Origin of the sequence: Paracoccus marinus (genome assembly GCF_007018965.1) — a bacterium.
GTDB classification, from domain to species: Bacteria; Pseudomonadota; Alphaproteobacteria; order Rhodobacterales; family Rhodobacteraceae; genus Paracoccus; species Paracoccus marinus.
Window position 1 is genome coordinate 168,415 of sequence record NZ_VJYZ01000007.1, and the last position, 55,107, is coordinate 223,521.

Genomic DNA, 55,107 nt, shown 5'->3' on the forward strand with positions numbered 1-55,107 from the left:
CAACGCCTGCGTCAACTGCGTGGACCGCCACCTGCCCGAACGCGCCGACCAGACCGCGATCATCTGGGAACCGGACGACCCCGCGCAGCCCGCGCGCCACATCACCTATGCGGAACTGTCCGACAAGGTGAACCGGATGGCCAACGTGTTCCTGAGCCAGGGGGTGATGCGCGGCGACCGGATCGTCATCTACATGCCGATGATCCCCGAGGCGGCCTTTGCGATGCTGGCCTGCGCCCGGATCGGGGCAATCCACTCGGTGGTGTTCGCGGGCTTCTCGCCCGACGCGCTTGCCAACCGCGTGAACGACTGCGGCGCCAAGCTGGTCATCACCGCCGACACCGCGCCGCGCGGCGGCAAGCGCACCGCGCTCAAGTCCAACACCGACGCGGCGATGCTGCATTGTTCGGACCGGGTGCGCGTCCTTGTCGTCAAGCACACCGGCGACCAGACGACCTGGATCCAGGGCCGCGACGTGGACGTGCTGGCGATGATGGAGCAGGTCGGCCCCGACTGCCCGCCGCGCCCGATGAACGCCGAGGATCCGCTGTTCATCCTGTACACCTCGGGCTCGACCGGAAAGCCCAAGGGGGTGATGCACACCACCGGCGGCTACCTGACCTATGCCGCCTTCACCCACGAATGCACCTTCGATTACCGCGACGGCGACATCTTCTGGTGCACCGCCGACGTGGGTTGGGTGACGGGGCACACCTATATCGTCTACGGTCCGCTTGCGAACGGCGCGACCACGGTGATGTTCGAGGGGATCCCGACCTGGCCCGATTTCGGCCGCTTCTGGGCCACCGTGGAAAGGCACCGGGTGACGCAGTTCTATGCCGCGCCCACCGCGCTGCGCACGCTGATGGGGCAGGGACCGGAATGGGTGGACAAGCACGACTTGTCCAGCCTGCGCCTGCTCGGCACGGTGGGCGAGCCGATCAACCCCGAGGCGTGGGTCTGGTACGACACCCATGTCGGCAAGCACCGCTGCCCCATCGTGGACACCTGGTGGCAGACCGAGACCGGCGGCCAGATGATCACCCCGCAGCCGGGCGCGACCCCGACCAAGCCCGGCTCGGCCACGGTTCCGTTCTTCGGGGTGAAGCCCGTGGTTCTGGACGCCGCGACCGGCACCCCGATCGAAGGGAACGGGGTCGAGGGCGTGCTTGCCATCGCCGACAGCTGGCCCGGGCAGATGCGGACGCTGTGGGGCGACCACGAACGGTTCGAATCGGCCTATTTCCAGCAGTATCCCGGCTACTACTTCACCGGCGACGGCTGCCGGCGCGACGAGGACGGGTATTACTGGATCACGGGGCGGGTCGATGACGTCATCAACGTCTCGGGCCACCGCATGGGCACGGCGGAGATCGAAAGCGCGCTCGTCGCCCACGCCAAGGTGGCCGAGGCGGCGGTCGTGGGCTTTCCGCACGACGTGAAGGGGCAGGGCATCTACGCCTATGTCACCGTGATGAACGACGCGACGCCGTCCGACGACCTGCGGCGCGAGCTGGAGGCGTGGGTGCGCGGCGAGATCGGACCCTTCGCCAAGCCCGACGTGATCCAGTGGGCGCCCGCGCTGCCCAAGACCCGGTCGGGCAAGATCATGCGCCGCATCCTTCGGAAGATCGCGGAAAACGACTTCGGCAGCCTGGGCGACACCTCGACGCTGGCCGATCCCGGGGTGGTGGACGAGCTGATCGAGAACCGGGTGGTCCGGGAATGACGCAGGCTTTCAAACCAACGCTGCGCGACGTCGCCGGCAACGCGGCAAGAGGGTCGGGAACGAAATGACGCGTGCCGGGACGGGGGCGGCCGAGCTGTCGCGACCGATGACGGGCGAGGAGAGGAAGGTTATCCTCGCCTCGTCGCTCGGCACGATCTTCGAATGGTACGACTTCTTCCTTTACGGCTCGCTGGCCGCGATCATCGGCGCGCAGTTCTTCAGCGGTTTCCCTGAAAGCACCCGCAACATCTTCGCGCTGCTGGCGTTTTCCGCCGGGTTCATCGTGCGGCCGCTGGGTGCGCTGGTGTTCGGCAGCGTCGGCGACAAGGTCGGGCGCAAATACACATTCCTCGTGACCATCGTCATCATGGGCCTGTCCACCTTCCTCGTGGGCCTGCTGCCGGGATACGAGGCGTGGGGCGTCGCCTCGCCCGTCATCCTGATCGCGCTGCGCATGTTGCAGGGGCTGGCGCTGGGGGGTGAGTTCGGGGGTGCCGCCACCTATGTCGCCGAACATGCGCCGCGCGGGCGGCGGGGCTATTACACCAGCTTCATCCAGACCACGACCTCGCTGGGGCTGCTGTTGTCGCTGATCGTGATCCTGGTTGCGCAAGGCTGGGTCAACGCGACCTTCGCGCCCGTGCCGCAAGTTGCGGGCGGGGTGCCGGTCCTTGGCCCCGACGGGCAGCAGGTGATGCTGGATCCGTTCCGGGTGTGGGGCTGGCGGATTCCGTTCCTGGGGTCCAGCGTGCTGCTGGCGATCTCGCTTTACATTCGGCTCAGGATGCAGGAATCGCCCGCCTTCCGGGCGATGAAGCGGCAGGGGGCCGGGTCGCGCGCGCCGCTGCGCGAGGCGTTCGGCCGCTGGAGGAACGCGCGCATCGCGCTGATCGCGCTGTTCGGGCTGGTCGCGGGGCAGGCGGTCGTGTCCTATTCAAGCCAGTTCTACGCCCTGTTCTTCATCGGCAACGTGGTCAAGCTGGACAGCTTCACGACCAACGTGCTGGTCGCCTGGTCGCTGATCCTGAGCACCGCGTTCTACGTGTTCTGGGGGGCGCTGTCGGACCGGGTGGGGCGCAAGCCGATCGTCATCGCCGGGCTGGTGCTGGCGGCGCTGTCGCTGTTTCCGGTGTTCGGCGCGATGACGCGGGTCGGCAACCCCGCGCTCGCCGCCGCGCAGGCCGGATCGGCGGTGACGGTGACGGCCGATCCCGCGACCTGCTCGTTCCAGTTCAACCCGACGGGAAGATCGTCGGCGTTCACCAGTTCCTGCGACATCGCCAAGGCGCTGCTGGCGAAGTCCTCGGTCAACTACGCGACCAGGGACGCGGCGGCCGGAACGCCCGCAAGCGTCACCGTGGGCGCGACCGTTATCCCCGCCTATGAAGGGACGCTGGCGGCGGGCGACCTTGCGGCCGCAAAGGCCGGGTTCGAGGGGGCGGTGCGCGACGCGCTGACCGCCGCAGGCTATCCGCAGGCGGGGTCGGGCAACGAGGACGTGGCCAAGGCCCGCCATTTCTTCGACATCTTCGGGCGCCAGAACCTGACGCTGGTCGCGCTGCTGACCTATCTCAACCTGCTCGTGACCATGGTCTGCGGCCCCACGGCGGCGGCGCTGGTCGAGCTGTTCCCGACCCGGATCCGCTATTCCGGCATGTCGCTGCCCTATCACATCGGCAACGGCTGGTTCGGGGGGCTGCTGCCCGCCACCGCCTTCGCGATCTCGGCGCAGGCGGGAAACATCTATGCAGGGCTCTGGTATGCGGTCATCGTGGCGTCAGCAACCGCGGTGATCGGCTTTCTTCTGGTGCCGTGGAACGGACACAGGCGCAGCCTGTTCGACGACGACATGCCCGGGCCCGTGCACGCGCCGCACCGCGCGGGCGACGCGCTGAACGCCGGATGACCCGGCGCTGAACGACGACCCGGCCGCCCGAGGAGGGGCGGTCCGGCGCGGCCGCGGCAGATTTCGCCGGGGGTCCGCGGAAAAGCAGGGCGGCCGGACCCAACCGGCCCCGTCAACTCATGGAGGGGAGGACAAGTTTCCATGGCAACCGCAGAACTACACCCCGTCGACCGCTCGCGGCCGATGACCGGCGAGGAAAAGAAGGTCATCCTGGCCTCGTCGCTCGGCACCGTCTTCGAATGGTACGACTTTTATCTTTACGGCTCGCTCGCCGCGATCATCGGCGCGCAGTTCTTCACCAGCTTCCCGGAAGCCACGCGCAACATCTTTGCGCTGCTGGCCTTTGCCGCAGGCTTCATCGTGCGGCCGTTCGGCGCGCTGGTGTTCGGGTCGCTCGGCGATCTGGTCGGGCGCAAGTACACCTTCCTCGTGACGATCGTCATCATGGGGCTGTCCACGTTCATCGTCGGCCTGCTGCCGGGATACGAGGCGTGGGGCGTGATCTCGCCCGTCATCCTGATCCTGCTGCGGATGCTGCAGGGCCTGGCGCTTGGCGGCGAATACGGCGGGGCCGCGACCTATGTCGCCGAACACGCGCCGCGCAATCGGCGCGGCTATTACACCAGCTGGATCCAGACCACGGCCACGATGGGCCTGCTGCTGTCGCTGATCGTGATCCTGATCGTGCAGAGCTACGTGAACGCCAACTACGCGCCGGTGCCGCAGTTCTCGGGCGGCGAGCCGCTGCTGGGCCCCGACGGGCAGCAGGTCCTGCTGGAACCGTTCAAGGCCTGGGGCTGGCGGATCCCGTTTCTGGGGTCGATCGTCCTTCTGGCAATCTCGCTCTACATCCGCCTGCAGATGGAGGAGAGCCCGGCGTTCCGCGCCATGAAGGCGGAAGGGGCGCAGTCCAAGGCGCCGCTGCGCGAGGCGTTCGGCCAGTGGCGGAACGCCAAGATCGCGCTGATCGCGCTGTTCGGCCTGACGGCGGGGCAGGCGGTGGTCTGGTATTCGGGCCAGTTCTACGCGCTGTTCTTCATCAACAACGTGGTCAAGGTGGACACCTTCACCTCGAACGTGCTGGTCGCGTGGTCGCTCATCATCGGGACGGCCGGGTTCGTGTTCTGGGGCTCGCTGTCGGACCGGGTGGGGCGCAAGCCGATCATCCTAGCGGGCTGCCTGCTGGCGGCGCTGACCTATTTCCCGGTGTTCAAGGCGATCACGCACACCGCGAACCCCGCGCTCGCGGCGGCGCAGGACAACACCACCGTCACCGTCAGCGCCGACCCCGACACCTGTTCGTTCCAGTTCAACCCGACCGGAACGGCCAAGTTCACCAGCTCGTGCGACATCGCCAAGGCGCTCCTGGCAAAGTCGTCGGTCAACTACACGACCGTGGACACCGCGCCCGGCACGCCCGCCAGCGTGACGGTGGGCGACACGGCGATCCCGGCCTATGAAGGGACGCTGGCGGGTGCGGACCTGACCGCGGCCAAGGCCGGGTTCGAGTCCGCCGTGAACGGCGCCCTGACTGCGGCGGGCTATCCGCTGGTCGCGGCCGAGAACACCACCATCGCCAAGGCCGACCACTTCTTCGACATCTTCAACGCCCAGAACTTCAAGCTGGTGCTGCTGCTGACCTATCTCATCATCCTGGTGACGATGGTCTACGGCCCGGTCGCAGCGGCGCTGGTCGAGCTGTTCCCGACCCGGATCCGGTATTCCGGCATGTCGCTGCCCTATCACATCGGCAACGGCTGGTTCGGGGGGCTGCTGCCTGCAACCGCCTTCGCCATCTCGGCGCAGGCGGGCAACATCTACGCGGGGCTATGGTACGCGATCATCGTGGCCGGGATGACGGTGATCGTGGGTCTGCTGCTGGTGCCGTGGAACGGGCACAAGCGCAGCCTGTTCGCCGACGGCACGGCGGCGCCGGGTGCGCCCGACGACCTGACCACGCCCGGATATCGCCGGACCTGATCGGTCGCCTGCACGCGAACCTGCACTTGAAAAGGGCCGGGGAAACCCGGCCCTTCTTCGTTCCGGCTACAGCGTGACGCGGGGCGCGGGGCCGGTCGGCACGGCGGGTGTGGCGGGGTCGGGGACGGCGGGCGCGGGGAACAGGGGCGCGGGCGCGGGCGCGGGGAACAGGGGCGCGGGCGCGACCGGCGCGGGCACCGCGGGGGACGGGACCGCCGGGGCGGGTACGGCCGGGGCGACCCCGGGCACCGCATCGCCGCCGGGCACCAGACGCTCCAGCCGGTCGGTGGGCGGCGGGGGCGGCGCGTCGGCGCGGCGGCGCAGGATGATGTCGCCGTTGGGCAGCCGCTCGGGGCGCTGATAGTTCTCGATGTCGTCCACCAGCCCGCCGAGTTCGCGCAGCGCGGGCGAGATTTCCTGCAACGTCCCCTCCATCGCGCCGGCGAGCCCTTCGAGATGCGGCTGCGCCTCGGTCAGCAGGTTGTCGAGGATCGACCCGATCGACCCGTCGTCGATCCCGGGCGCGGCCGCCGGTGGCGTCGTCCCCGGGGGGATGGCGGGCTGGTCGGCGCCGGGCATCTGGAAGCCCTGGGCCATCGCGCCGGTGGCAAGCGGCGCGACGGCGGCCAGCGACAGGGCGCAGGTGAGTGCGAGACGGTGAAGCATGTGACGGGTACCTTTGCGGGCGCGCGGTCTGTCGCGCTGAACGGTCGGGCGGAAAACGACCCGCGACGCGGCGGGGTTCCCGTGACGTCCTGCCCGCGCCCGTGGGGTACCGCGCCCCGCGCCCTTCCGGGTTAGGTTGCGGCGCGGGCGATCTCGGCCGCGCTGACGCCGTGCGCCTGCGCGATCCGGGCGCGGGCCGACAGCAGGCGGGGATCGTCGGGGCGCAGGCCCAGGGTGCGGATGAACTCGGCCCGCGACTTCGCCTTCAGCGCGTCCCGCGAGATCGCCGTGCCCAGCGCCCGGTCGATCACCTCGCCGCCCGGCGAGACGTGGAACCAGCGGGTGAAGTCGCGGAAATGGTGCTGGTTGTGCATCGTCGTGACGTGCTGTTCCAGCCGGCTGCGGCGCACGGGCAGATGCGCGGTCATGTGGAACCATTCATAGACGAGGAAGGTGCCGACGCCGCCCGTCAGCGTCACCGCCGCCGCGACCCGCCAGCCCATGCCGGGCAGCAGCAGCTCGCCCACCAACGCGGCGGCCAGCACATGCAGCGCCAGCATCGGCAGCGCGACGAAGGCCGGCACGAAGAACAGCGACGGGCAGGTCGGAAAGTCGTGGTGGCCGTAATGCGCGCGGTAGAGCAGGTCGAACTTCCACTGCTCGCGCGGCGGCGGCAGGTGGAAGAGGAAGCGGTGCATCGCGTATTCGTTCAGCATCTGCAGGCCGACGCCCACCGGCACCAGCGCCCACAGCCAGACCGGCCCTGTCAGGGTGGCGGCCAGTCCCAGCACGAATGCGGCGGCCAGAATGGCTACGGCGCGGTGCGACAGCATCAGGCGGATGCGTTCCATCGACCCCTCCCCAAAAGCGACGGTATCGTGACGAGCCTGCGGCCGACAGCGCGGCCGGTCAACCGGCGTCCGCGCGCGGGGGCGCGCCACGTCGCGTCAGATGGTGGCCGGGTCAGCCGCGATACTGGCTGCGATAGGTCTGCCACGCCTCGTTGATCGCCCGGGTCCGCGCCTCGGCCAGGCGGATCGCCTCGCGCGGAAGGCCGTGGGCCTGCGCGCGGTCGGGATGGTTCTCGCGCACGAGGTCGCGCCAGCGCGCGCGCGCCTCGTCCAAAGGCGTGCCGGGGGGGATGCCCAGCACGTCGCAGGGCGGGCAGCCCTGTTCGGGGTCGTGGCGGGCGCGCATGGCGGCGACGGTGCCGGGATCGACGCCGAAGATGCGCGCCACCTCGTCAAGGAACACGACCTCGCCCGGGGTCAGGCTGTGGTCGGCCATCGCGATCAGGTGCAGCCCTTCGAGCACGTCCACCAGCACCGGGTCGGCGGGCGGGAACATCGCGGCCATCCGCCCGGCCCACAGGTCGAAGCCCGCCACGTCGCGGCGGGCAAGGTCGAACACCTGCGCCGCGTGCCGTTCCTCGGTCCGGGGGATCTTGAAGATGCGGCGGAAGGCCGCGACCTCTTCCCGCGCGACGCGGCCGTCGGCCTTGGCGATCTTGGCGCCCAGCGCGATCACGGCGATGGTAAAGGCGACCGACCGTTCCGGCGGAACCGCGGCGCGGCCACCCACCAGCGCGGCCATGCGGTCGAGGATGCGCTGCCAGAAGCCACGCGGCTGCGGCAGGCGCGGCGCCGCGGCGCGCGTCGGGTGCGAAACATCGTCCATGCCGGTCAGGGTAGCGGTAACAGGGGGCGCAGGAAAGACGCGATCACGGAACGGGCGCGCCGTTTTCGCCCAGGTCCTTTCCCATCAGGACAAGATCGTGGAAGCGCCCGAACTTCCAGCCCGCCGCAGGAATCCGTCCCCATTCGGCAAAGCCCAGCTGCGCGTGAAACTGCACGCTCGCGCGGTTCCCGGCGGTGATCGCCCCGATCAGCACCCGCGCCCCGGCGGCGCTCGCATGCGCCTGAACCGCCGCCATCAAGGCGCGGCCGGTCCCCTTGCCGCGCTGCCCTTCCGCGACGTGGACCGTGTGTTCCAGCGTCCGCGCATAACCCGCGCCGCCCCGGAACTGCGAGGTCGAGGCAAAGCCCGTCACCCGGGCCCCGTCGATCGCGACCAGGAACGCGAAGCCGTCCCGCCGCCGCTCGGCGATCATGGCGGCGATGTCCGCCTGCGACCGCTCGGTCGGCCAGAAGGTGATGACGGTGTCGCGGATGATCGGGTTCCAGATGGCGGCGATGGCGTCCGCGTCGGCGGCGGTGGCGGGGCGGATCTGCATGGCGGACCTTTCGGCGGCGGTGGCGGGGCGGATCTGCATGGCGGACCTTTCGGCGGCGCGGAACGGCGGGCGGCGCGTGAGCCTACGCAACCGCGGACGCAAGCGAAAGCGCCCGGGCCGCCACGGACGCCCGCGCCGCCTAACGGCTGGACAGTCGGCCCGCCAAAACGCATGATCCGCAGCTATCCAGCGAGAAGATCCCAAGATCCGATGACGATCCGATGACCCAGGCCGATTTCCTGCAAGCCCCTTTCCCGCCCGCCCGCGTGCTGCCGGAAGGCCCACCCGAAGGCCCCGCCCGCTTCTTCAATCGCGAGCTGAGCTGGCTCAGCTTCAACTGGCGGGTGCTGGACGAGGCGCGGAACCTGCGGGTGCCCTTGCTGGAACGGCTGCGCTTCCTGTCGATCTCGGCCGCGAACCTCGACGAGTTCTTCACGGTCCGCGTCGCCGGCCTGCGCGAGCTGGTGCGCGAGGGGAATGCGACCGTGTCCGACGACGGGCTCAGCCCGGCCGAGCAGTTGGGGCTCATCAACGCCGACGCGCGGCGTCTGATGGCGGCGCAGCAGTCGGTCTGGAACACCCTGCGGCGCGAGATGGAAGCGGCCGGGATCGTCATCGTGACCCGCCAGACCGTCACCTCGGAAGAGGTCGAGTGGCTCGACCGCTACTTCCTCGACCAGGTGTTTCCGGTCGTGTCGCCGCTGGCGATCGACCCCGCGCATCCGTTCCCCTTCATCCCCAATCTCGGCTTTTCGCTGGCGGTGGAACTCGCCCGCGTCAGCGACGGCCGCCGGCTGGAGGCGCTGCTTCCGATTCCGGGGCAGCTTGCGCGCTTCGTGGCGCTGCCCGGCGGGGCGCGGTTCCTGCGGCTGGAGGACCTGCTGCTGATGAACCTCGACCGGCTGTTTCCGGGCTACAGCGACGCCGGCCACTGCGCCTTCCGCGTGCTGCGCGACAGCGATCTTGAGGTCGAGGACGAAGCCGAGGACCTGGTGCGCGAGTTCGAGCACGCGCTGAAGCGCCGCCGCCGGGGCGAGGTCGTGCGGCTGAAGCTGACCGCGGGCGCAACCGAACGCCTGCGCCGCCTCATCATGTCCGAACTCCACGTCACGCCCGAGGAGGTGGTCGAGGTCGATGGCCTGGTCGGCATGGCCGACCTGTCCGAACTGGTTCTGGACAGCCGCCGCGATCTTCTGTGGCCGTCCTTCGTCCCGCGCGTGCCCGAGCGGGTGCAGGACCACGACGGCGACATGTTCGCGGCGATCCGGCAAAAGGACATGCTGCTGCACCACCCGTATGAGACGTTCGACATGGTGATCCGCTTTCTCGCGCAGGCGGCGGTCGATCCGAACGTGCTGGCGATCAAGCAGACGCTCTACCGCACCAGCCGCGACAGCCCGATCGTGGACGCGCTGTGCGAGGCGGCGGAATCGGGCAAGTCCGTGACCGCGCTGGTGGAGCTGAAGGCGCGCTTCGACGAGGCCGCGAACATTCGCCAGTCGCGCCGGCTGGAACGGGCGGGCGCGCATGTCGTCTACGGCTTCATGAACTACAAGACCCACGCCAAGATCAGCAGCGTCGTGCGGCGCGAGGGCGACCGGCTGGTGACCTATACCCATTACGGCACCGGCAACTACCACCCCATCACCGCCCGCATCTACACCGACCTGTCGCTGTTCACCTGCGACCCGGCGCTGGGGCGGGACGCGACCAAGGTCTTCAACTACCTGTCGGGCTACGTGCAGCCGGACGGGCTGGAGAACCTCTCGATCTCGCCCTTTGCGCTGAAGGACAAGCTGGTCGAGCTGATCGGCCGCGAGGCGGAGCTTGCGCGGCAGGGCCGCCGCGCCGCGATCTGGGCCAAGATGAACAGCCTGACCGAGCGCGAGGTGATCGAGGCGCTTTATGCCGCGTCGCAGGCGGGGGTGAAGATCAACCTGGTCATCCGCGGCATCTGCGGCCTCAGGCCCGGAATCGACGGTCTGTCCGCGAACATCCGCGTCAAGTCGATCGTCGGCCGGTTCCTGGAACACAGCCGGATCGTCTGCTTCGGCAACGGCCACGGCCTGCCGTCGCGCAAGGCGCGGGTGTTCATCAGCTCGGCCGACTGGATGGACCGCAACCTGAACCGGCGGGTGGAAACACTGGTCGAATGCATGAACGACACCGTCAAGGCGCAGATCACCAGCCAGGTCATGGCCGCCAACATGGCGGACGAGGCGCAAAGCTGGATCCTGCAGCCCGACGGGCGCTATCTGCGCCACCTGCCGGCGGGGCGCGACGACCTGTTCAACTGCCACCGCTTCTTCATGGAAAACCCGTCGCTCTCCGGGCGGGGAACCGCCGGTGCGCGGGACGTTCCGGCATTGACCCACTCGCTGGATTGAACCACACAACCGCCGAGCCGTTGATCCGCGCAACCGCGACACCTGCCCGGGAGAGTTTCCGATGTCCGTCAAGACCGTCTCGGGGCGCAGCTTTGCGCCGTTCGGCAAGGACCGCGGCGTCCTGTCGGCGCGCGAGTTGCAGCGGGTGGGCGTCGTCGATGTCGGCTCGAACTCGATCCGCATGGTTGTCTTTGACGGCGCGGCCCGCAGCCCCGCCTATTTCTACAACGAAAAGGTCATGGCCGGACTGGGGCAGGGGCTCGCCACCACCGGCAAGCTGAACCCCGAGGGCGCGGTCCGCGGCATGGCCGCGCTGCGCCGCTTCAGCGAGCTGGCCGAGGGGATGGGCATCCACCCGCTGACCTGCGTGGCGACCGCCGCCGTGCGCGAGGCCGAGGACGGCCCCGCCTTCCAGCGCCAGGTCGAAGAGGAAACCGGCCTGAAGCTGTGGGTCATCGACGGCAAGGAAGAGGCGCGGCTGTCGGCGCAGGGCGTGCTGCTGGGCTGGCCCGACGCCCGCGGCCTTGTCTGCGACATCGGCGGCAACTCGATGGAGCTGGCCAAGGTCGCGGACGGCGAGGTGGGCGACCGCGTCACATCTGCCCTCGGGCCGTTCCGGTTGCAGCAGGTCGAGGGCAAGGGACTTCGCAAGCATATCGAAAAGATCATGTCCGGCCTTGCGGGCGAGATGGGGACCGATCACGAGCGGATCTATCTGGTCGGCGGATCGTGGCGGGCGATCGCCCGGCTCGACATGGAACGGCGCGGCTACCCGATGACGGTGCTGCACGAATACCGCATGACGCCCGACGACGTGATGGCCACGGTCAAATGGGCCGGCGACCAGTCGCTGGACGAGCTGCGCGCGCAGACCGGCATCTCGCAGGGGCGGATGGAGCTGGTGCCGCTGGCGATGCAGGTCCTGCGCGAGCTGGTGCAGTCGTTCGACCCGCCCGAGATCGCCGTCAGCGCCTATGGCATCCGCGAGGGGCTGCTCTACGAGCAGATGCCCGACACGATCCGCAGGCGCGACCCGCTGATCGAGGCGGCGCGGTTTACCGAACGGCAGATGGCGCGGATGCCGGGGTTCGGCAAGAAGCTTTACCAGTTCCTGTCGCCGCTGTTTCAGGACATCTCGTCCGACCACGATCGGCTGGTCCGCGCCGCCTGCCTGCTGCACGACACAAGCTGGCGCGCGCACCCCGACTATCGCGCCGAATCCTGTTTCGACAACGTGACGCGCGCGAACCTTGCCGCGCTGTCGCATCCGCAGCGGGTGTTCCTGGGGCTGGCGCTGCTGCACCGCTACAAGAACAGCCGAGCCGGATCGGTGATGGAGCCGCTGCTGACGCTGCTGACCGACGACCAGATCGACAAGGCCGAGATCCTGGGCAAGGCGATGCGTTTCGGGGCCATGTTCTCGGTCCGCGATCCGGCCGAGGCGGGGGAGCTGACGCTTGACCGAGGCGCGGACACGCTGACGCTGACGCTGACCCGGATGGGCCGCGCGCTGATGGGCGAGGTCGCGGAGGCGCGGTTCAAGTCGCTGTGCGCGGCGATGAAGGTGGAGCCGGTCGTCGTCTGACCGGGGCGCTTCACGCGGCGGGGTCGCGCGGGGTCAGGCCCGGTTGTCCACCTGCCGCAGCAGCGTCGCGAGCAGGTCGCGGCTTTCGTCCAGTTTCCGGCGCTGCCCGTCCACCTGCGCGATCTGCTTGCGCAGCAGCGCGGCAAGCTCGTCGCAGGGCTCGAACTCTGACCGCCCGGCCAGCGCGCAGGGCAGAAAGTGGCTGATCTCGGGCAGGGTCATCCCGGCCGCGCCAAGCGACCTGATCCGCCCGACCGTCGCCACGTCCTCGGCCCCGTAGTCACGATAGCCGTTGCCGTTCCGCGCGGGATCGAGAAGGCCCCGCGCCTCGTAATACCGCAGCATGCGGACGCTGACTCCGGTGCGGTCCGCAAGCTCGCCGATCTTCATGCACGTCCCCCTTGACCCTGACAGCGCTGTCATCGTCTAGACCACCCGCTCACCCATGCGAACCCCATGAGGAGCATCCATGTCCACGTCCGATCACGCCACCCTGCTCAACGGCCGCGCGGCCACCGCCGCCGACCTCGCGCCGCTGGCATTCGCCGGCTTCGCCCACTTCACCGCCATGCAACTGCGCGGCGGCCGGGTGCGGGGGCTCGACCTTCACCTTGACCGGCTTCGCCATGCGTCGCGGCGGATGTTCGGCGCGGCCCTTGCCGACGACGTCGTGCGCGATCGTCTCCGCGAGGCGGCTGAGGCGGCTGAGGCGGCGGCAGGCGCCGGCCCCGACCACTCGCTGACCGCCACGATGTTTTCCCGTGTGGGAGAGTTCACCCCCGCCGGCGCGGACGACGACCCGGCCATCCTAGTGCGGACCGCGCCGCCGTCGGACGGCCCTTCCGGTCCGCTGCGCCTTGACGCGGTGCGCCACACCCGCCCGCTCGCGGACATCAAGCAGGTCGGCGAATCCACCAAGACGATTTATCTGCGCCAGGCCGTCGCCCGGGGTTTCGACGACGCCGCCTATGTCGATGCGGACGGACGGCTGAGCGAGGCGACGATCTGGAACCTCGTGTTCTGGGACGGCCGGGCCGTCGTCTGGCCGCGGGCCGAGATGCTGGACGGGATCACGCAGCAGATCGTCCGGCGCCAGCTGCAACGGTCCGGCGTGCCGCAGCGGACGGCGGAGTTGAGGCCCGACGACGCGGCCCGGATGGCGGGGGCGGCGGTGATGAACTCGTGGACGCCCGGCGTTCCGGTCGGCGCGATCGGCGATGCGGCGATCCCCGTCGCGGGGGACTTCATGCAGCTTCTGCACGGGGCCTATCAGGAGGAGCCGGCGGTCGATGTCTGAAGCGCCGCTTCGGGCAGAACGGGCGGGACGGCGAGCCGCTGGCCGCCTCAGTCCCGCCACAGCGGAAAACGCAACCGGCAGTAGCTGGCGATCGCCATCGACACCGACACCGACCCGTCCTGCGGGCCGGACCCGAACTCGGACACGCCCGCGTTCTCGGCCCGTTTGTCGGGATCGACGGTAAAGACGATGCCCTGACCCTTGCGGCGAGGTTCGGGGGTGGCGCGCCACAGGCGGGTCTTGCCGGGCAGGCCCATGACCTGTTCGGCAAGGTCGCCCGCCGCGCACCAGTAGCTGGTGTCCGAACGCCCGGAATCGAACGGGACCGCGATCTCGGTCGGGCTGACCTGCTGGGCGACCATGCCGTTACGCGCGGTAAAGGCCGACGCGGGCAGCGGCGCCAGCGCGAGGGCGGCGGCGAGGATCGGGATCAGGCGCATGGCGGTCACTCCGAATGGGGCAGGCGGCAAGCAAGGGCGGGTCGCGCGGGACCGGAGACGAATGATGCGCCCGCCCGGCCCGCCGGCACAATCACGTTTGGCTGAACGGGTACGGCGAGCGGGCGAGATGCGGGCCGAACGCGCCGCCCCGTGCATGGAAAAGGGCGCCACGCGGGCGCCCTTTCCGTTGCTCGACCGAAGCGGTCGGGCGGGGACATTACATCATGTCCATCCCGCCCATGCCGCCCATGCCGCCGCCCATGCCAGCGCCCGCGGCGCCTTTGGGTTCGGGCTTTTCAGCGATCATGGCTTCGGTGGTGATCAGCAGGCCCGCGATCGAGGCCGCGTCTTCCAGCGCGGTGCGGACGACCTTGGCCGGGTCGATCACGCCGAACTTGAACATGTCGCCATATTCTTCGGTCTGGGCGTTGAAGCCGAACGACTTGTCGTCCGATTCGCGCACCTTGCCGGCCACGACGGCGCCGTCGACGCCCGCGTTCTCGGCGATCTGGCGCATCGGCGCTTCCAGCGCACGGCGGACGATGGCGATGCCGGCGTTCTGGTCGGCGTTGCCGCCTTCCATGCCTTCCAGCGCCTTGCCGCCCTGGACGAGCGCGACACCGCCGCCCACGACGACGCCTTCCTGCACCGCTGCGCGGGTCGCGTTCAGCGCGTCATCGACGCGGTCCTTGCGCTCCTTCACCTCGACTTCGGTCATGCCGCCGACGCGGATGACGGCGACGCCGCCAGCCAGCTTGGCCACGCGTTCCTGCAGCTTTTCCTTGTCGTAGTCCGAGGTGGTTTCCTCGATCTGCTGACGGATCTGGCTGACGCGGGCCTCGATCTCGGCCTTTTCACCCGAACCATCGACGATGGTGGTGTTGTCCTTGTTGATCGAGATCTTCTTGGCGCGGCCCAGCATGTCGATGCTGACGTTTTCCAGCTTCATGCCAAGATCGTCCGAGATCACCTGGCCGCCGGTCAGGATCGCGATGTCCTGCAGCATGGCCTTGCGGCGATCGCCGAAGCCCGGAGCCTTGACGGCCGCGACCTTCAGGCCGCCGCGCAGGCGGTTGACGACCAGCGTGGCCAGCGCCTCGCCCTCGACATCCTCGGCGACGATCAGCAGCGGCTTGCCGGTCTGGATCACGCTTTCCAGCAGCGGGACCATCGGCTGCAGCGACGACAGCTTCTTCTCGTGCAGCAGGATGTAGGCATCCTCGAGCTCGGCGATCATCTTCTCGGGGTTGGTCACGAAGTAGGACGACAGGTAGCCGCGGTCGAACTGCATGCCCTCGACGACTTCGACTTCCGTCTCCATCCCCTTGTTTTCTTCGACGGTGATGACACCCTCGTTGCCGACCTTCTGCATCGCCTCGGCGATCTGCTGGCCGATGAAGGCTTCGCCGTTGGCCGAGATGGTGCCGACCTGGGCGACTTCGGCGGTGTCGTTGACCGGGCGCGAGGCCGACTTGATCGACTCCACCACGCGGGCGGTCGCAAGGTCGATGCCGCGCTTGAGGTCCATCGGGTTCATGCCGGCGGCGACCGCCTTCATGCCTTCCTTGACGATGGCTTGCGCCAGCACCGTCGCGGTGGTGGTGCCGTCGCCGGCCTCGTCATTGGTGCGCGACGCGACTTCGCGGACCATCTGCGCGCCCATGTTCTCGAACTTGTCGGTCAGCTCGATTTCCTTGGCGACCGAGACGCCGTCCTTGGTGATGCGCGGGGCGCCGAACGACTTGTCGATGACCACGTTGCGGCCCTTCGGGCCCAGCGTCACCTTGACCGCGTCGGCCAGGATGTTGACGCCTTTCAGCATGCGGTCGCGGGCGTCAGTGCTGAACTTGACTTCCTTGCCAGCCATTTACCTAATCCTTCTGAAACAGTTTGAAGCGATGTCCGTCAGGGTTCGCCGGCTCAGCCGATGATCCCGAGAATGTCGCTTTCCTTCATGATGAGCAGCTCTTCGCCGTCCAGCGTCACTTCGGTGCCCGACCATTTGCCGAACAGGATCTTGTCGCCGGCCTTGACCGAGGGGGCGATCAGCTCGCCCGAGTCCTTGCGCGCGCCCTCGCCGACCGAGACGATCTCGCCCTCGGCGGGTTTTTCCTTGGCGGTGTCGGGGATGATCAGCCCGCCCTTGGTCTTTTCGTCCGACTGGACGCGGCGGACCAGAACGCGGTCGTGCAGCGGTTTGAATGCCATCGTGGTACACTCCGATGTTTCAGGTTGCAGGTGTTGGCACTCTGCTTTGATGAGTGCCAATCGGGGGCTGATCTAGGCGCGGGGCAGGGCCAAGTCAACAGCCCGGGTCAACTGCCCGTGACGCGGTCTTGGTTGCGCCGCGCGGGCGTGGCAGGGTCTGGCGGACGCGTCCCCGGTCCGGTCGCAGGAACATCCGGCAAACCCTTGCGCCGGCGACGGAAAGGAAACGGAAATGAAGCGGTTGATCCTTGCGGCGACGCTGTGGGCCATGACGGGGGTGTCCGCGAATGCGGGCGCGCAGGCGGCCTGCACGGGGCGCAACCTGTTCGACGACCTGACCCCCGCGATGCGGGCCGAGGTGGCGGCGGCGGCGTCGCGGGTCCCGCACTCGGAAGGAACGGTGTGGGAGGCGCGCAAGGGCGATGCGCGGATGCTGATTCTTGGCACCTACCACTTCACCGATCCGCGCCATGCCGACGCGGTCGCGGCCCTGAAGCCTCGGATCGAGAACGCCGCGACGCTGATGGTCGAGGTGTCGCCCGAAGACCAGGAAAAGCTCAAGGCGCGGCTTCTGTCCGAGCCCGACCTGCTGATGGACCCCGTCGGGCCCAGCCTGCCCGAACGGATGGGCAAGGAACAATGGGCGGCCCTGTCCGAAGCGGCGGCCGAACGCGGCGTGCCCGCGATCCTCGCCAGCCGGATGCGGCCCTGGTACGCGGCGATGACCCTGTCGATGTCGCCCTGCATGATGGCCGAGATGCGCGCCCCCGGCGGGGCGCCCGCCGGCATGGACATGATGCTGATGGACACGGCCGAAAAGGCGGGTGTCCCGGTGCGCTCGCTTGAACCCTACGACACCGTGCTGGGCATGTTCGACGACCTGTCGCCCGAGGACGAGATCGACATGGTCCTGTGGTCGCTGCCCGGCGCCGAACACGCCGACGACTTCACGACCACCACCGCCGCCGCCTTCTTCGCCGGAAAGGTGTGGGAGCTGTGGGAGTTCTCGCGCCTCGATTCCTACATCAATTCGGGCCTGAGCCGGGCCGAGGTGGACCGGCAGGTGGCGCTGGCGCAGGAGCGGCTGATGGACCGGCGGAACCGCGCGTGGATCGCGCCGTTGACCGCTGCTGCAGAGGCGGCGGTAAGGCCTGAGGCAGGGGACACGCCCGCCGGGCGCGAGGTCGTGGCGGCGGTGGGCGCGCTGCACCTGCCGGGCGAGCAGGGCGTGCTGCGGCTGCTGGAACGGGACGGATGGACGGTGGAGAGGGTGGCGCGATGAGCATGACCGAGGAACGCTGGGCGGACGAAGAGGCGTGGTGGACCATGGGCGCGGCCGAGGCGCGGCGGCGCACCCACCCCGCCGCAGTGATGGCGTTCGGTTTCGGACTCCTGCAGGGCGAGGAGATCTTCGCGGCGCTCGACAACGGCCCCGGCTGGGACAGCGTCGGCATGAGCGACCGCCGCATGGTGGAAAACGAAGATTGCGTGGTGCTGGGCTATGCCGCCACGGCCCGGCGGCCCGACGGGTCGGACTACGCCGCGTTCTGCACCTCGACCTGGGTCCGGCAGGGCGACGACTGGCAGATCGTGCAGCACCAGCAGACGGTGCGCGCGCCTTCGTGACATGCGGCGGGCAGCGCGCGGCGCGAGGCTGGCGGGGTCGATAGACAAGCGCTGGGGCCGATCCTATAAGCCGCGCGAAACCGCTTTCCCGAAAGGTCCCCCATGATCCAGGTGTTCGGCCACAAGGCCCCCGATACCGATTCCACCGGCTCGCCGCTCATCTGGGCGTGGTACCTGACCGAGGTCCGCAAGACCCCGGCCAAGGCCGTGCTGCAGGGGTCGCCCAACACCGAGGCCGTGTGGATGCTGGGCCGCTGGGGCGTGGACATGCCCGAGTTCATCACCGACGTGGCGCCGGGCGATCAGTGCGTGATCGTGGACACCAACAACCTGGCCGAGCTGCCCGCCTCGATCAACGAGGCCGAGGTGATGGAGGTGATCGACCATCACCTGCTGGCCGGCGGGCTGAAGACCCGGCTGCCGATCAACATCACGATCCGCCCGCTCGCCTGCACCGCGACGATCATGCACGACCTGATCGGCGCAGACGACATGGCCCGCGCGCCCGAATGGGTGAAGGGCATGATGCTGACCTGCATCCTGTCGGACACCCTGCAGTTCCGCAGCCCCACCACGACCCCGCACGACCGCTTCGTGGCCGAGAACCTGGCCCGCGACCTGGGCATCGACATCCCGGATTACGCGACCGAGATGTTCACCGCCAAATCCGACGTCTCGGCCTTTGATGACGCCTCGCTGCTGCGGATGGACAGCAAGGAATACGAACTCGACGGGCGGCTGCTGCGCGTGTCGGTGCTGGAAACCACCGCGCCGCAGGTCCTTCTGGACCGCAAGGCCGCGCTGATGGCCGCGATCCCGGCCGTCGCCGCCGAGGACGGCGCGCACGAGGTCCTGATGTTCATCGTGGACATCCTGAACGAGCAGGCGACGCTGCTGATCCCCAACGACTACGTCCGCCGGGTGGCCGAGCGGTCGTTCGGCGTGACGGTCACGGGCGACAGCGTGGTCCTGCCGGGCGTCGTCAGCCGCAAGAAGCAGATCATCCCCGTCCTGCAGGCCTGATCCGCCGCGCCGAAAGCCTGGGGGCGTTCCGCCCCCTTGGGCCTTCCGGCCCCTGCCTCGCTGAGAACGGTCCACCGGACCGTTTTCCGGGCGCTCGCCAGCCCCGAGGATATTTCTTCCCGCCCGAACGACGAAGGTTCTCCCGTGACGCACATCATCAACGCGCTGACCGAAGTCTCGGGCGACTACGACGTCCTGTTCTGCGACCTGTGGGGCTGCGTCCACAACGGGCGCGTGGCTTACCCGGCGGCGATCGCGGCCTTGCAGGACTTCCGTCGTCAGGGCGGGCGCGTGGCGCTGATGACCAACGCGCCGCGACCGCGGCGTTTCGTGGCCGAGCAGATCGCACGGCTCAACGTCCCGCGTGACGCTTGGGACGACATCGTGACCTCGGGCGACGCGGCGCAGGACGCGATGTGGGCGGGCGAGGTGGGGCGCCGCGTCTGGCATATCGGGACCGAGAAGGACCTTGGCTTCTTCGCCGGGCCCGACGATCCCCGCGCGAGCGGCATCGAGCGCGTCGCCTTCGAGGATGCCGAGGGGATCGTGGCGACTGGCCCCTTCGACGAGACAAACGAGACGCCCGAGGATTACCGCGAGGTGCTGGAACAGGCGGCCGCGCGCGGGCTGAAGATGCTGTGCGCCAATCCCGACATCGTGGTGGACGTGGGCGAGACGCGGATCTATTGCGCGGGCGCGCTGGCAGAGCTTTACGAGCAGATCGGCGGCACGGCGCTGTACTTCGGCAAGCCCCATGCGCCGATCTACGACCTTGCGCGGCGGCATCTGGGCATCGATGCCGGGGTCCGCATCCTGTGCATCGGCGACGGGATCTCGACCGACGTCGACGGCGGGCGGCGGCAGGGGCTGGATACGCTGTTCATCACCGGCGGGCTTGCCGCCGAGCATCTTGGACCCGATGTCGAAAACCCCGAAGACGCGCTGCTGACCGCGTGGCTGGCGGGGCAGGGGCAGGCACCGGCCTATGCAATGGGGCGGCTGCGCTGATCTCTGCGCGGCTGGCGCGGGGTTGCGGCGCGGTTTATGCTGCGCTGCGGCGACAACTGGCGGTGCATTGATGAGTCTTGCGATGACGACTGCTGAGGCTGTTTTGCCGGGCGTTGACGACCTTCAGGATGTGTCCGGTGCGTCTGGCGACGGCGCGCTGCGCGGCACGATCTTCGTCGAGGATCTGGCGGTCGGCATGACGCGGCACCTGCTCAAGCAGATCACCGACGACGACATCGCGCTGTTCGCCCGCGCTTCGTCCGACCGCAATCCGGTCCACCTGGACGACGAATATGCGCAGGGGACGATGTTCAAGGGCCGGATCGCGCACGGGATGCTGACCGCGGGCCTCGTGTCCGCCGTCATTGGCGAGCAGCTGCCCGGGCACGGGACCGTCTATCTCAGCCAGACGCTGCGGTTCCTGGGTCCGGTGCGGCCCGGCGACAGCGTCCGGGCCGAGGTCCGGGTCGAGGCGATCGACCTTGCGCGCCGCCGCGTGACACTTGCCACCAGCGCATCGGTCGGCAATACGGTCGTGCTGAAAGGCGAGGCGCTGGTGCTGGCGCCAAGCCGCGTGCCCGCCTGATTGCTTGGCTGACCGCCCGCCCGAACCGGCTGGCCGCGACTTCGACGAACCAACACGACCGGACCGACCGCCGATGCAGAACCCGCCGATGCACATCCACCGCGCCTGGACCGGCCTGCCCGCGTCGGCGCGGGGGGCGACGGTCGCGATGGGCAACTTCGACGGCATCCACCGCGGCCACCGGGCGGTCCTTGACGCGGCCCGCGCCGCCCGCCCCGACGCGCCCCTGGGCGTCGTCACGTTCGAGCCGCATCCGCGCCAGGTCTTTGCCCCCGACAGCCCGCCCTTCCGCCTGATGGACGCGACCGCGCGCGCCAACCGCCTTTCGCGGCTGGGCGTGTCGCAGCTGTTCGAACTGCCCTTCGGGCCCGTGCTGGCCGGGCTCACGCCCGAGGCGTTCGCGCGCGACGTGCTGGCCCACGGCCTGGGCGTCGTTCACGTCTCGATCGGGGCCGACTTCCGCTTCGGCCACAAGCGCGCGGGCGACGCGGCCGTGCTGGCCGACCTTGGCCGCCAACTCGGCTTCGGCGTCACCGCCGTGCCGCTGAGCGGCCTTGCCGGGGACGAGCCCGCCAGCTCGACCGCGATCCGCGAGGCGCTGGCCGAGGGTCGGCCCCGCGACGCCGAGCGGATGCTGGGCCACTGGCACCGGATCGAGGGGCCGGTCCTGCACGGCGAAAAGCGCGGCCGTGAACTCGGCTATCCGACCGCCAACATGTCGGTGGCGGACCGGCTGCTGCCGAAACTCGGCGTCTATGCGGTGCTGGTCGAGGTGCTGGGCGGCCCCCATCGGGGCAGCTATCGCGGTGTCGCGAGCCTGGGGGTGCGGCCGATGTTCGGGGACAACGCGCCCAACCTGGAAACCTATATCTTCGACTTCTCGGGCGATCTTTACGGGGCCGAGCTTTCAGTCGCGCTGGTCGAATACCTGCGCCCCGAACAGAAGTTCGACAGCCTCGATGCGCTGATCGCGCAGATGCGCGAGGACGAGGCGCGGGCGCGCAAGGTTCTTGGCTGATGCGGCCTCAGTTCTGGGACCTGCCGCTGGCCGAGCTGTCGGCGGCCGAGTGGGAGGCGCTGTGCGACGGCTGCGGCAAGTGCTGCCTGAACAAGATCGAGTACGAGGATGACGGCAGCGTCGATTTCACCTGCGTCGCCTGCCGCCTGCTCGACGGACAGAGCTGCCAGTGTTCCAGCTATCCCAACCGCCACGACTTCGTGCCCGACTGCATCGTGCTGACGCCCGGCAAGCTGGACGAGATTTCCTGGTGGCTGCCCGCGACCTGCGCCTATCGCCTGCGGGCCGAGGGGAAGCCGCTTTATCCCTGGCACCACCTGATCTCGGGCGATCGCGATGCGATCCACCGGGCGGGCATGTCGGTGCAGGGCCGCACGGTCAGCGAGCTGGACGTGGACGAGGACGACTGGGACCGCTACGCGATCGAGGATCTGTCGTGAACTTCGGATCGGATAACGCCTCGGGCGTCCACCCCCGGATCATGGCCGCGATGGCCGACGCGAACGTCGGACATGCGGCGTCGTATGGCCGCGACGACCTGACCGCCCGGGCGCAAGACCGGGTGCGCGAGGTGTTCGACGCGCCCGACGCGCAGGTGTTCCTGCTGGGCACCGGCACCGGGGCCAATGCGCTGGCGCTGGCGCAGCTGTGCCCGCCCTGGGGCCGCATCTTTTGCCACCGCACCGCCCATATCGAGACAAGCGAGTCCGGCGCGCCCGCCTTCATGGCGGGCGGCGCGCAGATGGCGCTGATCGACGGGGCGGACGGCCGCATCGCGCCCCATGCGCTGAGCGCGCGGCTGTTCGACTATCCGCAGGTGGATGAACATGACGGGATGAACGCCGTCCTGTCGGTGACGAACGCGACCGAGTGGGGCACCGTCTATTCCGCCGCGCAGGTCGCGGATCTGGCGCGGATCGTGCGCGGCGCGGGCATGGCGCTGCACGTGGACGGGGCGCGGTTCGCGAACGCGGTCGCGGCCACCGGATCGGCCCCAGCCGCCCTGACCCACCGCGCGGGCGCGGACGCCATGTCGCTGGGCGGGACCAAGAACGGCTGCATGGCGCTTGAGGCGGTGGTGTTCTTCGACCCAGGCCGCACGGGCGTGCGCGCCGCCGACTTCGCGTTCCGGCGGATGCGGGCAGGGCATCTGTGGTCCAAGCACCGCTTCCTCGCCGCGCAGATGATCGCGTGGCTCGACGGCGGGCTGTGGCTGGATCTCGCGGCCCGCGCGAACGCCGCCGCCGCCGACCTCGGCCGGATCGCGGACGCGGCGGGGCTGGAGCGATTGCAGCCGGTCGAAGTGAACGAGCTGTTCGTGCGCGCGCCGCGCGGGCTGATCGCGCATCTGCGCGCGCGGGGCCTGCGCGCCGCCGACTGGCCCGATGCGGGCGACGATGCCGATCGCGGCACGATCCGACTGGTCACCAGCTGGGCCACCACCGACGACGAGCTGCGCGGGTTCGAGGACGCGGTTCAGTCCTTCGCGGGCTGAAGCGCCGCCAGCAGCAGCGCCAGCGCGTGCGCGGTCGCGGCGGCGCGGACCTGCGCGCGGCCGATGGCGCCGAACTCGACCGTTTCAGTGCGGACCCCGCCCGCATCGGCGATGCCGAAGCAGACCCGCCCCTCGGGCTTGGTCGCGGACCCGCCCGGCCCGGCGATGCCGGTGACCGATACCGCCACCCCCGCGCGCGACCGGACCAGCGCGCCCGCCGCCATCTCGGCCGCCGTGTCCTCGCTGACCGCGCCGTGGGTAGCAAGCGTGTCCGGGCGCACGCCCAGCATCTCGACCTTGGCGGCGTTCGAGTAGGTGACGAAGCCGCGGTCCACCACGTCCGACGATCCCGCGATTTCGGTCAGCGCGGCGGCGATCATACCGCCGGTGCAGCTTTCGGCGGTGGCGATCATGACACCCGCCTTCCGCGCGGCGGCCAGCACCGCCGCTGCGCCAGTCATATCAACACCGCTCACATCAGCACCGCGTGGTAGAACCCGGCCGCCGCGATCGAGGCCACGGCCGCGAACACCCCCGCCCACACATCGTCCAGCATGACGCCCGCCGCGTCGGTGCGGCGGTCGGCGCGGCCCACCAGCCACGGCTTCCAGATGTCGAACAGGCGGAAGAACAGGAATGGCGCGACGAGGCCCGGCCACGGAAACGCCTCGCGCGGCAAGCCGGCCGACCAGAACCCGGCCGAGGTCGCGCACAGCGCGATCAGCTGCCCGGCCATCTCGTCCACGACGATCTCGGGCCGGTCGCGGTCGGTCATGGCGGCGGTGTAGCGGACGACGGCCCGCCAGCCGACCGCCAGCACCAGCAGCGTGCCGGCGGCCACCAGCGGGAAATGCCCGATCCGGTGCAGGCCCCAGCCGACCGCCAGCGTCACGAGCGAGGCCCAGGTGCCGGGGCCCGGACGCAGGTGGCCGATCCCGAACAGCGTGGCGATCTGCCTGTCCATGCCGTCAGCCCCCGATCAGCGTCGCGGTGGCAAGCGCGGCGATGCCTTCGCGGCGCCCGGTGAAGCCCAGCCGTTCCGAGGTGGTGGCCTTGACGCTCACCCGGTCCGCATCGACGCCCATGATCGCGGCCAGGCGGTCCTGCATGGCGGCCGCGTGCGGGCCGACCTTGGGCATCTCGCAGACCAGCGTCACGTCGGCGTTGCCGATGCGAAAGCCCTTTTCGCGGGCAAGATCGGCCGCGTGGCGCAGGAAGATCTCGCTCGCCGCGCCCTTCCACTGCGGGTCGCTGGGCGGAAAGTGGCGGCCGATGTCGCCCTGCGCCAGCGCGCCGTAGATCGCGTCGGTCAGCGCGTGCATGCCCACGTCGGCGTCGGAATGGCCGACCAGCCCCGCGTCGTGCGCGACCTTGATCCCGCACAGCCAGACATGATCGCCCGGCCCGAAGGCGTGGACGTCGTAGCCGTTCCCCAGCCGCACATCCGTCATCGTCCCCTCCGTTCCGCCCCGCGCGCGCAGGATCGCGTCGGCCCGCGCGAAGTCGCCGGGCCATGTCAGCTTGATGTTGTCGTCCGCGCCCGCGGTGATGGCGACGGGGATGCCGGCGCGGTGGGCAATCTCCACGTCGTCGGCGGCGCTTTCGGGTGCTGCGCGATGCGCGGCAAGGATCGGGGCCAGCCGGAATCCCTGCGGCGTCTGGGCGCGGAACAGCCCGTCACGCGGGCGCATTCCGGTCACGCGGCCGTCGGCCCCGGTCCACAGCGCGTCGGTGACGGGCAGGGCAGGGGCAGCGGCATCCGCGCCCGCCCGCAGCGCGTCAAGGACGCCCGCGATCACGGCGGGCGACACCAGCGGCCGCGCGCCGTCATGGATCAGGACGTGGGTCACGCCCGATCCTTCCAGCAGGTCGAGCCCAGCGCGGACGCTTTCCGACCGCGTCTCGCCGCCCTCGACAAGCGTCACCCGGCCGCCGAGTGCGGCGATCGCGCGGGTCATGTCGTCGGGGTGGACCACCACGACCACGCGGCCCACGGGCGCCAGCGCATCGACGGCGCGGGCCAGCACCGACCGTCCGCCGACGAGGCGCCACTGCTTGGGCTCGCCCCCGCCCGCGCGGGTGCCGCGCCCGGCGGCGGTGACGAGGGCGACGGGCACGAAAGGGGACGGTGCTTCGGTCATCGGGCGATGGTTATGCCATGGGAACCTGCTCCGCAATCGGGGCGCTTGCCGGGGAGCTGCCGGGGCGCACGGCGCGAAGAGCGGGAGCTGACCACAGGCCCTGCGGCCCGGCGGCCCGTCCCCCACCACCCGGCGACGGGGCGGCAAAGCGGGCGCTTCCTCTCGAACCCGGCGGCAACTTAGCCTATATGTCGCGCGAACGATCCCGCAGCCGGAGCCGCGCCATGCCCGACAACCCCGCATCAGACCTCAGCCCCTCGGACATGGCCAAGGACGCGGCCGCGCGGGCGGCGGTGGCGCTGGTCGAGGACGGGATGCGCCTTGGCCTCGGCACCGGATCGACGGCGGTGTTCATGGTCCAGCGCCTCGCGCAGCGGGTGCGGGCCGAAGGGCTGCGCCTGCGCTGCGCCGCCACCTCGCGCGCAACCTGCGAACTGGCCGAGCATCTGGGGATGAAGATCGAGGAACTGGACGAGATCGGCTGGCTCGACCTGACGCTGGACGGCGCGGACGAGATCGACCCCGACCTCAATCTCATCAAGGGGGGCGGGGGCGCGCATCTGCGCGAAAAGATCGTCGCCGCCGCGTCCGACCGGATGGTCGTGATCGCCGATCCGCAGAAGGTCGTCGAGACGCTGGGCGCCTTTCACCTGCCGGTCGAGGTGGTCCCGTTCGGGCTGGAAACGACCCGCGTCCACATCCAGCGCCTGCTGGACGGCCAGGACCTGAGCCAGCGCCCGATGCTGCTGCGCCAGCGCGACGGCGCGGTGATGCGCACCGACGAGGGCAACGTCATCCTGGACCTGTCGCTGGACCTGATCCACGACCCCGCAACCTTGGCCGCGGGGCTTGCCGCGATCCCGGGCGTCGTCGAACACGGGCTGTTTCTCGGCCTGTGCGACACGGCCCTGATCGGCAGCCCCGACGGCTCAGTCATCGAACTTGCCCGAGAGGACGCCGCATGACCTTCGACTACGACCTTTTCGTCATCGGCGGCGGCTCTGGCGGTGTGCGCGCCGCGCGGATCGCGGCCAGCCAGCACGGCGCCCGCGTGGGACTGGCCGAGGAAAGCCGCCTTGGCGGGACCTGCGTCATCCGCGGCTGCGTGCCCAAGAAGCTGATGATCTATGCTTGCGAAGCGCCGCACGCGGCCGAGGAGGCGCGCGCCTTTGGCTGGGACGCGCAGGCGGGCCGCTTCGACTGGCCGACCTTCCGCGCCAAGCTGCATGACGAGCTGTCGCGGCTGGAAGGGATCTACCAGGGCGGGCTGGAAACGGCGGGCGTCGATATCCACCACCAGCGCGCGCGCATCCGCGACCCGCATTCGGTCGAGCTGGCGGACGGCACGGTCAAGACCGCCGCCCACATCCTTGTGGCCGCCGGCGGCCGCCCGACCCTGCCGGGCATCCCGGGCGACGATCTGGCGATGATCTCGGACGACCTGTTCGTGATGGACCGGCTGCCCGGCAAGGTGCTGGTCGTGGGCGGCGGCTTCATCGCCTGCGAATTCGCAACCATCCTCAACGGTCTCGGCTGCGACACCACGCTGACCCACCGCGGCGATCTGGTGCTGCGCGGGTTCGACCACCAGGGCCGCGAGATGGTGACGCACCAGCTGGAACATGCCGGGATCACCCTCAGGATGGAGGTGCAGCTGCAGCGGCTGGACCGCGATGGCGACGGCGAAGGCGGCGAAGGCGGCGGCGTGCGCGCGACCTTCGGCGACGGCACGACCGACCGCTACGACGCGGTGATGCTGGCCACCGGCCGCCATCCCTACACCGCCGCGCTGGGGCTGGAGGACGCGGGCGTCACGCTGGGCAAGCGCGGCGAGATCGTCGTGGACAAGTGGTCGCAGACGAACGTGCCGTCGATCTTTGCCGTGGGCGACGTCACCGACCGCGTGAACCTGACCCCCGTCGCGATCCGCGAGGGGCACGCCTTCGCCGACACGATCTTCGGCAACCATCCCCGTCACGTCGATCACACCCTGGTCGCAAGCGCGGTCTATACCCGCCCGCACGAGCTGGCGAGCGTCGGCCTGACCGAAGAGGAAGCGGCCGAGCGCGGCGACATCGAGGTCTATGCCGCGACGTTCCGCCCCATGCGGTCGCTGTTCGCCGGGTCGCAGCTTCAGGCGCTGACCAAGCTGATCGTCTGCGAAAGCACCCGCAAAGTGCTGGGCTGCCACATTTTCGCCCCCGAAGCGGGCGAGATGATCCAGCTGGCCGCCGTCGCCATCGGCATGGGCGCCACGAAGGAGGATTTCGACCTGACCGTCGCGGTCCACCCGACCCTTGCCGAGGAACTGGTGACGATGCGCCTGCCGGTGCGCCGGGCGGGGCCTAGCCACAAGGCCCGCGACGCAAGCGCGGCCTGAGGTCGCAGGCGGTCCGCGAAACGCTTGAAATCAGGCCGCGCGGCACCAGTTACGAACCGGATCGAACGATAATCTTCAAAGGCAGGACAAGGCGGTAGGGATGGCAAGTCAGGGACCCTGGGGCGGCGGCAGCGGAGGCGACAAGGACAGGGATCCAGAAGGGCCCGGCAACGGCGACGGGAACGGAAACGCCAACGACGGCGCGAACAAGGGTGCGAACGGCGGCGGCAGCGGCAACAATGCCGGGCAGGGCGGCGGCGACCGTGACCGGCCCCGGACCGCGCCCCCGCGCACGCCGCCTTCGCAGCAACCGCCCCAGACCCCGCCCCGTCCCTGGGGCCAGTCGGGCCAGCAGCCCCCGCAGGGCGGCAACCGGCCCCCGGCGGGGGGCGGAAACTCGGACATCGACAACCTCGTCCGCAAGGGACAGGAACGCCTGCGCGTCCTGATGGGCGGCAAGGACGGCGGCGGCAACCAGAATGGCGGGCAGAACGGCGGTCCCCGTCGGCCGATGCTGCCCAACCGCGCGCTCAACCGCTCGACCTGGGGGATCTTCGCCCTTGGCGCGGCGGTGCTGTGGGTGCTTGGCAGCTTCTACACCGTCGCGCCCGAGGAACGGTCGGTCGAGCTTCTGTTCGGCAGCCCCTACCAGGTTGGCGAGCCGGGCCTGAACTTCGCGCCCTGGCCCTTCGTCACCCATCAGGTCGTGCCGGTGACGCGCGAACGCTCGACCGAGATCGGCACCCGCGAGGACGAGACCGACACCGGCCTGATGCTGACCCGCGACCAGAACATCATCTACATGCAGTACCAGGTCGTCTGGAACGTGGCCGACCCCGAAAAATACCTGTTCAACCTGGCCGACCCCGAGGGCACGGTCCGCGCGGTCGCGGAATCGGCGATGCGCGACATCGTCGCCCGCAACGAGCTTTCGCCGCTGCTGAGCCGCAACCGCGGCGCGACCGCGACCGACGCGGCGCTGCAGATCCAGCAGACGCTCGACATCTACCAGTCGGGCATCGACGTGCTGCGGGTGAACCTTGGCCAGGTCGACCCACCCGAGGACGTGATCGACAGCTTCCGCGACGTGCAGGCCGCGCAGCAGGAACGCGACCGCCTGACCAAGGAAGCGGACGCCTATGCCAACCGCGTCCTCGCCGAGGCGCGGGGCCAGTCCGCGGCGCTGGCCGAACAGGCCGAAGCCTATCGCGCCGAGGCGGTCAACAACGCGCAGGGCGAGGCGGCGCGTTTCAACTCGATCTACGAGGAATACGTCAAGGCGCCGGACGTGACGCGCAAGCGCATGTACCTGGAAACCATGGAACGCGTGCTTGGCCGCGTGGACAAGGTGATCCTTGACGAAAACGGCGACGGCAGCGGGCAGGGCGTCGTGCCCTACCTGCCGCTGGACCAGCTGCGCCGGTCGGGCTCCGCGCCCGCAGCGCAGCCCGCGCCGAACCTGACGGGCCGCCCGACGGCCACCACGCCTGCGACCGGGGGTAACTGATGAGCCGCATCCTTTCCATGATCGCGCTTCCGCTGGTCATCGTCGTGGCGGTGCTTGCCATGACCTCGGTCTATATCGTCGATGTCCGCGAAAAGGCGCTGGTCACCCGCTTTGGCGAGGTCATCCACGTCCGCGAGGAACCGGGCCTCGGCCTCAAGCTGCCGCTGGTCGATACCGTCGTGACCTACGACGCCCGCATCCTTGGGCTGCAGACCGACCCGATGGAGGTGACGCCGCTGGACGACCGCCGCCTGGTGGTCGACGCGTTCGCCCGCTGGCAGATCGTCGAGGTGGCGCAGTTCCGCCGCGCCGTCGGCTCGGGCGGGATCGAGCAGGCGCAAAGCCGGATCGAGGGGATCCTGACGAACGCGATCCGCGCCGTCCTGGGCTCGGTCCCCTCGACCACGGTCCTGTCCGAGGACCGGACGCCGCTGATGAACCAGATCCGCGACCTGGCCCGGCAAGAGGCGCAGTCGCTGGGCGTCAGCATCATCGACGTGCGCCTGACCCGCACCGACCTGCCCGAGCAGAACCTGACCGCGACATATGCGCGGATGCGGGCCGAGCGCGAGCGGGAAGCGGCGGACGAGCGCGCGCGGGGCGGCGAGGCCGCGCAGCGGATCCGCGCGGCCGCCGACCGGACGGTGGTCGAACTGACCTCGCAGGCGCGCGCCCAGGCCGAGGTCGTGCGCGGCGAGGCCGACGCGCAGCGCAACGCCATCTATGCCGACGCATTCGGGCGCGATTCCGAGTTCTTCTCGTTCACGCGGTCGATGCAGGCCTATGACCGGGCGCTGCAATCGACGAACAGCTCGATCGTGCTGCGCCCGGACGGGGAGTTCTTCAGCTACCTGAACGACGCCGCACCCGAGGGCGCATCTGCAGGTGCGGCCGCTGGTGCATCCGTTGGCGGGGCAGCGACCGGAACCGGCGCGGCAACCACAGCGACGACGCCGGAACCTGCCGGGGCCGCCTCCGCAACGGGTGCCGCAGTGCAGACGCCCGCGACCACGACGGCGCCGGGTTCGACGACGCCGATCCCTGCGCCGGTGGCGGGGGCCGCTTCGACCCCGGCCGCGCCCGCGAACTGAACCTTCACCGGCCCCACCGCACGGGGCCGGTCGCCCGCCGGGATGCGACAAGGGGGCCGTTCGGTCCCTTTTTCGTTACCCAAGAGCCTTTGACCCGGCGATCCATTCACAAGGTTGCGCGTCCGCTGGTCAAGCGGCCGTGGCGGGCTATCTTCACGCAAGACGGGCGTCATGCCGCATCGACGCGGCACCTGTCATGGAGAACCGAATGAAAAGCCCACTCGATAGCTTCCGGCTGACGGCTTCGGCGCTTGCAATCACCCTCGCGCTCAGCCCCATGGCCATGGCCCAGCAGCCCGCGCCCGGCCCCGCGAACCCCGCCCCGCCGCGCGCCGAAACCGGCCAGCCCGTCACGCCGCCCGAGACCACGGTCGTCCCCGACGCCCCCCAGACGGGCGAGATCCCCGAGGCCGCGAACGACAACCAGCCGCTGAACGCGCCGGCCGCCAACGTGCCCGCAGGCGTGATGCCGCAAAGCTTCGCCGACCTCGTGGCGCAGGTCAGCCCGGCGGTCGTCAACATCACCACCAGCGCCGTCGTGTCGCGCCCGACCCAGCAGGGCCCGGCCTTTCCCGAAGGCAGCCCGTTCGGCGACATGTTCCGCGACTTCGGCTTTCCGGGCGCACCGCCCGGCCAGCAGCCCTTCGGCGCGCCGACGGAACAGCGCTCGACCGCGCTCGGTTCGGGCTTCGTGGTGTCGGCGGACGGGCTGATCGTCACCAACAACCACGTGATCGAAGGCGCCGACGAGATCGAGGTCGAGTTCTATTCCGGCGGCCGCCTGGCCGCGAAGGTGATCGGCACCGACGAGAACACCGACATCGCCGTTCTCAAGGTCGAGGCGCCGAACCCGCTGCCGTTCGTGGCGTTCGGCAACAGCGACGATGCCCGCGTCGGCGACTGGGTGCTGGCGCTCGGCAACCCGCTAGGGCAGGGCTTTTCGGCCACCACGGGGATCGTCTCGGCGAAGAGCCGGGCGCTGACCGGGGCCTATGACGACTTCATCCAGACCGACGCGGCGATCAACCGGGGCAACTCGGGCGGGCCGCTGTTCAACCTGAAGGGCGAAGTCATCGGGGTGAACACCGCGATCCTGTCGCCGACCGGCGGGTCGATCGGGATCGGCTTCTCGATGGCGTCGAACGTCGTGAGCGACGTCGTGGACCAGCTTGAGGAGTTCGGCGAGACGCGGCGCGGCTGGCTGGGCGTGATGATCCAGGACCTCAGCCCGGAAATCGCCGATTCGCTCGGGCGCGACAACGAGACCGGCGCGCTTGTGACCGACGTGCCCGATGGTCCGGCCCAGGATGGCGGGATCGAACCGGGCGACGTGATCGTGCGCTTCGAGGGGCAGGAGGTCGCGGATTCGCGCGACCTGACCCGCCGCGTGGCGAACGCGCCGGTGGGCGAGGCCGTGACGCTGACCGTCATCCGCGACGGCCGGGAACGCGATCTCGACGTGACGCTTGGCCGCCGCGAGGACGCCGAGGCCGATGCCGCCGGGACCGACCGCCCGGGCGGGGGCGCCGAGACGTCGCCCGAGAACGTGCTGGGGCTCAGCGTGACGCCGCTCACGCCCGAGCTTGCCCAGAGCCTCGACGCGCCCGAAGGCATGAAGGGCCTGGTGATCGAGGCCGTCGATCCCGCCAGCGTCGCGTCCGAGCGCGGCCTGAACGCGGGCGACATCATCACCGAGGCGGGCCAGCAGCCGGTCGAGACGCTGCGCGACCTGAGCGCGCGGATCGACGAGGCGAAGGAGGCGGGGCGCAACTCGGTCCTGCTGCTGATCCGCCGCGGCGGCGATCCCCGGTTCGTGGCGCTGCCGATCGACGAGGCCGCCGACTGAGCGCGGCGTTCGTCCCGAAACCGGAAAGGGGGGCGCGCGGCCCCCTTTACTAATTCCCGATCGGTGGCGCGGCGCGGGCACGGGCGCATGAAAAAAGGGGCCAGAGCGGCCCCTTTCTCGTTCGCGTGAAAACCGCTCAGTTCGTCGGTGCCGCCGGTGCAGCGGGTGCCGCCGCGCCGGGCGTCGCTGCGGGGGCCGCGGCCTGTGCCGCCGTCACCGCGTCGAACCCGGCGGTGAAGCCTTTCAGCGACATGTTGACCCGCACCGCGTCCTTCTCGGCCTCGGACCCGAACGGGACGAGGTTCACGGTCGCCTGCGAGCCGCGCTTCAACCCGTCAAGCTCGGCCTGGCTGATCCCGATCCGCGAGATGCAGCCGATCGGCGCGCAGACCATGAACGGGTATTTCGCGGCCTTGGCGCTGTCCACCTGCAGGCCCAGCCCGGCGCCGAGGTCGGTTTCCAGCGGCGCCACGAAGTTCAGGATCGCGGCCGCCTCGCCCTTGTAGGGGATGACCGAGATTTCGGCGACGGCGGACCCCTGCTCGTCCTTCATCAGCTGGTAGAGCTCGCACGGATCGTTGCCGTCCTGCGTCTTCATGCAGCGCAGCGTCCAGTCGGTGTGCGTGGACTTGGTGTAGAACGTGCCCGCCGGCGGCTCGCCGGGAGGGGCGGTGGTGGTCGCCGCGGTGTCGGGAATGCCCGCCGGGGCAGGGGCGGCGGGATCGGTGGCCGCAGGGGCGGCCGTGGCGTCGGTTGCGGGCGCGTCCGTTGCAGGTGCGTCCGTTGCAGGTGCCGGCGTCGCAGGGGCGGCGGGTTCGGCCGGGGTCGTCGCGGCGGGGGCGGCGTCAGGGGTCGCAGAGGTCGGGGCAGGCGTGGCCGCAGACGCGGTCGCCGGATCGGGCGTGGTCTGCGCCAGCGCGGAACCGGCCGGAACCCCGGCAAGAAGTGCCGCGGCAAGCGCGACGGACATCCGATAAGCCATGTCGTATCCTTCTGACTAGATATGTCTCGGCAGGGTTGCTAGCACGCGCTTGCCGGCTTGTCAGTCTCGGCCCGGCGGCGGCGCTTCACCTTTGCGTTCGCGGTCAGCGGCGGGCTGTCCGGTGCCGTGCGGCGCAAACGGAGAAGGACCGCGAACGCCGCGATCCTTTCCGTTTTCCATCCCTGCCGGACTGGCCGGTCATCATTGTGTCGCACTTTAGGCGCGGCGTCCCGTTGCGTCAATTGAGACGTTTGCAGGCGCGGCCGTCGGAAATCCGCGCTGCCCGCCGCGGCGCGATCGGGCTGGAACCGTATCCGCTTGCCTGTAAGCTGGCCCGCGACGCGAACCCGCCCGAAATCGTGCCCGCAATCCCGAGGACCGCCATGCCTGCCGATCTGCCGCCCGACCAGCCGCCCGCCGTTCCGCCGCCTTTGCCCACCCGCGCCTCGCCCGAGGCACCTGCGGCCGCGCCGCCTGCGGCAACCCCGGCCACCGTTTCGCGGATCGTGGACCTGGAAGGCGGCACCATCCATGTCGGCGGCTGCGGCGAAGGGCATGCTAACCCTGAGCGGATGCTGCTGAAATACGCCAACCGCCACGGTCTGATCGCGGGCGCGACCGGCACCGGCAAGACGGTCACGCTGCAAACGCTCGCCGAATCGCTGTCGCTGGCCGGGGTGCCGGTGTTCCTGTCCGACGTGAAGGGCGACCTTGCCGGCATGGCGCTGAAGGGCGGGGCCGATCCCAAGTTGGTCCAGCCCTTCGCCGACCGGGCGGCGACGATCGGCGTGACGCTCGACTACCAGTCGTTCCCCGTCACCTTCTGGGACGTATTCGGCGAAAAAGGGCACCCGGTCCGCAGCACGCCCGCCGAAATGGGGCCGCTGCTGCTGTCGCGGCTGCTGGACCTCACCCCCGCGCAGGAGGGGGTGATGAACATCGCCTTCCACGTCGCCGACGAACAGGGGCTGGCGGTTCTGGACCTGGCCGACCTTCAGGCGATGCTGGTCTGGGTGGGCGAGAACGCGTCCGACCTGCGGCTGCGCTACGGCAATGTCTCGGCGGCGTCGATCGGGGCGATCCAGCGCGCGCTTCTGGTGCTGGAAACGCAGGGCGGGGCGCGGCTGTTCGGTGAACCCGCGCTGGAACTTTCGGACCTGATGCGGGTCGATGCGTCGGGCAAGGGCGTGGTCAACATCCTGGCCGCGGACCGGCTGATGCAGTCGCCGCGCCTGTATTCCACGTTCCTTCTGTGGCTGCTGTCGGAACTGTTCGAGCAGCTGCCCGAGGTGGGCGACCCCGAAAAGCCGCGGATCGCGTTCTTCTTCGACGAGGCGCATCTGCTGTTCGACGGCGCGCCCGACGCGCTGGTGGACAAGGTCGAGCAGGTCGCGCGGCTGATCCGGTCCAAGGGGGTGAGCGTCTGGTTCATCTCGCAGAACCCGGCCGACATCCCCGAGACGGTGCTGGGCCAGGTCGGCAACCGGGTCCAGCACGCGCTGCGGGCATTCACGGCCAAGGACCAGAAGGCGCTGCGGATGGCCGCCGAGAACTATCGCCCCAACCCCGACTTCGACACCGCCGAGGCGATCCAGAACGTCGGCACGGGCGAGGCCGTGACCTCGTTCCTGCAACCGAAGGGGGTGCCCGGGATCGTGCAGCGCACGCTGGTGCGTCCGCCGCTGTCGCAATTGGGGGCGATTGCGGATGCCGAGCGCGCGCGGATCGTCGGCGCCTCGGCGCTGGGACTGAAATACGACAAGGCGCTGGACCGCGAGTCGGCGCGCGAGATGCTGGTCGCGCGGGCGACCGAGGCGGCGGACGCTGGCGCGGCCGGGCACGCGCGGGGGAGCGACGCGCGGCGGGGTGGCGACGGGCGCGCAACCGATGGTCGCGGCGAGGACGACCTGTTCCGGATGGACGAGGGCAGGGGGCGCAGGGATCGCGGCGGCTTCGACGACGACGATCGCGCCGACGATGGTCCCGACCGGGGCGAGCCGGAACGGCACACGCGCGGCCGCCGCTACCGGGCGGACGAGGAGGACGGCTATGCCACCCCCCGCACCCGGCGCGGCGCGGCGCCCGCGCGCCGGTCGCAAAGCGATTCGATCGCGACCGCGTTCGGCAAGAGCCTTGCCCGCCAGATCGGCACCAAGGCGGGGCAGGCGCTCGTGCGCGGCGTCCTTGGTTCCTGGTCGCGCGGCCGGTAGGGCGACAGGCCGCGCGGGCTTAGGACGGTCACACCGCCAGTCCGAGGCGCGGCTTGGCGACGGGTGCCGCGGCAAGTCGTGCCTCGGCCAGTATCGCGATCAGCAGGCCCAAGTGGCGCTGAAGGTCATAGTCGGCGGCCCCCTGGACCCGGGCGTCGTTCAGCGCCTGTTCAAGGCCGCGCAACAGGTCGAGCGACTTGCCCGGGCCGGGAACCATTTCGCTTTTCAAAAGCTTGGGCAGATCGCGGCCACGCCGCCAATGCGGCAGGCCCAGCCGCGCGGCCCGGATCAGAAGCGCCGGGCGGCGCAGGGGGCCAAGCGGCACGGCGGGGTCCCGGTCGGCGGGGGTCACGGGAAAGGCGATGATGTTGTCGCAGGTCATGGCGGCAAGCTCCGGTATGCGGGCGGGGTGTCGATGACGGCAGATTGCTGCACCGAGGCGCCCGTTGCGTTACCACCCGATGCGCCGCACGGCGGGGCAACGAAACTTTAGGATTTGTTAGCAAATAACCACGCATCTGGACTGCGGCCTGTCCTTATCGACAGGTCGAGGGTCACTACCCGACTGCCGCCTGCAACCTGGGGTGCAGCGGCATCAAGCGATGCGAGGGAAGACAACCATGACGATCCTGTCGGCCGACTTCAGCGTCTGCGCGCCGATCCCCACCTTGCCCGATTTCACCGGGACCGGGATCGACGCCACCGGGGCGGCCAGCCAATCCAGAAAGCCTGTCCAGCTGCCGGTGACCGGGGGCGCTGCCACGCCCCAGGGCCTGAACGCCGTCAACCCCGCGGACCCGGCCGCCTGCCCGCCGGGGCACATGGCCGCCGGGCACGGGGCGATCTTCTCGGGGAGCCTTGGCGGCGCCATGACGGCGACGCTCGGGACCGCCGTCATGGCGCGGCCCGCCGCGAACTCGACCATGCTGCCCGTCGGCCTGCCAGCCGACGCGCGGCTTTACCTGCGCCATGTCGAGGGCGGCGAATCCATCCGGGCGATCGCGCGCGAGACGGGCTGCCACGCCTCGACCATCCTGCGCCGCATCCGCCGGTTCGAGCAGCGGCGCGACGATCCCCTGCTGGACGGGGCGATGGACCGCAGCCGCGGACCCGACCCCTGCGCGGGCGCTGGCGGTGACCGCGCCGGCAACGCGCGGCCGCAGCCGGGCGACTGGACGCGCAACGAACTGGACCAGGCCCGCCGGATCCTGCGCCGTCTGGCCGAGCCGCGCGCCGTCATGGCGGTCGCGGCGGGGATGGAAAAGGCGATCGTGATGCGGGACGACATCCGCCTTGCGGTGCTGGACCGGGGCCTGGCCGAGCGGCTGGCGCTGATGGGCTGGGTCGCGCTGTCGCAGGGGGGCCGCATCACCCGCCACGCCATCACGCCGGCGGGCCGCGCGGCGCTCAAGACCCTCATCGCGGGTCGCGGGCGCACGCTGCCGGGGCATCACGACTTTGCGGATGCCCAGCCCGTGCAGCCCGTGCAGGCCGATCCGGCCGACCGGGCCGCAGGTGCCGGGTTTGCCGAAGGGGCGGCGCGGTTCGGGCATGCGCGCCCTGCTGACGCAGTCGGGCAGGCACCGGACGACTCAAACCCCCACGCCGACCAACACCGCGTCTGGGCCGAGCGCGAGATCGAGGATCCCGAGACCGGCGAGCGGCGGCGCACGCGGGTGAACCTTGCGGAAAGCCCGCTGCTGGTGCTGGCGCGGCGGCGCGGGGCCGACGGCAAGCCGTTCCTCGACGCGGGCCTCGTCGGCGCGGGCGAGCGGCTGCGCGAGGATTTTGAGCTGGCGCAGATGGGCGCGCGCGTGACCCAGAACTGGGACCGCTTCATGACCGCCGGGATCGACAGCTCGCCCCACGCGGGCGGCCGTCACGGCGGCGGGTCCGAAGGTGCGCGGGACCGCGTCGCCGTGGCGCTGCGCGACCTTGGGCCCGGCATGGGCGATCTGGTGCTGCGGGTCTGCTGCTTTCTCGAAGGGATCGAGATGACCGAGCGTCGGCTGGGCTGGTCCGCGCGGTCGGGCAAGATCGTGCTGCGGCTCGCCCTGATGCGGCTGGAACGGCACTACGTCGAACGCTACGGCAGCGGCTCGCCCCTGATCGGCTGACGCGGTTCGCAACTCGACCATGGGCAAACGCCTGCAATAAAAAAGGGCGCCCGTCCGGGGCGCCCCTTCGCAACCTCGTGCCAGCGGCCGTCAGGCCGCCTGGCTGCGTTCGCGCAGGTAGTTCAGCACGTTTTCGGGCGAGCTTTCGCCATACGGGTCCTCGGGGTGGTCGTCGCAGCGGCCCGGCTCCTCGAACACCGCCTCGACCACGCCGTCGTCGATGATCGCGGCATAGCGCCACGAGCGCGGCCCGAACCCCAGGTTGTCCTTGCGGACCATCATGCCGACCGCGTCGGTGAATGCGCCCGACCCGTCGGGGATCACCTTGACCGCTTCCAGCTTCTGCGACTTGGCCCACTGGTTCATCACGAAGCTGTCGTTGACCGACAGGCAGTAGATGTCGTCCACGCCGAGATCGGCCATTTCCGACGCCGACTTCTCGAACCCCGGCAGCTGGAAGGTCGAGCAGGTGGGCGTGAACGCGCCCGGCAGCGAGAACAGCACTACGCGCTTGCCCTTGAAGAAGTCGCTCGTGGTCAGCTTTTCCCAGCGGTAGGGGTTCGGGCCGCCGACGGCCTCGTCCCGGACGCGGGTCTGGAAGTTCACCTCGGGAAGCTTGTCACCGATCTTCATGTCTGGTCCTTTCCGGTTGGCGCCGCGGCCGGATTGCCGCAGCCGGATTGCTGCAGCGGAATTGCCGCAATGCAGCATCGCGCCTGTCATGCCCCGCCTACCCGCCGTTGATCAAGCCCCGCAAAACCATTACGTCAGGGCTCAGATGCCGGAACGTCCGGGAAGGACCGTTGTCGATGACCGACCAGCCTGTGATCCAAGACGCCGCCGACGCGAGCCCCGTGCCGGTCCTGCGCCGCCATCCCGAAAAGGCGCACCGCCCCGACCAGAGCCAGCCGAAGAAGCCCGAATGGATCCGCGTGAAGGCGCCGGTGAGCCAGGGTTACAAGGACACCCGCGACATCCTGCGCAAGAACCGCCTGTCCACGGTGTGCGAGGAAGCCGGCTGCCCCAACGTCGGCGAATGCTGGAGCCAGGGCCACGCGACCATGATGATCATGGGCGAGATCTGCACCCGCGGCTGTTCGTTCTGCAACGTGGCCACCGGCCGCCCCGACGCGCTGGACGTGTTCGAGCCGGGCAGGGTGGCCCACGCCGTCCAGACGCTGGGGCTGAAGCACGTCGTCATCACCAGCGTCGATCGCGACGACCTGGACGACGGCGGCGCCGATCATTTCGCCCAGACCATCCGCGCGATCCGCCACCGCGCGCCGGATGCCACGATCGAGGTGCTGACGCCCGACTTCCTGAAGTCCGTGCCGGGCAGCCTGGAAAAGGTCGTGGCCGCGCGGCCCGACGTGTTCAACCACAACCTGGAAACCGTGCCCGGCCTTTACCCCACAGTGCGGCCGGGGGCGCGCTATTTCCACTCGCTGCGGCTGCTGCAGCGGGTGAAGGAGCTTGATCCCACCATGTTCACCAAGTCGGGCATCATGGTGGGCCTGGGCGAGGATCGGCAGGGCGTCCTGCAGGTCATGGACGACATGCGCGCGGCCGACATCGACTTCATCACCATCGGCCAGTACCTGCAGCCGTCGCCCAAGCATCACCGCGTGGACCGCTTCGTGACCCCGCAGGAGTTCGCGGGCTACGAGAAATCGGCCTTTGGCAAGGGCTTCCTGATGGTGTCGGCGACCCCGCTCACGCGGTCGTCGTATCATGCGGGGGACGACTTCGCCCGGCTTCGCGCCGCCCGGCTGGCGCGGCTTGCAGGCGCGTAACGCTCCCGCGCTCAGCCGGTCCTGAGGACGGCCGCCTCGGGGCGCCAGCCTTCAGCTTCCCACTTCTGCGCGATCTGCCCGAGTATGTTCATCGCGCCGTGCAGTTCCTGCCCGCGCGGGGTCAGCGAATAGGTGACCTGCGGCGGGATCGTGGCCGCTTGATGGCGGTCCACCAGCCCCGCGCGTTCAAGCATCCGCAGCCGTTCCGTCAGCACCTTGGTCGAGATCCGGGGCAGGTGGCGCTGGAACGCGCCGAATCGCTGCGGCCCGTCAGTCGCCAGAATCCAGATCAGATAGGTGGTCCACTGTCCGCCCACGACCGAAAACATGCGGTCCACGGGGCATGCGCCCGGCGTCCCGTCGCAACCATCGTCCATATCTTTTCACCCGGTAAGTCACTTCCTTTATAGTGCCTACTTTCTTTCCGAAAGCAAGTAGCCATTCTTATGCCGTGAGGCGCGCCGGAACGGTCCGGCGTCAAAGCGGAGCATTCCATGACCAGCATCGCCATCCTCTACTTCAGCGGCTACGGCCACACCGTGAAACAGGCCGAGGCCCTTGCCACGGGCGTCCGGCTTGCGGGCGCGGTCCCACACGTGATCCGTATCCCCGAGACCGGCGACCTGACCGACGCCGACTGGACCGCCCTCGATGACGCGCAGGCGATCGTCTATGGCAGCCCCACCTACATGGGCGCGCCCGCCTGGCAGTTCAAAAAGGTCGCGGACGCAAGCTCTGCGCGCTGGATGGGGCAGGCGTGGCGCGACAAGGTGGCGGGGGGCTTTACCACCTCGGCCTCGACCGTGGGCGACAAGGGCGAGACGATCGCCGCGTTCATGACGCTGTCCCAGCAGCACGGGCAGGTCTGGGTGGGGCCGGCCGTGATGCCGTCGAACGCGCTTCAGAACGGGCCCGCCGACCTGAACTGGTCGGGCGGCAGCGCAGGCGCGCTGGCGATCGCACGCGCCGACGCCTCGCCCGATCAAGGCTATGAGGGCGACATGGAAACCGCGCGGCTTTACGGCCAGCGGCTCGCCACGATCGCGGCGACGCTGGCCCCGACCCGCGCCGCGGCCTGACGCTTGCGCGGCCCGGCGGCAGACGCTATCGCTGGGCCGCGCCCCGTCACGCACGACGGCGCCCGAGTGGCGGAATGGTAGACGCAGCGGATTCAAAATCCGCCGCCGCAAGGCATGTCGGTTCGAGTCCGACCTCGGGTACCAGCGCGCGATCTGTGCCTCGCGCAGGGCACCTGTGCCGGCCACCGCCGCCAACCTGCATGAAAACGCGGCAATCTTCCTGCGCTCCGGGAACAATCGGCACAAAGCGGTGTTGGTCTGCACAATTTGCAACATCCCGACCGAAAGGAACATCGCGATGGCCAACAACTACACCGCCACGGATGCCAAGAACGACCTCAAGGACACGGCGAAGGACGCCAAGAAGGACATCAGCGAAGGCGCTGAAAAGCTGGCCGGCGACGCCAAGGACGCCTGGAACAAGGCGACGGATTCGACGACCGCCGACAACCTGAAGAAGACCGCGACTGACGCCGTCGACCAGGCCAAGGCCAAGGGTCAGGAATACCTGGACACCGCGCGCGAGCGTGGCGCCGAGTACGCCGACCGCGCCCGCAGCGAGGCTGACCGCCTGTACCGCGCCGGCGAGAAGAAAGCCGGTGAAGTCGCGCACTACGCCGAAGACTATTACGACGAAGTTTCGGACATGATCCGTCGCAAGCCCGCGCAGGCGCTGGGTATCGCGGCGGGCGTCGGCTTCCTCGTCGGCCTGATCCTGGCGCGTCGCTGATCCGATGTTCGATTACGCGAGGAACATGCAGCTTGCCCTGACGGACGTTGCCCGCCGCACCGCCATGAAAGTGGCGGGCGGGGTGGTCATCCTCCTGGGGGCGGGCTTCCTGCTCGCCGCGCTGTGGACGTTCCTGGCGGATACCCTTGGTTGGGGTCCGCTTTGGGCGTCGCTGGCGATCGGGGTGCTGTTCGTCGTCATCGGGCTGGTCGTCATGAGCCGGGGCGGGCAGGTCAAGCACCCTGTCCCCACAACCGACGACCTGAAGGCCGAGGTCGAGACCCGCGTCAGCCTTGCCGCCGACGCGGCGCTGGAGAAGGCGCGGGTCAAGGCGACCGAGGTGGTCGATACCGTCGAGGACCGGGTGAACACCCTCGTCGGCGGCGTGACCGCCAAGGCGCAGGAGTTCGCGGACCAGGCAGAGGCCAAGGTTCACGGCTTCACCCGCACCGCCGCCAGCAACGCGGCCTCGCGCGTCGGCCTGACCCCGCGCTTCTTCACCGAGGCGCAGGAAACGCTCGACTCGGTCAAGTCGAGCAACGCGGCGACGATCACGCCGCTGCTGGCCGTCTTTGCGGCCGGTGTGGCGATCGCTTCCCGCGTGCAGTCGTGGCGTCATCAGGACGACTACGACTACGACGACTACGAGGACGATGATTTCGACCGCCGGGACCTGTCCAACGACGGGTACGACGACGATTACGACAGCGACGATTACTACTGACGGATCATATCCGAACGACAGCAAAAGGGCCGCGTAACGCGGCCCTTTCTCGTGTCAGCGTGATGGCACGGGGTCAGCCGTTGGCCTGACGGATCCGTTCGGCCGCTTCCTTGTCGTAGGTCACGCCCGACTTGTCGAAAAGCTGGTCGAGTTCGCCCGACAGCGTCATCTCGGTCACGATGTCGGCGCCGCCGACGAACTCGCCCTTGACGTAAAGCTGCGGGATCGTCGGCCAGTCCGAGAAATCCTTGATCCCCTGGCGGATCTGTTCGTCAGACAGCACGTTCACATCCTGGAAGGCGACGCCCATGTAGTTGAGGACGCTGGCGACGCGGCTTGAAAAGCCGCATTGCGGAACGTCCTTCGTGCCTTTCATGAACAGCACGACCTCGTTGCAGTCGATGATTTCCTGGATCTGCGTGCGCGACTCGTCGCTCATGATACGTCCTTTCGGGGAAGGGGGGTCAGTCGGGCGCCTTGGTGGTCAGCGCCAGCGCGTGAAGCGCACCGGCGGGCCCGTCCATCTGGCCCCTGAGCGCGGCATAGACCGCGCGCTGCTGCTGGACGCGGTTCTGGCCGCGGAAACTTTCGTCGATGACTTCGGCGGCGTAGTGATTACCGTCTCCGGCAAGGTCGGTGATGGTGATCGTGGCCGCGGGGAACGCGGCGCGGATCATCCCCTCGATATCCTGTGCTTCCATCGGCATGGCGGTCGGTCCTTCGTCATCGGCCTGAGGTGATGTAAGCAGGCGCGCGAGGGGTCACAAGGGGATGCGGCGTGCGCGGCGCGGCATCCGGGTCGCGAGGCGGATCGTGGATCGGTAATGTTGATAATCAGTATTATGTAATGCTCGGATGCGATCCGCGGCGTGCCTTTACCCGCGAGATGTGGCAAGCGTGGGCAAGCACTCGAACGACGGAGCCATGATGCCTGCACCGCAAAATCGCCTTCCCGTCATCTTCGATCTGGACGGCACGCTCGTCGATAGCGCACCCGACATTCATGCCTCCGTCAACGCCACGCTGCGCGAGGCTCGCTTGCGGACGCTGCCGCTGGACCGCGTCCGCAGCTTCATCGGCGGGGGCGTCGAGATGCTGTGGGCGCAGATCGCGGCCGAACTGGGGATCGATCCGGCCGAACGGTCGCGGCTGCTGGCGGCGTTCATGTCGCGCTATCATCACGCGACGCAGCTGACGCGGTTGTTCGACGGCGTCGCCGACGCGCTGTCGGTGCTGGCCGGACGCGGCCATCCGCTGGGCATCTGCACGAACAAGCCGGCGATCGCGACGCGCGCGGTTCTGGATCATTTCGACCTGACGCGGCTGTTCGGCGCGGTGATCAGCGGTGACAGCCTGGCGGTGAAGAAACCCGATCCCGCACCGCTGCTGGCCGCGATCGAGGCGCTTGGCGGCGACCCGCGCGACCCCCGCGCGGTCTTTGTCGGGGACAGCGCGTTCGACGCGAACTGCGCCCGGAACGCGGGCGTGCCGCTGCTGCTGTTCACCGGCGGCTACCGCCACGGCCCGACGAACTTGCTGCCGCACCACGCCGGGTTCGACGACTTCTCGACGCTTCCCGCGCTGATCGCAGAGACAGCGGCGCTTGATCCCATCGCCTTCGCGGGCGATCCTGTGGCCGACCGATAGGAGATTTCATGGACCTGCGCCAACTCACGCCCGCACTTTCCGTCTCGCCGCAGATCCACCCGTCCGATGTCCAGGAACTGGCCCGCGCGGGGTTCCGCGTCCTCATCAACAACCGCCCCGACGACGAGGTCGGCGCGGACGAGGATTCCGAAGCCATGCGGCAGGCGGCGACGGACGCGGGCATGGCCTATCACCACATTCCGTTCCATCCGGGCCGGGTGACGGCGGACATGGTCCGCGACTTCAAGGCGGCGGCGGCCGAAGGGCCGGCAATGGCCTATTGCCGCAGCGGCAATCGCTCGACGGTGCTTTGGGCCCTGTCGCAGTCCGGCGAGCGGCCGGCCCAAGAAATCATCGGGACTGCCGCGGCCGCCGGTTACGACGTGTCGGGCATTGCGTCGATGCTTGCCAGATAATGTTCAAGATCAAGCTGATGCCGCGCCAATCTGATACTGGTTATCCGCTTTGGCAAAGGCCCGTTCAGTTGCCCTGCACCCGCGCCGCCAGGTAATGCCGCACCGCGCCGATCACGTGGCGGAAGCGGTCGCCGCCCAGGTGCTTGCCGCCATACCAGCGCGTGACGACGATCAGATGGCCGTCCAGCCCCTCGCTTTCCAGCATTCGCAGGATGATCGCGCCCGCGCCCGCCTCACCGTCGTCGTTTTTCATGCTCTCGCTAGCGATCCGCGCGGCCCAGCTGTTGTGGGTCGCGCGGGCGAAGCGTTTGACCCGCCGCAATTCGGCAAGCGCCGCGTCGATGTCGGCGGCCGATCCGACCGGCCCGCCAGAGACCGCGTAAGTTGACCCCCGGTCCGCGATGATCCTGTCGAACGTCGTCAGCGCCACGCCGGCCCCTTTTTGCCTGCCTATCCGCGTCTTGTGCTTCCACGCGATCAGGGGCAATACCCGCCGCTGTCCGCAGCCGAAAGATCACCCGCGATGCTGGCCTTCCTCGACGCCCGACTGGTCCTATTGTCGGTCCCCAAGACCGGCACGACCGCGCTGGAAACGGCGCTGCGGCCGCACGCGCAGGCAGTGCTGACCGGGCATCCCGGCCTCAAGCATATCGAGCTGCGCGCGTTCCAGCGGTTCCTGGCCCCGGTGCTGGACCGCGCGGGCGCGCCCCGCTTCGAGACGGTGGCGGTGCTGCGCGAGCCTGTTGACAGGCTGCGCAGCTGGTACCGCTACAACGCCCGCGACGAGGTGATCGGCCGCGCCGACAGCACCGCGCGCGTGACCTTCGGGCAGTTCATCGAAGGCTATCTTGCGCCGGACCAGCCCGCCTACGCCCGGATCGGGCGGCAGTCCTGGTTCGTGGATCCCCTGCCCGGCCGCGAGCCGGTCGATCACCTGTTCCGCTACGAAGGGATGGACGCCTGCCTTGCCTTCCTGTCCGGACGGCTGGGGCGCAGGATCGCGCCACCGCGGATGAACGTCTCGCCCGAGGCAGACACCTCGCTTGATCCCGCGCTGGAACGTCGCCTGCGCGAGGCGCTGGCGGACGAGACGGCCTTGTGGGAGGGCGCGCGGCACTGACGGGGGCTTGCTAGCGGCCCCCCTGCCCGTAAAGCTTCGCCGCCCGGTCCTCGAACGCGCGCACGACGCGGTGCATCGCCTCGGTAAAGACGACCCCGATCACCCGGCCGAGGATCGGGTTGCGGAACTCGAAATCCACGAAGAACGCAACGCTGCAGCCGCCCTCGGCCCGGTCGGCAAAGGTCCAGCCGCTGTGCAGATGCCGGAACGGGCCGTCGAGATAGTCGGTGTCGATCCGCTTTTGGGCCGGATACAGGGTCACGCGGCTGCCGAAGCGTTCCCGAAAGACCTTGAAGCTGATGACAAGGTCGGCCTCGATCACCTCGGCGCCCTCGGCGCCCTGGGCACCCTCCGCACCGCCCGGCAGCGGCTGGCGCGACCGGATCCGGGCGGCGCTGTTCCACGGCAGGAACTCGGGATAGCGTTCGACATCGGCCACCAGATCGTACATCTGCTGGGCGGTGTAGGGCAGGTTCCGGGTTTCGGCGTGATGGGGCAAAGGGCTGTTTCCTGGGGCGTTCGGCGGCACGGGCTGCCGCGGAATCTATCAGCGGGATGAAGGGCTTCACAACATGAACTGGTTGGTGCGCGCGGCGCGCTGGGTCCGCAACCCGCCGTCCGAGGGCCGGGTGAAGCTGGTGGTCGCGGTGATCGTGCTGGCGATCGCGATCGCGACGGCCGAGCATTTCGGCTGGTGGCCCGACTGGGCCACGCAGGAACGCGTCCGCCCGCAGCGCCCGATGCGCTGACCCGCGACGGCACCGCGCGCGCCCGGCCAAGACTGTCGACGACTGGCCGGACGCGCGGGCTGATCCCGCCTTACAGGCTCAAAGCCCCGTGCCCGCGAAGGTGTCGCATTGGGACAGCTGGCCGCTTTCCATCCCGCGCGTCAGCCATTCGCTGCGTTCGGCGGCCGAGCCGTGGGTGAAGCTGTCGGGCATCGGCGTCCGGCCCGCGCCCTTCTGCAGCATGTCGTCGCCGACCGCGCGGGCGGCGTTCACCGCCTCGTCGATGTCGCCCGGCTCGATGCTGCCGAAACGGTCCTGCGCCTGCCGCGCCCAGATCCCGGCGAAGCAGTCGGCCTGCAGCTCGGTCATGACCGAGATCCGGTTCGAGTCGACCTCGCTCGCCCGCGAGCGGAGCTGGTTGACCTTGGGCAGGATGCCCAGCTGGTTCTGGACGTGGTGGCCCACCTCGTGCGCGATGACGTAGGCGGCGGCGAAGTCACCGCCCGCGCCCATCTGCTGATCCATCATGTCGAAGAAGGTCGTGTCCACGTACAGGCGCTGGTCGTTGGGGCAGTAGAACGGCCCCATCGCGGCCGACGCGCTGCCGCAGGCGGACTGGACCGCGCCCGAGAACATCACCAGCGTCGGGTTCTGGTACTGGGTATTGCCCTGCGCGGGCAGCACCTCGGCCCACACTTCCTCGGTGTCGGCCAGCACCACCGACACGAACTGGCCGATTTCCTGTTCGGCGTGGCTCAGCTCGCGCTCCTCGCCGGGCTGCATGCTTTGCGTCTGCTGGACCACCGGGGTGATATCCACGCCGAAGAAATAGCCGACTGCCAGGACGACGATGGTGCCGACGACGCCCAGGCCCCCTGCCCCGCCGACGCCCATGCCGCGCCTGTCCTCGATGTTGCTGCTACCGCGACGTCCGCGCCATTCCATGCTGCCGTTCCTTCGATCTGCCGTGCGATGGTCCCGGCGCGCCCGTGCAAGCGGGGCGCGCGCGGGTCAACCCTGTCGCCGCAAAGGCTACGTGGGGTTGACGCGCCCCGCAAGGCGGTCGATCCACGCAGGCGGGGACCGCGCCGCGCCGTGGTCCGGCTGACGCGAGGGGATGGCGCATGTTCGACTGGGTCCTGTCGGTGATCGAGGGCTGGGGCTATCCCGGCATCTTCGCGCTGATGCTGCTGGAAAACGTGTTACCGCCGATCCCGTCCGAGGTGATCATGCCGCTTGCGGGCTATCTGTGCGGGACAGGCGCGCTGTCCTTCGTGCCGGCGCTGATCGCGGGCACGCTGGGGTCGATGGCGGGCACCACGCTGTGGTTCTGGCTGGGGCGATCGCTGGGGTCCGAGCGGCTGAAGCGGTGGGCCGGGCGGCACGGGCGCTGGCTCACGGTCTCGCCGTCCGACATCGACACCGCGCAGGGCTGGTTCGCGCGCCACGGCGGCGCGGCCGTGTTCTTCGGCCGGATGGTGCCGGCGGTGCGGACCCTGATCTCGGTTCCCGCGGGCATCGCGCGCATGCCGCTGGGGCGCTTTCTCGCCTTTTCGGCGGCGGGCAGCTTTCTGTGGACGCTGCTTCTGGCCGGGGCGGGGCTGCTTTTGGAAAGCCAGTACAGCCGTGTCGCCGATGTGATCGACCCGGTGTCGAAGGTCGTGGTGGTCGCGATCGTCGCGTATTACCTGTACCGCGTCGTGACGTGGAAGCCGGAATAGGAACGGGTCGATGCTGGAACGCCTGACCGCGCGGAGGCTGGCGCTTGTCGCGAGCCTTGGATCGGCGCTGCTGCTGGCGGGTGCGTTTGCGTTCCAAGCGGCGGGCTATGCGCCGTGCGAGCTGTGCATCCTGCAGCGCTGGCCGCATCTGGCGGCCGCCGTCGTGGGTGTCGCGGTGCTGGCGTTCGGCTGGCGAAAGGCGCTGTCCGCAGTGGGCCTGCTGGCGGCGCTGGCGGCAACTGCGTTCGCAATCTTCCACGTCGGCGTCGAGTGGCAGTGGTGGGAAGGCCCCATGGCCTGCACCGGCGGCATGGGCGACATCGCCACCATGTCCACCGCCGAGCTGATGACGCGGCTGAGCGAGGCGCAGGTCGTGCGCTGCGACCAGCCGTCCTTCGTGTTCCTGGGTCTGTCGATGGCGGGCTGGAACGCCGTCTGCTCGGCCGCGCTGTCGGTCCTGTGGGCCCTGTCTCTTCGGCGGCCGCGACTGGCGGCAAGCCGCTGAATTCGTTGCGCGGGCGATCGCCCGGAAGGCCGTTCCTGTTGAACCCATCTCCGGTGGGTGATAGACCATGCGCCAACAAGATATAGAGGCGCAGCCCCTTGGCCGATCCCACCGACACCCCTGACGACATGCCCGAAGACGATACCCCCGACAGCCCCGCCGCTGCCGGGTCGGGCGAGCCTGCGAGCCGCAGCGTGATGCCCCATGACGGGCCGGTGATCGACATCGCGGCCGAGATGAAGACCGCCTATCTCGACTACGCGATGTCGGTGATCGTCAGCCGCGCAATCCCGGACCTGCGCGACGGGCTGAAGCCGGTTCACCGCCGGATCCTGTTCGCGATGAACGAAACCGGGAACACCTTCGACAAGTCCTATCGCAAGTCCGCGCGCCCGGTCGGCGACGTGATGGGGAAATACCACCCGCACGGCGACGCCTCGATCTACGACGCGCTGGTGCGGATGGCGCAGGACTTTTCCATGTCGCTGCCGCTCCTTGACGGGCAGGGCAACTTCGGCTCGATGGACGGCGATCCGCCCGCGGCCATGCGCTATACTGAAGCGCGGATGGCCAAGGCCGCGAACTGGATGCTGGCCGACATCGACAAGGACACGGTCGAGTTCCAGGACAACTACGACGGCAAGGACCGCGAGCCGACCGTGCTGCCGGCGCGGTTCCCCAACATGCTCGTCAACGGCGCGGGCGGCATCGCCGTCGGCATGGCCACGAACATCCCGCCCCACAACCTGGGCGAGGTCATCGACGCCACGCTGGAACTGATCGCCGACCCGGACCTGTCGACCGAGCGGCTGCTCGAGATCATTCCCGGCCCCGACTTCCCGACCGGCGGCATCATCCTTGGCCGTTCGGGCGCGCGGAAAGCCTATCTCGAAGGGCGGGGGTCGATCATCGTGCGCGCCCGCACCCGGGTCGAGGATATCCGCAACAACCGCCAGGCCATCGTGCTGGACGACGTCCCCTACCAGGTCAACAAGGCGACGCTGGTCGAGCGGATCGCGGAACTGGCCAAGGAAAAGAAGATCGAGGGGATCAGCCACGTCCAGGACGAATCCAACCGCCACGGCGTGCGGCTGGTGATCGAACTGCGCCGCGACGCCACGCCCGACGTGGTACTGAACCAGCTTTACCGCTTCACGCCCATGCAGACGAGCTTCGGCGCCAACATGCTGGCGCTGAACGGCGGCCGCCCCGAACAGCTGACCCTGCGCGGGTTCCTGACGAACTTCATCACCTTCCGCGAAGAAGTCGTCGCCCGGCGCACCGCGTTCGAGCTGCGCCGCGCGCGCGAGCGCAGCCACATCCTGTGCGGCCTTGCCGTGGCCGTGACCAACGTGGACGAGGTCGTGGCCACGATCCGCGCCTCGGCCGATCCGGCGGACGCGCGCGAACGGCTGATGGAACGGCGCTGGCCCGCGGCCCAGATCCTCGAATACCTCAAGCTGATCGACGATCCCCAGCACCCGGTGAACGACGACGGCACCTACAACCTGTCCGAGGCGCAGGCGCGCGCGATCCTGGAACTGCGCCTGCAGCGCCTGACCGCGCTTGGCGTGCAGGAAGTCACGGACGAGCTGCGCGCGCTTGCCGACGCGATCCGCGACTACCTCGCCATCCTCGCCTCGCGCGAGCGGATCATGGGCATCATCGCGGACGAGCTGCGCGAGGTGAAACAGCTTTTCGCCGTCCCGCGCCGCACCGAGATCACCGAGTGGTCCGGCGACATGGACGACGAGGACCTGATCGAGCGCGAGGACATGGTGGTGACCATCACCTCGGGCGGCTACATCAAGCGCACCCCGCTGGTCGAGTTCCGCAGCCAGCGCCGGGGCGGCAAGGGCCTGTCGTCGATGGCAACCAAGGACGACGACGTGGTGACGACCCTGTTCGTCGCCAACACCCATACAGAACTGCTGTTCTTCACCACCGACGGCATGGTCTATCGGCTCAAGACCTGGCGGCTGCCCCTGGGCGGGCGCACCGCCAAGGGCAAGGCGCTGGTCAACATCCTGCCGATCGACGGCGGCACCTCAATCGCCGCGCTGATGCCGGTGGACGTGCCCGAGGACGAATGGGACAGCCTGCAGATCGTGTTCGCGACCTCGGACGGGGACGTGCGGCGGAACGCGCTGTCGGATTTCACCAACGTGAAGTCGAACGGCAAGATCGCCATGAAGCTGCCCGACGGGGTGAGCCTGGTCGACGCCCGCATCGCGGACGAGGATGACGACGTGATGCTGGTCACCGCGATGGGCCGGGCGATCCGCTTCCCGACCACGCATGTCCGCATCTTCAAGGGCCGCGATTCGACCGGGGTGCGCGGCATCCGCCTGGCCAAAGGCGACCACGTGGTCAGCATGTCGGTCATCCGCCACTTCGAGGCGTCGCCGGGCGAACGGGCGGCCTATATCAAGATGCGCCGCGCCGTCGAAGGGGCGCTGGACGACGGGGCCGAGCCCGACGAGGACGAAGACGTGGCCGAGGCCGCGCTGTCGCAGGACCGCTATGCCGAGATGAGCGCGCACGAGGACCTGATCCTGACCGTGACCGAACGCGGCGCGGGCAAGCTGTCGTCGGCGCACGACTATCCGGTGCGCGGGCGCGGCGGGCTTGGCGTGATGGCGATGGACCGGGCCATGCGCGGCGGCCAGCTGGTCGCATCCTTCGCGGTGACGCTGGACGACCAGATCATGCTCGCGACCTCGACCGGGCAGTCGATCCGGGTGCCGGTCGACGGGATCAGCTTCCGCTCGCGCACGGCGGGCGGGGTGCGGGTGTTCAACACCGGGCGCGACGAGGTGGTCGTGTCGGTTGCGCGAGTGGCCGAAGGTGCCGCGGACAACGGCGTGCTGGTGGAAGACCAGGCTTTGCCGCCGGAAGGCGACGCACCGGCGGGGGAGTAAGGCGCCTTCCCCGCGCCGACATGGTGAAGCAATCGACGCCGGGCCGCATCGTGCGCCCGGCGTCTTGCGTCCGGTCGGGCGTCAGCCCGGCACGCGCACCGTCAGTTCAAGCTCGACCTGAAAGGCCGGCCCGGCCAGCGCGGCGACCCCGACGCCGGTGAGCGACGGCTGCGCGCCGTCGAAGAAGTCATGCAGATGCGGCATCAGCACCTCCAGCCGTTCGGGCGTGAGGTCGGTGACGAAGCAGCGGACGATCGCGATGTCGTGCGGCGTGGCCCCCAGCGCGTCGAGCGACGCCCGCGCGTTCCGCACCACCACGCGCATCTGCCCGTCGAGGTCACCGGGAACGGGCGATCCGTCGGCGCTTTGCGCGACCTGGCCCGAGACATAGGCCATCCGGCCCGGGTCGACGACCGTGATCTGCGAATATCCGACCGCCCCGACGTCGGGCAGGGTGGACGGGTTCAGGCGGGTGATGCCGTCGGCCATGATGCGTCCTGACAGGTTTGTTCGCCGGATACTCGACGCGCGCGCTGCCCGGCGCAACCCCTGCCCGGTCGGTTGATGCGCCGCCTCGGTCCCTCAGCCCCGGCCGCCGTCCCCGTCCCCGTCACCGTCACCGTCGCCATCGCCGGGCGCATCCTCAAGCCCGCTCGACGATGCCCGCGCGATCCGGGGGTCGAGCGTGTCAGGATCCTCGCCCCGGTCCACCGGAAGCGCGCCGGTCGCGGCCGGTGCCGCGTTCGGCCGGGCAGCGCCCTGCGCCGGGCCGCGCGACGCGGCCAGCGGATCGGCAAGCTTCGTCAGTTCCTCGACGTTGCGGATGGTGACGTCGCGGTGGGTGTAGGGGATCACGATCTCGTCGCGCTCGAAGCGGTCGATGATCTGGTGGCGGATTTCGGTCTGGACGCCCAAGCCCTGGTTCACGTCCGAGATGATCGCCCTGATCTCGAAGTTCAGCCCGTCCGCACCGAAGCCCGTGAAGAATACCGATGGCGGCGGGTTGATCAGCACGATCGGCTGGTCCTCGGCGATCTCGGTCAGGATCTGCGTCACCTTCCGCGTATCGCTGCCATAGGCGACCGTCACCGGCACGATGACGCGGCCCTGCAGGCTGCCGCGGGTCCAGTTCGTCACCGGCTGCGAGATCAGGTCCGAGTTCGGGACGATGATGTTGGTGCGGTCAAAGGTCTGGATCTGGGTCGAGCGGACCGAGATGCGGCGCACGTAGCCCTCGGCGGTGCCGACGCGGATCCAGTCGCCAAGTGCGATCGGCCGTTCGATCAGCAGGATGATCCCGCTGACGAAGTTCGACACGATGTTCTGCATCCCGAAGCCGATGCCCACCGACAGCGCACCGGCGACGATGGCGAGGTTCGACAGGTCGATCCCCGCTGCCGTGATCGCCAGCACCGACGCCAGCATCACGCCGATGTAGCCCAGGCCCGACACGATCGCGTTCTGCCCGCCCGCGTCGATCCGCGTGCGTGGCAGGATGGACGTGCGGAACGCGCCCTGAATGAACCGGGTGATCCCGTAGCCCACGACGAACACCGCAAGGAAGGTGACGATGGCGCCGGGCGACAGCCGCACGCCGCCGAGCGAAACCCCCTGCCTGAGCCGCGTCCAGCCTTCGGCCAGGTCCGACACCCGCGCCCCCCAGATCAGCGCGAAGACCGGGATCGAGGCGATCACCAGCGCGAACCCGATCAGGACCGGGGCCAGCGCCTGCTGCCCCTTGCGCTGGTCGCGGGCCAGCATCGCATACAGGTCGACAATGAACTCCTGCAACACGATCAGCAGGCCAAGCAGCGCGAGGCTGTAGATCATCGGCCACAGGATGCCGTTGGCCATGCTGTTGTAGCCGATGAGCGCCAGCAGCACGACCATCACCGCCGCGGGTCGCACCACGTTGCCCGCGATCGACACCATCCGCACGCGGTACGCGGGCTGGTCGCTGCCGTCGTAGCGCAGCGCCTTTCTCAGCGTGTATCCCAGCCGGAACAGCAGCAGCGCCGCCAGCACGATCAGGGGCGCGTGCCAGACGCCCGCGCTCGCGGGCGCGAACTCCATCGGGACGCTGGTTCCAGCCGTGGGCGGCCCCCACGGGCGAACCGGCACCAGCGCGCGGAACACGATCAGGTGGATCGCCACGACACCGACCAGCAGGTCGGCGTTCAGGCGGGCGCGGGCGCGCGCCTCGTCCGGCATCTGGATCGGCCCATGCGCCTGCGGCGCGAAGAACAGCCCCGACAGCCAGCGCCCGCCGAAAAATGCGAAGGCCGCGGCGGGCAGCGCCATCAGGATCGGCCGCCCCCAGTCGCCGAAAAGCCCCGTCAGGTCGGCCGCGCGCACCGCAAGCCAGACGCCCAGGGTGGGCACCGCGATCTGGCCCAGCGAGGCGAGGAACATGACCGCGTCGCGCGAATAGTCGCCCGCGCTCGCCGACAGCCGCGACGGTAAATGAGAAATCCAGCGCCAGCCATAGATCAGCAGCAGAAGCGCCGCGATGACGTAGCCCGCGACGCCCGGCGCGCGGTCGCGCCAGTCGGCGGCGGTGGCGGCCTCCAGCCGGTCCGACATCTCGCCGCCGAGGCCCCTCGCCAACGTCACCGTGTCGCGGGTCGCGGCGGCCCAGCTGCCCGGCAGCAGGGGCGACGGCGACAGCTGCATCAGCGCCGATGTCTGGCGTTCCCGCTGAAGCGTGTCGATCGACTGGATGATGCCGTTCGCGCGGCTCGCCGCCTCGACCGCCTGCAACCCCGGGGCCTGCAATTCCGACAGCGCGGCGTTCAGCTCGGCCCGCCTGCTGGCAAGGTCCGGCGCCTCGGTCTCGCCCTCGGCCGGGACCGGGCCCAGGGCCGCGATCTGGTCGCGGACGGTGTTGATGCGGGGCTCGTTGACGTTCTGGACCGACAGGAACCGCTCGCGCCAGTCCACCACCTGCTGGCGCAGCGAGTCGAGTTGCTGGCCGTTGGCGTTGCCCGCGCCGACCAGCTCCTCGATCTGGCTCGCCTGCCGGTCCCACAGCGCGTAATCGGGGGCATCTGCCGGCGCTTCCTGGGCCAACGCGGCACCGATGGGCGCGATCGGAGCCCCGACCTGCATGAAAAGGATGGCCAGGCACGCGACCAGCGCGGCCCGCAGGGTGGTCAGGGTCATGGGTTCAGCCTTCGGTAACGTCCGGGATGCGGGCCGACATGTCGGCCTGCGCGGGGTCGAGCCAGCGCGGAACGGGCAGGTTCCGCTCGCGCAGGAACTCGGGATTCCACAGCTTTGTCTGGTAGCGGGTGCCATAGTCGCACAGCACGGTGACGATGGTGTGCCCCGGCCCCATGTGCCGCGCGAGCCGGATCGCACCGGCCACGTTCACGCCCGACGAGCCGCCAAGGCACAGCCCCTCGTGTTCCAGCAGGTCATAAAGCACCGGCAGCGCCTCGCTGTCCGGGATGCGGCAGCTGAAATCGGGGGTGACACCTTCCAGGTTCGCGGTGATCCGCCCCTGCCCGATGCCCTCGGTGATCGAGTTTCCCGACGACGCGAGCGCGCCGTCGGCATAGAAGCTGTGCAGCGCCGATCCGTCCGGGTCGGCCAGCCCGACCTTCACCCCGCGCGGTTGCAGCGCCATCGCGCAGCCCGCGAACGTGCCGCCGGTGCCGACCGAGCAGATAAACCCGTCCAGATTGCCGCCGGTTTGTTCCCAGATCTCGACCGCGGTGCCTTCGATATGTGCCTGCCGGTTCGCGGTGTTGTCGAACTGGTTGGCCCAGATCGCGCCGCCGTCCTCGGTCGCGGCCAGCTTTTCGGCCAGGCGGCCCGAATAGCGGATGTAGTTGTTGGGGTCCTTGTAGGGTGCCGCCGCGACCTGCACGAGCTCCGCCCCGGCAAGGCGCAGCATGTCCTTCTTTTCCTGGCTCTGGGTTTCCGGGATCACGATCACCGACCGGAACCCCATCGAGTTGCCGACGAGCGCCAGCCCGATCCCGGTATTGCCCGCCGTCCCCTCGACGATTAGGCCGCCGGGCTTCAGCTCGCCCCGCGCGACCGCGTCGCGGATGATGTAGAGCGCCGCGCGGTCCTTGACCGACTGGCCGGGGTTCATGAACTCGGCCTTGCCCAGGATCTCGCACCCCGTCAGCTCGGACGCGCGGCGAAGCCGGATCAGCGGCGTATGGCCGACGGCGGCGGCAAGATCTGAGCAGATACGCATGGTCGGCCCTTTCGCGGTCTCGTGTCCTCAACGGTTTAGCAACGCGAAGGGT

Annotated in this window: 55 protein-coding genes and 1 tRNA gene (1 of these 56 only partly in view); 33 read left to right on the plus strand and 23 right to left on the minus strand. The window is 69.5% G+C overall.

What is annotated here, in order from left to right:
- From acs to FNF32_RS05085, 3 genes are all read left to right on the plus strand, one after another.
- On the plus strand, positions 1-1,729 hold the 3' portion of the coding sequence (gene acs, locus FNF32_RS05075) for an acetate--CoA ligase (protein WP_131675012.1). The gene continues 224 nt to the left of window position 1, outside the view; only the last 1,729 of its 1,953 coding nucleotides appear in the window; its start codon lies off the left edge, out of view; its stop codon occupies positions 1,727-1,729.
- Positions 1,730-1,793: 64 nt separating this feature from the next.
- Complete coding sequence (locus FNF32_RS05080; RefSeq protein WP_221930658.1) at positions 1,794-3,635, plus strand: MFS transporter; 1,842 nt, start codon at positions 1,794-1,796, stop codon at positions 3,633-3,635.
- Between the two features lie 141 nt (positions 3,636-3,776).
- Positions 3,777-5,615 carry an MFS transporter gene (locus FNF32_RS05085; RefSeq protein WP_221930659.1) on the plus strand — a complete coding sequence of 613 codons (1,839 nt, stop codon included), beginning with the start codon at positions 3,777-3,779 and terminating at the stop codon, positions 5,613-5,615.
- 66 nt (positions 5,616-5,681) lie between these two features.
- Here FNF32_RS05085 and FNF32_RS15265 read toward each other — a convergent pair whose 3' ends face one another.
- The 4 genes from FNF32_RS15265 to FNF32_RS05105 form a co-directional block, all read right to left on the minus strand.
- Positions 5,682-6,281, minus strand: coding sequence for a hypothetical protein (locus FNF32_RS15265; protein WP_185961857.1), 600 nt, complete (start codon positions 6,279-6,281; stop codon positions 5,682-5,684).
- Positions 6,282-6,412: 131 nt separating this feature from the next.
- Positions 6,413-7,132, minus strand: coding sequence for a sterol desaturase family protein (locus FNF32_RS05095; protein ID WP_131673805.1), 720 nt, complete (start codon positions 7,130-7,132; stop codon positions 6,413-6,415).
- A 112-nt stretch (positions 7,133-7,244) separates the two neighbouring features.
- Positions 7,245-7,958, minus strand: a complete 714-nt coding sequence (locus FNF32_RS05100; protein ID WP_131673804.1) for a molecular chaperone DjiA — start codon at positions 7,956-7,958, stop codon at positions 7,245-7,247.
- A 43-nt stretch (positions 7,959-8,001) separates the two neighbouring features.
- A complete protein-coding gene (locus FNF32_RS05105; RefSeq protein WP_246087694.1) occupies positions 8,002-8,553 on the minus strand; it encodes a GNAT family N-acetyltransferase in 552 nt (183 codons plus the stop codon).
- Positions 8,554-8,735: 182 nt separating this feature from the next.
- Between FNF32_RS05105 and FNF32_RS05110 the strand changes: the two genes are divergently transcribed.
- Together FNF32_RS05110 and FNF32_RS05115 are read left to right on the plus strand one after the other, a co-directional pair.
- Positions 8,736-10,901, plus strand: a complete 2,166-nt coding sequence (locus FNF32_RS05110; RefSeq protein ID WP_131673803.1) for an RNA degradosome polyphosphate kinase — start codon at positions 8,736-8,738, stop codon at positions 10,899-10,901.
- 61 nt (positions 10,902-10,962) lie between these two features.
- Positions 10,963-12,486, plus strand: a complete 1,524-nt coding sequence (locus tag FNF32_RS05115; RefSeq protein WP_131673802.1) for a Ppx/GppA family phosphatase — start codon at positions 10,963-10,965, stop codon at positions 12,484-12,486.
- A 33-nt stretch (positions 12,487-12,519) separates the two neighbouring features.
- On the opposite strand, the gene FNF32_RS05120 is transcribed toward FNF32_RS05115, so the two are convergent.
- Positions 12,520-12,876, minus strand: coding sequence for a MerR family transcriptional regulator (locus tag FNF32_RS05120; RefSeq protein ID WP_131673801.1), 357 nt, complete (start codon positions 12,874-12,876; stop codon positions 12,520-12,522).
- 79 nt (positions 12,877-12,955) lie between these two features.
- Here FNF32_RS05120 and FNF32_RS05125 point away from each other — a divergent pair, with 79 nt between their 5' ends.
- Positions 12,956-13,783: an aminotransferase class IV family protein gene (locus FNF32_RS05125; protein ID WP_131673800.1), complete on the plus strand. Its 828-nt coding sequence runs from the start codon at positions 12,956-12,958 to the stop codon at positions 13,781-13,783.
- Positions 13,784-13,830: 47 nt separating this feature from the next.
- Here the strand turns inward: FNF32_RS05125 and FNF32_RS05130 are convergent, their stop codons facing one another.
- The 3 genes from FNF32_RS05130 to FNF32_RS05140 form a co-directional block, all read right to left on the minus strand.
- Positions 13,831-14,232, minus strand: a complete 402-nt coding sequence (locus tag FNF32_RS05130; RefSeq protein WP_143796503.1) for a hypothetical protein — start codon at positions 14,230-14,232, stop codon at positions 13,831-13,833.
- A gap of 208 nt (positions 14,233-14,440) precedes the next feature.
- Complete coding sequence (gene groL / locus FNF32_RS05135) at positions 14,441-16,090, minus strand: chaperonin GroEL (protein ID WP_131673798.1); 1,650 nt, start codon at positions 16,088-16,090, stop codon at positions 14,441-14,443.
- 53 nt (positions 16,091-16,143) lie between these two features.
- Positions 16,144-16,431, minus strand: a complete 288-nt coding sequence (locus FNF32_RS05140) for a co-chaperone GroES (RefSeq protein ID WP_131673797.1) — start codon at positions 16,429-16,431, stop codon at positions 16,144-16,146.
- Positions 16,432-16,663: 232 nt separating this feature from the next.
- On the opposite strand from FNF32_RS05140, the gene FNF32_RS05145 reads away from it, so the two are divergent.
- From FNF32_RS05145 to FNF32_RS05180, 8 genes are all read left to right on the plus strand, one after another.
- Positions 16,664-17,713: a TraB/GumN family protein gene (locus tag FNF32_RS05145; RefSeq protein WP_131673796.1), complete on the plus strand. Its 1,050-nt coding sequence runs from the start codon at positions 16,664-16,666 to the stop codon at positions 17,711-17,713.
- Positions 17,710-18,057 carry a DUF4440 domain-containing protein gene (locus FNF32_RS05150; RefSeq protein WP_131673795.1) on the plus strand — a complete coding sequence of 116 codons (348 nt, stop codon included), beginning with the start codon at positions 17,710-17,712 and terminating at the stop codon, positions 18,055-18,057. The genes FNF32_RS05145 and FNF32_RS05150 overlap by 4 nt, the downstream gene beginning before the upstream one ends.
- A gap of 102 nt (positions 18,058-18,159) precedes the next feature.
- Positions 18,160-19,080, plus strand: a complete 921-nt coding sequence (locus FNF32_RS05155; RefSeq protein ID WP_131673794.1) for a manganese-dependent inorganic pyrophosphatase — start codon at positions 18,160-18,162, stop codon at positions 19,078-19,080.
- A gap of 144 nt (positions 19,081-19,224) precedes the next feature.
- Entirely contained in the window at positions 19,225-20,088 is an 864-nt protein-coding gene (locus tag FNF32_RS05160; protein ID WP_131673793.1) for a TIGR01459 family HAD-type hydrolase, read from the plus strand.
- Between the two features lie 196 nt (positions 20,089-20,284).
- Positions 20,285-20,674 (plus strand): MaoC family dehydratase, encoded by a 390-nt coding sequence (locus tag FNF32_RS05165; RefSeq protein WP_246087700.1) that lies wholly within the window; start codon positions 20,285-20,287, stop codon positions 20,672-20,674.
- Between the two features lie 88 nt (positions 20,675-20,762).
- Positions 20,763-21,692, plus strand: a complete 930-nt coding sequence (locus FNF32_RS05170; protein WP_131673818.1) for a bifunctional riboflavin kinase/FAD synthetase — start codon at positions 20,763-20,765, stop codon at positions 21,690-21,692.
- Positions 21,692-22,132, plus strand: a complete 441-nt coding sequence (locus tag FNF32_RS05175) for a YcgN family cysteine cluster protein (RefSeq protein ID WP_131673792.1) — start codon at positions 21,692-21,694, stop codon at positions 22,130-22,132. Before FNF32_RS05170 ends, FNF32_RS05175 begins: the two co-directional genes overlap by 1 nt.
- A complete protein-coding gene (locus tag FNF32_RS05180) occupies positions 22,129-23,187 on the plus strand; it encodes a threonine aldolase family protein (protein ID WP_131673791.1) in 1,059 nt (352 codons plus the stop codon). Before FNF32_RS05175 ends, FNF32_RS05180 begins: the two co-directional genes overlap by 4 nt.
- On the opposite strand, the gene FNF32_RS05185 is transcribed toward FNF32_RS05180, so the two are convergent.
- Genes FNF32_RS05185 through FNF32_RS05195 form a run of 3 tightly spaced genes read right to left on the minus strand, consistent with a single transcriptional unit; the run spans position 23,169 to position 25,328 of the window.
- The gene (locus tag FNF32_RS05185) at positions 23,169-23,648 is read right to left on the minus strand and encodes a CinA family protein (RefSeq protein ID WP_131673790.1); all 480 of its coding nucleotides are present in this window, start codon (positions 23,646-23,648) and stop codon (positions 23,169-23,171) included. The two genes, FNF32_RS05180 and FNF32_RS05185, sit on opposite strands and share 19 nt — an antisense overlap.
- An 11-nt stretch (positions 23,649-23,659) precedes the next feature.
- Positions 23,660-24,151 (minus strand): phosphatidylglycerophosphatase A family protein, encoded by a 492-nt coding sequence (locus FNF32_RS05190; protein WP_131673789.1) that lies wholly within the window; start codon positions 24,149-24,151, stop codon positions 23,660-23,662.
- Positions 24,152-24,155: 4 nt separating this feature from the next.
- Positions 24,156-25,328 (minus strand): bifunctional 2-C-methyl-D-erythritol 4-phosphate cytidylyltransferase/2-C-methyl-D-erythritol 2,4-cyclodiphosphate synthase, encoded by a 1,173-nt coding sequence (locus tag FNF32_RS05195; RefSeq protein ID WP_131673788.1) that lies wholly within the window; start codon positions 25,326-25,328, stop codon positions 24,156-24,158.
- 224 nt (positions 25,329-25,552) lie between these two features.
- Here FNF32_RS05195 and rpiA point away from each other — a divergent pair, with 224 nt between their 5' ends.
- The 5 genes from rpiA (at position 25,553) to FNF32_RS05220 (ending at position 32,152) form a co-directional block, all read left to right on the plus strand.
- Positions 25,553-26,293 carry a ribose-5-phosphate isomerase RpiA gene (rpiA, locus tag FNF32_RS05200; protein ID WP_131673787.1) on the plus strand — a complete coding sequence of 247 codons (741 nt, stop codon included), beginning with the start codon at positions 25,553-25,555 and terminating at the stop codon, positions 26,291-26,293.
- Positions 26,290-27,708, plus strand: coding sequence for a glutathione-disulfide reductase (gene gorA, locus FNF32_RS05205; protein ID WP_131673786.1), 1,419 nt, complete (start codon positions 26,290-26,292; stop codon positions 27,706-27,708). Before rpiA ends, gorA begins: the two co-directional genes overlap by 4 nt.
- 100 nt (positions 27,709-27,808) lie before the next feature.
- Complete coding sequence (hflK, locus tag FNF32_RS05210; RefSeq protein ID WP_131673785.1) at positions 27,809-29,215, plus strand: FtsH protease activity modulator HflK; 1,407 nt, start codon at positions 27,809-27,811, stop codon at positions 29,213-29,215.
- Positions 29,215-30,306: a protease modulator HflC gene (gene hflC, locus FNF32_RS05215; RefSeq protein ID WP_131673784.1), complete on the plus strand. Its 1,092-nt coding sequence runs from the start codon at positions 29,215-29,217 to the stop codon at positions 30,304-30,306. Before hflK ends, hflC begins: the two co-directional genes overlap by 1 nt.
- A gap of 208 nt (positions 30,307-30,514) precedes the next feature.
- A complete protein-coding gene (locus FNF32_RS05220; protein ID WP_425467888.1) occupies positions 30,515-32,152 on the plus strand; it encodes a DegQ family serine endoprotease in 1,638 nt (545 codons plus the stop codon).
- Between the two features lie 136 nt (positions 32,153-32,288).
- On the opposite strand, the gene FNF32_RS05225 is transcribed toward FNF32_RS05220, so the two are convergent.
- Entirely contained in the window at positions 32,289-33,134 is an 846-nt protein-coding gene (locus tag FNF32_RS05225) for an invasion associated locus B family protein (RefSeq protein WP_246087695.1), read from the minus strand.
- Between the two features lie 572 nt (positions 33,135-33,706).
- On the opposite strand from FNF32_RS05225, the gene FNF32_RS05230 reads away from it, so the two are divergent.
- A complete protein-coding gene (locus FNF32_RS05230) occupies positions 33,707-35,344 on the plus strand; it encodes a helicase HerA-like domain-containing protein (protein WP_185961865.1) in 1,638 nt (545 codons plus the stop codon).
- A 28-nt stretch (positions 35,345-35,372) separates the two neighbouring features.
- On the opposite strand, the gene FNF32_RS05235 is transcribed toward FNF32_RS05230, so the two are convergent.
- Positions 35,373-35,726, minus strand: coding sequence for a DUF6477 family protein (locus FNF32_RS05235; protein ID WP_221930660.1), 354 nt, complete (start codon positions 35,724-35,726; stop codon positions 35,373-35,375).
- 487 nt (positions 35,727-36,213) lie between these two features.
- Here FNF32_RS05235 and FNF32_RS05240 point away from each other — a divergent pair, with 487 nt between their 5' ends.
- Positions 36,214-37,461 carry a DUF6456 domain-containing protein gene (locus tag FNF32_RS05240; protein WP_425467889.1) on the plus strand — a complete coding sequence of 416 codons (1,248 nt, stop codon included), beginning with the start codon at positions 36,214-36,216 and terminating at the stop codon, positions 37,459-37,461.
- Positions 37,462-37,551: 90 nt separating this feature from the next.
- On the opposite strand, the gene FNF32_RS05245 is transcribed toward FNF32_RS05240, so the two are convergent.
- A complete protein-coding gene (locus FNF32_RS05245) occupies positions 37,552-38,094 on the minus strand; it encodes a peroxiredoxin (RefSeq protein ID WP_131673783.1) in 543 nt (180 codons plus the stop codon).
- A 176-nt stretch (positions 38,095-38,270) separates the two neighbouring features.
- Here FNF32_RS05245 and lipA point away from each other — a divergent pair, with 176 nt between their 5' ends.
- Positions 38,271-39,254, plus strand: a complete 984-nt coding sequence (gene lipA, locus FNF32_RS05250; RefSeq protein ID WP_131673782.1) for a lipoyl synthase — start codon at positions 38,271-38,273, stop codon at positions 39,252-39,254.
- A gap of 11 nt (positions 39,255-39,265) precedes the next feature.
- On the opposite strand, the gene FNF32_RS05255 is transcribed toward lipA, so the two are convergent.
- On the minus strand, positions 39,266-39,583 hold the full coding sequence (locus FNF32_RS05255) for a winged helix-turn-helix transcriptional regulator (RefSeq protein WP_246087702.1): 318 nt from the start codon (positions 39,581-39,583) through the stop codon (positions 39,266-39,268).
- Positions 39,584-39,748: 165 nt separating this feature from the next.
- Here FNF32_RS05255 and FNF32_RS05260 point away from each other — a divergent pair, with 165 nt between their 5' ends.
- The 4 genes from FNF32_RS05260 (at position 39,749) to FNF32_RS05275 (ending at position 41,787) form a co-directional block, all read left to right on the plus strand.
- Complete coding sequence (locus tag FNF32_RS05260; RefSeq protein WP_143796504.1) at positions 39,749-40,333, plus strand: flavodoxin family protein; 585 nt, start codon at positions 39,749-39,751, stop codon at positions 40,331-40,333.
- A 60-nt stretch (positions 40,334-40,393) separates the two neighbouring features.
- Positions 40,394-40,477: transfer RNA gene (locus FNF32_RS05265), tRNA-Leu, on the plus strand.
- A 154-nt stretch (positions 40,478-40,631) separates the two neighbouring features.
- On the plus strand, positions 40,632-41,063 hold the full coding sequence (locus tag FNF32_RS05270; protein ID WP_131673811.1) for an ElaB/YgaM/YqjD family protein: 432 nt from the start codon (positions 40,632-40,634) through the stop codon (positions 41,061-41,063).
- A gap of 4 nt (positions 41,064-41,067) precedes the next feature.
- Complete coding sequence (locus tag FNF32_RS05275; protein ID WP_131673780.1) at positions 41,068-41,787, plus strand: phage holin family protein; 720 nt, start codon at positions 41,068-41,070, stop codon at positions 41,785-41,787.
- Positions 41,788-41,860: 73 nt separating this feature from the next.
- On the opposite strand, the gene grxD is transcribed toward FNF32_RS05275, so the two are convergent.
- Together grxD and FNF32_RS05285 are read right to left on the minus strand one after the other, a co-directional pair.
- Positions 41,861-42,226, minus strand: a complete 366-nt coding sequence (gene grxD / locus FNF32_RS05280; RefSeq protein WP_131673779.1) for a Grx4 family monothiol glutaredoxin — start codon at positions 42,224-42,226, stop codon at positions 41,861-41,863.
- A gap of 25 nt (positions 42,227-42,251) precedes the next feature.
- Positions 42,252-42,494, minus strand: a complete 243-nt coding sequence (locus tag FNF32_RS05285; protein ID WP_131673778.1) for a BolA/IbaG family iron-sulfur metabolism protein — start codon at positions 42,492-42,494, stop codon at positions 42,252-42,254.
- 217 nt (positions 42,495-42,711) lie between these two features.
- On the opposite strand from FNF32_RS05285, the gene gph reads away from it, so the two are divergent.
- Entirely contained in the window at positions 42,712-43,434 is a 723-nt protein-coding gene (gph, locus tag FNF32_RS05290; RefSeq protein WP_246087696.1) for a phosphoglycolate phosphatase, read from the plus strand.
- Between the two features lie 8 nt (positions 43,435-43,442).
- On the plus strand, positions 43,443-43,850 hold the full coding sequence (locus tag FNF32_RS05295) for a TIGR01244 family sulfur transferase (protein ID WP_131673777.1): 408 nt from the start codon (positions 43,443-43,445) through the stop codon (positions 43,848-43,850).
- Positions 43,851-43,914: 64 nt separating this feature from the next.
- On the opposite strand, the gene FNF32_RS05300 is transcribed toward FNF32_RS05295, so the two are convergent.
- The gene (locus tag FNF32_RS05300) at positions 43,915-44,274 is read right to left on the minus strand and encodes a YigZ family protein (RefSeq protein ID WP_131673809.1); all 360 of its coding nucleotides are present in this window, start codon (positions 44,272-44,274) and stop codon (positions 43,915-43,917) included.
- Between the two features lie 99 nt (positions 44,275-44,373).
- Here FNF32_RS05300 and FNF32_RS05305 point away from each other — a divergent pair, with 99 nt between their 5' ends.
- Positions 44,374-44,970 (plus strand): gamma-glutamyl kinase, encoded by a 597-nt coding sequence (locus tag FNF32_RS05305; protein ID WP_131673776.1) that lies wholly within the window; start codon positions 44,374-44,376, stop codon positions 44,968-44,970.
- 10 nt (positions 44,971-44,980) lie between these two features.
- Here the strand turns inward: FNF32_RS05305 and FNF32_RS05310 are convergent, their stop codons facing one another.
- Positions 44,981-45,469, minus strand: a complete 489-nt coding sequence (locus FNF32_RS05310; RefSeq protein WP_131673775.1) for a type II toxin-antitoxin system RatA family toxin — start codon at positions 45,467-45,469, stop codon at positions 44,981-44,983.
- Between the two features lie 73 nt (positions 45,470-45,542).
- Here FNF32_RS05310 and FNF32_RS15270 point away from each other — a divergent pair, with 73 nt between their 5' ends.
- Positions 45,543-45,719: a hypothetical protein gene (locus FNF32_RS15270; protein WP_185961859.1), complete on the plus strand. Its 177-nt coding sequence runs from the start codon at positions 45,543-45,545 to the stop codon at positions 45,717-45,719.
- Between the two features lie 78 nt (positions 45,720-45,797).
- On the opposite strand, the gene ypfJ is transcribed toward FNF32_RS15270, so the two are convergent.
- Positions 45,798-46,643, minus strand: coding sequence for a KPN_02809 family neutral zinc metallopeptidase (gene ypfJ, locus FNF32_RS05315; protein ID WP_131673774.1), 846 nt, complete (start codon positions 46,641-46,643; stop codon positions 45,798-45,800).
- A 179-nt stretch (positions 46,644-46,822) separates the two neighbouring features.
- Between ypfJ and FNF32_RS05320 the strand changes: the two genes are divergently transcribed.
- The 3 genes from FNF32_RS05320 to gyrA all read left to right on the plus strand — a co-directional run bounded on the left by FNF32_RS05320 (position 46,823) and on the right by gyrA (position 50,845).
- Positions 46,823-47,419, plus strand: a complete 597-nt coding sequence (locus tag FNF32_RS05320; RefSeq protein ID WP_131673773.1) for a DedA family protein — start codon at positions 46,823-46,825, stop codon at positions 47,417-47,419.
- Between the two features lie 10 nt (positions 47,420-47,429).
- Positions 47,430-47,924, plus strand: a complete 495-nt coding sequence (locus tag FNF32_RS05325; protein WP_131673772.1) for a disulfide bond formation protein B — start codon at positions 47,430-47,432, stop codon at positions 47,922-47,924.
- Positions 47,925-48,121: 197 nt separating this feature from the next.
- The gene (gyrA, locus tag FNF32_RS05330; protein ID WP_131673808.1) at positions 48,122-50,845 is read left to right on the plus strand and encodes a DNA gyrase subunit A; all 2,724 of its coding nucleotides are present in this window, start codon (positions 48,122-48,124) and stop codon (positions 50,843-50,845) included.
- 81 nt (positions 50,846-50,926) lie between these two features.
- Here gyrA and FNF32_RS05335 read toward each other — a convergent pair whose 3' ends face one another.
- The 3 genes from FNF32_RS05335 to FNF32_RS05345 form a co-directional block, all read right to left on the minus strand.
- Positions 50,927-51,334, minus strand: coding sequence for a RidA family protein (locus FNF32_RS05335; protein WP_131673771.1), 408 nt, complete (start codon positions 51,332-51,334; stop codon positions 50,927-50,929).
- Positions 51,335-51,427: 93 nt separating this feature from the next.
- Positions 51,428-54,007 (minus strand): DUF3772 domain-containing protein, encoded by a 2,580-nt coding sequence (locus tag FNF32_RS05340; RefSeq protein ID WP_185961860.1) that lies wholly within the window; start codon positions 54,005-54,007, stop codon positions 51,428-51,430.
- Positions 54,008-54,011: 4 nt separating this feature from the next.
- Positions 54,012-55,055: a cysteine synthase A gene (locus tag FNF32_RS05345; RefSeq protein WP_131673769.1), complete on the minus strand. Its 1,044-nt coding sequence runs from the start codon at positions 55,053-55,055 to the stop codon at positions 54,012-54,014.
- Between the last annotated feature and the right edge of the window lie 52 nt (positions 55,056-55,107).

Coding starts and splice junctions, on each gene's coding strand:
- FNF32_RS05080 (WP_221930658.1), top strand. CDS start 1,794: ATGACGCGTGCCGGGACGGGGGCGGCCGAGCTGTCGCGACCGATGACG.
- FNF32_RS05085 (WP_221930659.1), top strand. CDS start 3,777: ATGGCAACCGCAGAACTACACCCCGTCGACCGCTCGCGGCCGATGACC.
- FNF32_RS15265 (WP_185961857.1), bottom strand. CDS start 6,281: ATGCTTCACCGTCTCGCACTCACCTGCGCCCTGTCGCTGGCCGCCGTC.
- FNF32_RS05095 (WP_131673805.1), bottom strand. CDS start 7,132: ATGGAACGCATCCGCCTGATGCTGTCGCACCGCGCCGTAGCCATTCTG.
- FNF32_RS05100 (WP_131673804.1), bottom strand. CDS start 7,958: ATGGACGATGTTTCGCACCCGACGCGCGCCGCGGCGCCGCGCCTGCCG.
- FNF32_RS05105 (WP_246087694.1), bottom strand. CDS start 8,553: ATGCAGATCCGCCCCGCCACCGCCGCCGAAAGGTCCGCCATGCAGATC.
- FNF32_RS05110 (WP_131673803.1), top strand. CDS start 8,736: ATGACCCAGGCCGATTTCCTGCAAGCCCCTTTCCCGCCCGCCCGCGTG.
- FNF32_RS05115 (WP_131673802.1), top strand. CDS start 10,963: ATGTCCGTCAAGACCGTCTCGGGGCGCAGCTTTGCGCCGTTCGGCAAG.
- FNF32_RS05120 (WP_131673801.1), bottom strand. CDS start 12,876: ATGAAGATCGGCGAGCTTGCGGACCGCACCGGAGTCAGCGTCCGCATG.
- FNF32_RS05125 (WP_131673800.1), top strand. CDS start 12,956: ATGTCCACGTCCGATCACGCCACCCTGCTCAACGGCCGCGCGGCCACC.
- groL (WP_131673798.1), bottom strand. CDS start 16,090: ATGGCTGGCAAGGAAGTCAAGTTCAGCACTGACGCCCGCGACCGCATG.
- FNF32_RS05140 (WP_131673797.1), bottom strand. CDS start 16,431: ATGGCATTCAAACCGCTGCACGACCGCGTTCTGGTCCGCCGCGTCCAG.
- FNF32_RS05145 (WP_131673796.1), top strand. CDS start 16,664: ATGAAGCGGTTGATCCTTGCGGCGACGCTGTGGGCCATGACGGGGGTG.
- FNF32_RS05150 (WP_131673795.1), top strand. CDS start 17,710: ATGAGCATGACCGAGGAACGCTGGGCGGACGAAGAGGCGTGGTGGACC.
- FNF32_RS05155 (WP_131673794.1), top strand. CDS start 18,160: ATGATCCAGGTGTTCGGCCACAAGGCCCCCGATACCGATTCCACCGGC.
- FNF32_RS05165 (WP_246087700.1), top strand. CDS start 20,285: ATGACGCGGCACCTGCTCAAGCAGATCACCGACGACGACATCGCGCTG.
- FNF32_RS05170 (WP_131673818.1), top strand. CDS start 20,763: ATGCACATCCACCGCGCCTGGACCGGCCTGCCCGCGTCGGCGCGGGGG.
- FNF32_RS05175 (WP_131673792.1), top strand. CDS start 21,692: ATGCGGCCTCAGTTCTGGGACCTGCCGCTGGCCGAGCTGTCGGCGGCC.
- FNF32_RS05185 (WP_131673790.1), bottom strand. CDS start 23,648: ATGACTGGCGCAGCGGCGGTGCTGGCCGCCGCGCGGAAGGCGGGTGTC.
- FNF32_RS05190 (WP_131673789.1), bottom strand. CDS start 24,151: ATGGACAGGCAGATCGCCACGCTGTTCGGGATCGGCCACCTGCGTCCG.
- FNF32_RS05195 (WP_131673788.1), bottom strand. CDS start 25,328: ATGACCGAAGCACCGTCCCCTTTCGTGCCCGTCGCCCTCGTCACCGCC.
- rpiA (WP_131673787.1), top strand. CDS start 25,553: ATGCCCGACAACCCCGCATCAGACCTCAGCCCCTCGGACATGGCCAAG.
- gorA (WP_131673786.1), top strand. CDS start 26,290: ATGACCTTCGACTACGACCTTTTCGTCATCGGCGGCGGCTCTGGCGGT.
- hflK (WP_131673785.1), top strand. CDS start 27,809: ATGGCAAGTCAGGGACCCTGGGGCGGCGGCAGCGGAGGCGACAAGGAC.
- hflC (WP_131673784.1), top strand. CDS start 29,215: ATGAGCCGCATCCTTTCCATGATCGCGCTTCCGCTGGTCATCGTCGTG.
- FNF32_RS05220 (WP_425467888.1), top strand. CDS start 30,515: ATGAAAAGCCCACTCGATAGCTTCCGGCTGACGGCTTCGGCGCTTGCA.
- FNF32_RS05225 (WP_246087695.1), bottom strand. CDS start 33,134: ATGGCTTATCGGATGTCCGTCGCGCTTGCCGCGGCACTTCTTGCCGGG.
- FNF32_RS05230 (WP_185961865.1), top strand. CDS start 33,707: ATGCTGCTGAAATACGCCAACCGCCACGGTCTGATCGCGGGCGCGACC.
- FNF32_RS05235 (WP_221930660.1), bottom strand. CDS start 35,726: ATGACCTGCGACAACATCATCGCCTTTCCCGTGACCCCCGCCGACCGG.
- FNF32_RS05240 (WP_425467889.1), top strand. CDS start 36,214: ATGACGGCGACGCTCGGGACCGCCGTCATGGCGCGGCCCGCCGCGAAC.
- FNF32_RS05245 (WP_131673783.1), bottom strand. CDS start 38,094: ATGAAGATCGGTGACAAGCTTCCCGAGGTGAACTTCCAGACCCGCGTC.
- lipA (WP_131673782.1), top strand. CDS start 38,271: ATGACCGACCAGCCTGTGATCCAAGACGCCGCCGACGCGAGCCCCGTG.
- FNF32_RS05255 (WP_246087702.1), bottom strand. CDS start 39,583: ATGTTTTCGGTCGTGGGCGGACAGTGGACCACCTATCTGATCTGGATT.
- FNF32_RS05260 (WP_143796504.1), top strand. CDS start 39,749: ATGACCAGCATCGCCATCCTCTACTTCAGCGGCTACGGCCACACCGTG.
- FNF32_RS05270 (WP_131673811.1), top strand. CDS start 40,632: ATGGCCAACAACTACACCGCCACGGATGCCAAGAACGACCTCAAGGAC.
- FNF32_RS05275 (WP_131673780.1), top strand. CDS start 41,068: ATGTTCGATTACGCGAGGAACATGCAGCTTGCCCTGACGGACGTTGCC.
- grxD (WP_131673779.1), bottom strand. CDS start 42,226: ATGAGCGACGAGTCGCGCACGCAGATCCAGGAAATCATCGACTGCAAC.
- FNF32_RS05285 (WP_131673778.1), bottom strand. CDS start 42,494: ATGCCGATGGAAGCACAGGATATCGAGGGGATGATCCGCGCCGCGTTC.
- gph (WP_246087696.1), top strand. CDS start 42,712: ATGATGCCTGCACCGCAAAATCGCCTTCCCGTCATCTTCGATCTGGAC.
- FNF32_RS05295 (WP_131673777.1), top strand. CDS start 43,443: ATGGACCTGCGCCAACTCACGCCCGCACTTTCCGTCTCGCCGCAGATC.
- FNF32_RS05305 (WP_131673776.1), top strand. CDS start 44,374: ATGCTGGCCTTCCTCGACGCCCGACTGGTCCTATTGTCGGTCCCCAAG.
- FNF32_RS15270 (WP_185961859.1), top strand. CDS start 45,543: ATGAACTGGTTGGTGCGCGCGGCGCGCTGGGTCCGCAACCCGCCGTCC.
- ypfJ (WP_131673774.1), bottom strand. CDS start 46,643: ATGGAATGGCGCGGACGTCGCGGTAGCAGCAACATCGAGGACAGGCGC.
- FNF32_RS05320 (WP_131673773.1), top strand. CDS start 46,823: ATGTTCGACTGGGTCCTGTCGGTGATCGAGGGCTGGGGCTATCCCGGC.
- FNF32_RS05325 (WP_131673772.1), top strand. CDS start 47,430: ATGCTGGAACGCCTGACCGCGCGGAGGCTGGCGCTTGTCGCGAGCCTT.
- gyrA (WP_131673808.1), top strand. CDS start 48,122: ATGCCCCATGACGGGCCGGTGATCGACATCGCGGCCGAGATGAAGACC.
- FNF32_RS05335 (WP_131673771.1), bottom strand. CDS start 51,334: ATGGCCGACGGCATCACCCGCCTGAACCCGTCCACCCTGCCCGACGTC.
- FNF32_RS05340 (WP_185961860.1), bottom strand. CDS start 54,007: ATGACCCTGACCACCCTGCGGGCCGCGCTGGTCGCGTGCCTGGCCATC.
- FNF32_RS05345 (WP_131673769.1), bottom strand. CDS start 55,055: ATGCGTATCTGCTCAGATCTTGCCGCCGCCGTCGGCCATACGCCGCTG.